The 50,537-nt window shown below is 72.6% G+C and carries 32 protein-coding genes; 30 read left to right on the forward strand and 2 right to left on the reverse strand.

The features are described from left to right. The first annotated feature begins 412 nt into the window (after window positions 1-412). From ACZ7LU_RS39635 to ACZ7LU_RS39710, 16 genes are all read left to right on the forward strand, one after another. Window positions 413-1,234: an AfsR/SARP family transcriptional regulator gene (locus tag ACZ7LU_RS39635; RefSeq protein WP_398311668.1), complete on the forward strand. Its 822-nt coding sequence runs from the start codon at window positions 413-415 to the stop codon at window positions 1,232-1,234. 966 nt (window positions 1,235-2,200) lie between these two features. Next, entirely contained in the window at window positions 2,201-3,253 is a 1,053-nt protein-coding gene (locus ACZ7LU_RS39640) for an aromatase/cyclase (RefSeq protein WP_471919623.1), read from the forward strand. A gap of 2,345 nt (window positions 3,254-5,598) precedes the next feature. Next, window positions 5,599-6,666 (forward strand): type III polyketide synthase, encoded by a 1,068-nt coding sequence (locus ACZ7LU_RS39645; protein WP_468088341.1) that lies wholly within the window; start codon window positions 5,599-5,601, stop codon window positions 6,664-6,666. A gap of 503 nt (window positions 6,667-7,169) precedes the next feature. Then, entirely contained in the window at window positions 7,170-7,787 is a 618-nt protein-coding gene (locus ACZ7LU_RS39650) for a cupin domain-containing protein (RefSeq protein WP_468563841.1), read from the forward strand. Window positions 7,788-7,792: 5 nt separating this feature from the next. Then, window positions 7,793-8,950, forward strand: coding sequence for a DegT/DnrJ/EryC1/StrS family aminotransferase (locus tag ACZ7LU_RS39655; RefSeq protein ID WP_471919624.1), 1,158 nt, complete (start codon window positions 7,793-7,795; stop codon window positions 8,948-8,950). Next, a complete protein-coding gene (locus tag ACZ7LU_RS39660) occupies window positions 8,947-10,083 on the forward strand; it encodes a class I SAM-dependent methyltransferase (protein ID WP_471919625.1) in 1,137 nt (378 codons plus the stop codon). Before ACZ7LU_RS39655 ends, ACZ7LU_RS39660 begins: the two co-directional genes overlap by 4 nt. 83 nt (window positions 10,084-10,166) lie before the next feature. Beyond that, window positions 10,167-10,805: an NAD(P)H:quinone oxidoreductase gene (wrbA, locus tag ACZ7LU_RS39665; RefSeq protein ID WP_471146693.1), complete on the forward strand. Its 639-nt coding sequence runs from the start codon at window positions 10,167-10,169 to the stop codon at window positions 10,803-10,805. A 623-nt stretch (window positions 10,806-11,428) separates the two neighbouring features. Further along, window positions 11,429-13,018 (forward strand): AMP-binding protein, encoded by a 1,590-nt coding sequence (locus ACZ7LU_RS39670; protein ID WP_471919626.1) that lies wholly within the window; start codon window positions 11,429-11,431, stop codon window positions 13,016-13,018. A 416-nt stretch (window positions 13,019-13,434) separates the two neighbouring features. Further along, on the forward strand, window positions 13,435-14,661 hold the full coding sequence (gene metK / locus ACZ7LU_RS39675; RefSeq protein ID WP_468318522.1) for a methionine adenosyltransferase: 1,227 nt from the start codon (window positions 13,435-13,437) through the stop codon (window positions 14,659-14,661). A 651-nt stretch (window positions 14,662-15,312) separates the two neighbouring features. Beyond that, on the forward strand, window positions 15,313-16,296 hold the full coding sequence (locus ACZ7LU_RS39680) for a carbohydrate kinase family protein (RefSeq protein WP_471919627.1): 984 nt from the start codon (window positions 15,313-15,315) through the stop codon (window positions 16,294-16,296). Next, window positions 16,293-19,802 (forward strand): methionine synthase, encoded by a 3,510-nt coding sequence (gene metH, locus ACZ7LU_RS39685; protein ID WP_471919628.1) that lies wholly within the window; start codon window positions 16,293-16,295, stop codon window positions 19,800-19,802. Before ACZ7LU_RS39680 ends, metH begins: the two co-directional genes overlap by 4 nt. Continuing rightward, window positions 19,799-20,704, forward strand: a complete 906-nt coding sequence (gene metF, locus ACZ7LU_RS39690) for a methylenetetrahydrofolate reductase [NAD(P)H] (protein WP_398312986.1) — start codon at window positions 19,799-19,801, stop codon at window positions 20,702-20,704. The genes metH and metF overlap by 4 nt, the downstream gene beginning before the upstream one ends. Then, a complete protein-coding gene (gene ahcY / locus ACZ7LU_RS39695; RefSeq protein ID WP_471919629.1) occupies window positions 20,682-22,145 on the forward strand; it encodes an adenosylhomocysteinase in 1,464 nt (487 codons plus the stop codon). Before metF ends, ahcY begins: the two co-directional genes overlap by 23 nt. A gap of 41 nt (window positions 22,146-22,186) precedes the next feature. Next, window positions 22,187-22,324 (forward strand): hypothetical protein, encoded by a 138-nt coding sequence (locus ACZ7LU_RS39700; RefSeq protein WP_468093180.1) that lies wholly within the window; start codon window positions 22,187-22,189, stop codon window positions 22,322-22,324. A gap of 527 nt (window positions 22,325-22,851) precedes the next feature. Then, window positions 22,852-23,310 carry a TetR/AcrR family transcriptional regulator gene (locus ACZ7LU_RS39705; RefSeq protein WP_398312877.1) on the forward strand — a complete coding sequence of 153 codons (459 nt, stop codon included), beginning with the start codon at window positions 22,852-22,854 and terminating at the stop codon, window positions 23,308-23,310. Between the two features lie 202 nt (window positions 23,311-23,512). Next, window positions 23,513-25,033 (forward strand): MFS transporter, encoded by a 1,521-nt coding sequence (locus ACZ7LU_RS39710; RefSeq protein ID WP_468563825.1) that lies wholly within the window; start codon window positions 23,513-23,515, stop codon window positions 25,031-25,033. A 197-nt stretch (window positions 25,034-25,230) separates the two neighbouring features. Here ACZ7LU_RS39710 and ACZ7LU_RS39715 read toward each other — a convergent pair whose 3' ends face one another. Further along, on the reverse strand, window positions 25,231-25,755 hold the full coding sequence (locus ACZ7LU_RS39715) for a P-loop nucleotide/nucleoside kinase family protein (protein WP_471919630.1): 525 nt from the start codon (window positions 25,753-25,755) through the stop codon (window positions 25,231-25,233). Between the two features lie 659 nt (window positions 25,756-26,414). Between ACZ7LU_RS39715 and mvk the strand changes: the two genes are divergently transcribed. The 4 genes from mvk (at window position 26,415) to ACZ7LU_RS39735 (ending at window position 33,072) form a co-directional block, all read left to right on the forward strand. After that, complete coding sequence (gene mvk, locus ACZ7LU_RS39720) at window positions 26,415-27,461, forward strand: mevalonate kinase (RefSeq protein ID WP_471145484.1); 1,047 nt, start codon at window positions 26,415-26,417, stop codon at window positions 27,459-27,461. Window positions 27,462-28,143: 682 nt separating this feature from the next. Continuing rightward, the gene (locus ACZ7LU_RS39725; protein WP_471919631.1) at window positions 28,144-28,365 is read left to right on the forward strand and encodes a hypothetical protein; all 222 of its coding nucleotides are present in this window, start codon (window positions 28,144-28,146) and stop codon (window positions 28,363-28,365) included. A gap of 338 nt (window positions 28,366-28,703) precedes the next feature. After that, window positions 28,704-31,175 (forward strand): FAD/NAD(P)-binding protein, encoded by a 2,472-nt coding sequence (locus ACZ7LU_RS39730; protein WP_471919632.1) that lies wholly within the window; start codon window positions 28,704-28,706, stop codon window positions 31,173-31,175. A 478-nt stretch (window positions 31,176-31,653) separates the two neighbouring features. After that, window positions 31,654-33,072: a nitrosuccinate lyase gene (locus ACZ7LU_RS39735; RefSeq protein WP_471919637.1), complete on the forward strand. Its 1,419-nt coding sequence runs from the start codon at window positions 31,654-31,656 to the stop codon at window positions 33,070-33,072. A gap of 249 nt (window positions 33,073-33,321) precedes the next feature. Here the strand turns inward: ACZ7LU_RS39735 and ACZ7LU_RS39740 are convergent, their stop codons facing one another. After that, window positions 33,322-33,960 (reverse strand): hypothetical protein, encoded by a 639-nt coding sequence (locus tag ACZ7LU_RS39740; protein WP_398312860.1) that lies wholly within the window; start codon window positions 33,958-33,960, stop codon window positions 33,322-33,324. Between the two features lie 640 nt (window positions 33,961-34,600). Here ACZ7LU_RS39740 and ACZ7LU_RS39745 point away from each other — a divergent pair. The 10 genes from ACZ7LU_RS39745 to ACZ7LU_RS39790 all read left to right on the forward strand — a co-directional run bounded on the left by ACZ7LU_RS39745 (window position 34,601) and on the right by ACZ7LU_RS39790 (window position 50,358). Then, entirely contained in the window at window positions 34,601-35,623 is a 1,023-nt protein-coding gene (locus tag ACZ7LU_RS39745) for a polyprenyl synthetase family protein (RefSeq protein ID WP_471919633.1), read from the forward strand. Window positions 35,624-37,355: 1,732 nt separating this feature from the next. Then, window positions 37,356-38,900, forward strand: coding sequence for an FAD-dependent oxidoreductase (locus ACZ7LU_RS39750; RefSeq protein WP_471919634.1), 1,545 nt, complete (start codon window positions 37,356-37,358; stop codon window positions 38,898-38,900). A gap of 385 nt (window positions 38,901-39,285) precedes the next feature. Beyond that, window positions 39,286-40,995 (forward strand): cytochrome bc1 complex cytochrome b subunit, encoded by a 1,710-nt coding sequence (qcrB, locus tag ACZ7LU_RS39755; RefSeq protein WP_398312852.1) that lies wholly within the window; start codon window positions 39,286-39,288, stop codon window positions 40,993-40,995. A 1,662-nt stretch (window positions 40,996-42,657) separates the two neighbouring features. Beyond that, the gene (locus ACZ7LU_RS39760) at window positions 42,658-43,560 is read left to right on the forward strand and encodes an aromatic prenyltransferase (RefSeq protein WP_398312849.1); all 903 of its coding nucleotides are present in this window, start codon (window positions 42,658-42,660) and stop codon (window positions 43,558-43,560) included. Between the two features lie 120 nt (window positions 43,561-43,680). Further along, complete coding sequence (locus ACZ7LU_RS39765) at window positions 43,681-44,751, forward strand: methyltransferase (protein WP_398312846.1); 1,071 nt, start codon at window positions 43,681-43,683, stop codon at window positions 44,749-44,751. A gap of 75 nt (window positions 44,752-44,826) precedes the next feature. After that, a complete protein-coding gene (locus ACZ7LU_RS39770) occupies window positions 44,827-45,741 on the forward strand; it encodes an aromatic prenyltransferase (protein ID WP_471919635.1) in 915 nt (304 codons plus the stop codon). 291 nt (window positions 45,742-46,032) lie between these two features. Further along, window positions 46,033-46,521: a PhzA/PhzB family protein gene (locus ACZ7LU_RS39775; RefSeq protein WP_398312840.1), complete on the forward strand. Its 489-nt coding sequence runs from the start codon at window positions 46,033-46,035 to the stop codon at window positions 46,519-46,521. Window positions 46,522-46,554: 33 nt separating this feature from the next. Next, window positions 46,555-47,730: a 3-deoxy-7-phosphoheptulonate synthase gene (locus ACZ7LU_RS39780; RefSeq protein ID WP_471919636.1), complete on the forward strand. Its 1,176-nt coding sequence runs from the start codon at window positions 46,555-46,557 to the stop codon at window positions 47,728-47,730. A 52-nt stretch (window positions 47,731-47,782) separates the two neighbouring features. Beyond that, complete coding sequence (locus tag ACZ7LU_RS39785; protein ID WP_398310789.1) at window positions 47,783-48,406, forward strand: isochorismatase family protein; 624 nt, start codon at window positions 47,783-47,785, stop codon at window positions 48,404-48,406. Continuing rightward, window positions 48,403-50,358 carry an anthranilate synthase family protein gene (locus ACZ7LU_RS39790; protein ID WP_471152447.1) on the forward strand — a complete coding sequence of 652 codons (1,956 nt, stop codon included), beginning with the start codon at window positions 48,403-48,405 and terminating at the stop codon, window positions 50,356-50,358. Before ACZ7LU_RS39785 ends, ACZ7LU_RS39790 begins: the two co-directional genes overlap by 4 nt. Window positions 50,359-50,537 lie beyond the last annotated feature (179 nt).

Raw genomic sequence — 50,537 nt, forward strand, 5'->3', positions numbered from 1 at the left:
TGCGTGCCCTGTTGTGGCGTGGGTCGTCTGTTGTGAGGTCTGCGGCGGGCGGGTGAGTGCGTGTGCTGCCCCGCGCCGTGCGGATGCTGCCTGTGCCGTGTATGCCGTGCGTGGCGTGTGGGCCGCTCGTGCCGTGTGTGCTGCTTGTGCCGTGCGGATGCTGTCTGCGCCGCGTATGCCGCGTGAGCGGTGTGTGCTGGCCGTGTCGTGTGTGGTGCGTGGGCCCCCGTGCCGCGTGTGCCGCTCGTGCCGGGCGTGCTGCTCGTGTCGTGTGCTGTCCGCGCTGTTCGTGGTGTGGGTGGTGTGGGGTTGGGTTGTCTATCGAGGCGTTTGGGGGGTGGGGGTTTTCGGGGTGGTGGTGTGGTGGTGGTGCGGTGCAGTGCAGGAACTCGACGATGTACGGAGGAGTCCCGTGAAGATTCAGGTTCTGGGTCCGTTGAGCGCCGAGGTCAACGGGGGATCGATTGTTCCGACGGCGAGTAAGCCGCGGCAGATTCTGTCTCTTTTTGCCCTCTACCCGGGTCAGGTGTTGCCGGTCCCGACGCTGATGGAGGAGTTGTGGGGCACGGCGCCGCCGCAGAGTGCGCTGACGACGTTGCAGACGTACATTCTGCAGTTGCGGCGGCATCTGGGGACGGCGTTGGGGCCGGATGCTCCGGGTGCGGCCAAGGAGGTGCTGGCGACCCGGCATGGCGGGTATCTGATGCAGATACCGGCCGAGAGTGTGGATGTGCACCAGTATGAGCGGCTGGCCGCGGAGGGGCGGGCGGCGTTCGAGGGCGGGGATGATGTCACCGCGGCCGACCGGTTCCGCCGGGCGCTGGCGTTGTGGCGGGAGCCGGCGCTGGTGGATGTGCGGGTGGGGCCGATTTTGGAGATCGAGGTGCTGCGGCTGGAGGAGTCCCGGCTGGGGACGGTGGAGCGGCGGATCGATGCGGATCTGCGGCTGGGCCGGCATTCCGAACTGATTGCCGAGCTGACGGAGTTGACGGCTCGTTATCCCCAGCATGAGGGGCTGCATTCGCAGGCCATGGTGGCGTTGTACCGGTCGGGGCGGCAGGCGTCGGCGTTGGAGATCTACCGCAAGCTGCGGATCCGGATGATCGAGGGGTTGGGGGTGGAGCCTTCGCCGCAGGTGCAGCGGCTGCACCAGGCCATGCTGGCTGTTGATCCGCAGCTGGATGTGGTGGCCGGTCCGCGGCGCAGCTCGACCTTCGACCTCTACGCCGCCTGACCGCCCCGCCACCGCACACCCGCCCACCCGCTCACCGCGCAGTCGCCCCCCCCGCACAGTACGTCGTAGTGCACCGCTGTACCCCTGCGGTGCACTGCCGTGCATGCGTGCCGGTGCATCCCGTGGTGCGCTGCCGGCGGTGTGCTGTCCGTGGTGCACTGCCTGCGGTGTGCTGGCGTGGTGGGGGGGGGAGGGTGTTGGGGGTTTTTGCTGGCCGGGGCGCGGGTGGGCTCGAGCCGGGTGCGGGCCTGGGTCGAGCGGGTGCGGCCACACTGGCGTGAGCGGTCTCTTTGCGTGATCCAGGGCCTTGGGCCCGGCCTCTTCCCCGGGCGTCTGCAGGTTGTGTCCGGGCGTCGGCCCGGCAGGCCGAGTCGGCGCCCGGACAGGCGGGCGGGTTCGGGAGCGGGGCGGGGTGGGGGTCGGCCCGGGTGGGCGGGCCCGCACGCCACGGGCTGGTCTCCACCCCGCCGCCGGTCCCGCGTCCCCGTCCCGCCGACCCGGCATCGGTGCGGGCCCGGTGTCCCGCCGGTAGGCATCGGTGCCGGCCCGGTCCGCACCGGGCCCGGCGCATGACGCGGGCCCGCGGCGGGTGGGGCTGGGGTGGCACGACGCTGGCAGGCATCGGTGCCTGCCTGGTCCGCTCGGGGCCCGGCACGTCGCGGGCTCACGGCGGGGTGGGGCTGGGGTGGCACGGCCGGCCCGGCGCGAGGCCGCGGCGGGGCTGGAGCGGCAGGACCGGCACGGTAGGACTGGCACGGGTAAGGGCCGGCGCGGGGCGGGTGGGGGGGTTGTGGTGGCTTTGTGCTGTGGTCGGCCGGGATGGTGCCGGCCGGGGTTGGGGCTGGTGCGGGCCGGGGTTGGGGTGGGGGATGGGTGTTGTTGGTGTGGGCCGGGGTTGGGGTGGGGGATGGGTGTTGTTGGTGTGGGTGAGAGGGGGGTTTGGTGTCCGGTGAGGGTGTCCACCGGTTGACGCATACCGCTGAGGTGGCTGCGCCCGCGTCGGTTGCTTATGCGTTGATTGCGGATCCGGAGCGTTGGCCGTTGTATCTGCCGCGCACGGTGTATGCGCAGCGGCTGGATTTTGATGGGGTGCATGAGCGGCTGCGGGTGTGGTCGCTGGCCGATGGGCAGGTGGCCTCGTGGATTTCCCACCGGGTGCAGGACGCGGCGCGGCGTTGTATCACGTTCCGTCAGGGTCCGTTGATGGCGCCTGCGACGTCCATGACCGGGCGGTGGAGTGTGCTGGCGCTGGGGGAGGGGCGGTGCCGGCTGACGTTGGAGCATGAGTTCACCGCTGCGCGGGAGCGGCCTCAGGATGCGGTGTGGCTGGCGGAGGTGACGGCCGACAACAGCCGTTCGGCGCTGCGCAGTCTGCAGTTCCTGGCCGAGCGGTGGGGGCGTCTGGATGAGCTGGCGCTGTCTTTTGCCGAGACGGTGCGGGTCAAAGGGCCGGCCGAGCTGGTGTATGCCTTCCTGTATGAGGTGGCGGACTGGCCCGGCCAGCTGCCGCATGTGCGCCGGGCCGCGGTGGAAGTGCCGCAGGCCGGTATCCAGAAAGTCGCCCTGGACCTCGCCGCCCCCACCCCCACCCCCGCCCTCGACAGCCCCGGCACTGGTCCCGGCCCCGGCGGCGCCGCCCCCAGCGGTCCCGGTCTTGGTCCCGGCGGCCCCGGTGCTGGTCCCGGCGGTCCTGGTCCTGGTGCGGGGGTGGGTCCTACGGTGGCGGGGATCCGTATCTGTTTTCCGCATGCCGGGCGCATTGTGCACAAGGCCACGGTGCCCCGTCCGTTGCTGGCCGCGCACTGCGGGGAGTGGTCGGTTCTGCCCGATGAGAGGGGTGTCACCGTGGTCGCCCAGCATCACGCCATCGTGCGTGAGGACGCCGTCGAGCGGGTTCTTGGCGCGGGGACCGGGCTGGCCGAGGCGCGCCGGCAGGTGCGTGCCGAACTCGGCCGCGACAGCCTGCAGATCCTGCACCTGGCCCGCCGCCACGCCGAGTCCGCCATCCGCGTCCTCTGACCCGCCCCCGCCCCCTCCCGCCCCGTCCCGTCCCGTTGCGCTGCGCCCGGTCCGCCGCCCGGTCCGCCCCATCCCGTTGTGCTGCGCCCTGGTTGCCGCACCCGGACCGCCGGCGGCGGGTGACTGTGGGGGCCCGGCGGGCGGGGGGATCCTGCGGGTCTGTATGCCTCACGGCGGTCCTCCGTACCGGACCTGCTCTGCCCCTGGCCGGGGCCCGGCCCGGACGCCCCTGACCGCGCCTCCGGCGCGAGAGCTCTCCCCCTGGACCGGCCCCCGGGCTTGCGGGCGGTACTGAGCCACCCGCCCCCTGGGTGTCGGGTGCTGGGCTTCCAGGTCTGCCCTTGGGGGCGGCTCTGGCCGCAAGGCCTCGGCGTACGGGCGGCATTGAGCCCCCCCCGGGGCCCGGGACACCTCCGCAGCCCCCCGGGGCCACCACGGGACGCCACGCCTTCAGGTCGTCGCCCGGGGGCACCCTCTCCGCCCCCGGATCCCGCCCCTGTTCCTGCCCTGCGGGGGTCAACTCGTGCTCGGTGGTGGGTGGATGTGGAGGTGGGGGCTCCGCGGGCCGTCGGTCGGGCGGTGGTCTCGGGTGCCGCGCACGGCGCCTTGTGCCGTGACCTACGTCACTTTCGGAGTCCCTTGGTGTGCGGACGCCATCCGTGTCACTATTTCCGCACGACTTCCCTGCCCAAAGCCGGTTCTGAGGCGGTGGGTTGAGTGTCGTATCCGCCGCCCCTCCTTGCGGGCCATGTTGAATCCATGCCTCCTGCGGCCCGGTTCCCCTTCCGTATTTCTCTGCCCGTATGCCCTAACGCCCGGCGTCACCGGCGTACGGCCCGCGGCGGGAATTTTTGTCTCTTTTTCCGGTCGTCCGGTGCCCAATATCCGTGCGGCCGGGGGAGGGCGGGATGACAGGGGTCGGGCGGCGTATGCGCGTAACCGGGCTGGTTCTTCACGGGCGTTCACGGGGTCCCTTCCTCCCGTAGGCGGTGGGCGGAGAGTGCGGATGGTGGGGCGGGATCCGGTGTGCCCGGCCCGCTTCGCCGTACCCGTTCTTTTTTGTTCTCCGGTGGCCGGTCGGCTGGTCCGGGTGGTGGCCCGGGCGCGGGTGGCGGAGGAAGGCGGCGGGGGAGGGGGTTCTCGTCCGGCCCGCAGTACGTGGCGCGCGGCACGCCGTAGTCCGCCCGCAGTCTTTGGCCTGTCCGGCTGCTGGCGGCCGCGCAACTGCCCGGCCGGTATGCGTAGTTGTGTGCCCAACCGGTCGACTTCCGTGCTCTGTCGTGCCGTTGACCGGGCGTGCCCGGTGTGCGGCGTGCCGTGGGTCGCAAGGCCCCGCCCCGTTGGCTGCCGTACGCCATCAGCGCCACCCCGTCGGCTCTGCACCGCACGCCCTCGGGCCGTCGGGCCCCTCTGTCACCCGCCGCATTCCGCCCACGGCAGGCCGCAAGCGCCCAGGCCGCGAGCCGCGAGCGGCAGCCGTCCAGCGGCCGGCCGTATGCCGTCCCGAACGACCAGCTCCAGCACTCCTGCCGCCTCAGGCGACCAGCTCCGGCGCCCAGCCGCACGGCGTGAGCGGCAGTCGTCCCGCGGCCGGTCTCTGTGGCCGGCCGTAATCCGCCCAGCGGTCAGGCCGTAAGCGGTCATGTCCAGCGGCTGGTCCCAGCGCCCAAGCCGCAGTTGCAGTCCGTCAAACCGCCCCGAGCGGCCGGCCGTGCCCCGCCAGGCCGCAAGCCGCAAGCCCTACCCCGCCCGGCGGTCAACCCGTACCCCGTCAACCTCTACCCCTATCCGGCCGGTTAACCCGTACTCCGCCGGCCCGTGGGCTGTAACCCACCAAGCCGCAACCCGGATCCGAACCCGAACCTCTATTCCGCCCAGCCGTACCCCGCTGATCCGATACCCCGCCCGGCGATAAGCCGTGCCCCGCCCGGCCGTATCCCGGATCCGTGCCCCGCCCGGCCGCAGGGCGTGTCCTGCCCGGCCGCCTCTCGCGGTCGTGCCGGAACGGGGCCCGGCCGGTAAGCCGTCCCCGGCTCGCGGGCCCGGCCGGTATGCCGTCCCGGCCTGCGGGCCCGGTCGGCTGGTATGCCGTCCCGGCTCGCGGGCCCGGTCGGCTGGTATGTCGGCCGGGCTTGTGGGCCGGGTTGTTCCTCTCGTGCCGCCTTCCCTGGTGGCCGGGCACCGTCTCCCGGATTTGTCAGGGGGGCGGGGTCCGGGGCCGGCGAAGGCGGCGCGGCCCAGGCCGTCACCGCTGCCCTTGCCGTCGCCGAAGCGGGCGGCACCGGGAGCGCGCACAAGCTTCTTCACGTGCAGAAGGCAGACTCTAGAGAAAGTGGATTCCCGATATGCCGAGGCTATGCAAGCCGTCAGTGCGTGTGCCGGAATACGTCATCACGGCGGAAGAGACGCTGGATTTCGCCGAGCGGGTCCATGCCGGAAAACCGCAGCTTCCCCTGGCACTTCGACTGATCCGCAACACGGGGGTGCAGAAGCGGCATATCGTGCAGCCCATCGAGCAGACCCTCAAGCACCCGGGCCTGACCGAACGCAACCGCATCTACGAGGCCGAGTCGAAAAAGCGTACCCCCGAGGTGGTGGAGGAGGCCCTGTCCAACGCCGGGGTCACCGCCCGGGACATCGACGCGATCATCTACGTGTCGTGCACCGGGTTCCTGATGCCCTCGCTGACGGCCTGGCTCATCAACCAGCTGGGCTTTCGCTCCGACACCCGCCAGATCCCCATCGCGCAGCTGGGCTGCGCGGCCGGCGGCGCCGCCATCAACCGGGCCCACGACTTCTGCCTGGCCCACCCCGGCAGCAACGTGTTGATCGTCTCCTGCGAGCTGTGCTCGCTGTGCTACCAGCCCGACATGGACGACATCGGCTCGCTGCTCTCGGACGGCCTGTTCGGGGACGCGGTCGCGGCCGCCGTGGTGCGCGGCATCGGCGGCACCGGCATCGAGCTGGAGGCCAACTCCTCCTACCTCATCCCCCACACCGAGGACTGGATCTCCTACGCGGTCCGCGACACCGGTTTCCACTTCCAGCTGGACCGGCGGGTGCCGGGCACCATGGAGCCGCTGGCGCCGGTGTTGCGCGAGTTCGCCGCCGGGCACCGCTGGGACGCCTCCAACCTCGACTTCTACATCGTCCACGCCGGTGGCCCGCGCATCCTCAACGACCTGGCCAAGTTCCTGGACGTGGACCGCAAGGTGTTCCGCCACAGCTGGGCGACGCTGACCGAGTACGGCAACATCGCCAGCGCCGTCGTCCTGGACGCGGCGCTGCGCCTGTTCGAGGAGGACACCCCGATGCCCGACGCCACCGGCCTGATCGCCGGTTTCGGCCCCGGCATCACCGCCGAGATGGCGCTGGGCCGCTGGAGCAGCGACACCCCGCCCGCCGCCGGCTGAGACGACGGCGTAACGCGTGACGGTGTGACGGTGTGACGGCGTGGTGGCGTGACTGCGGTGACGCCCGCCCCGCCCACCGCCCCCGCATCCGCAGTCCCGCCCGCGCAGCGCGGTGCCCCTCCGCCGCACCGGCGGCCCGGTGCCCGCGCGCCCGCCCGCGGGTGTGCCTGCCGCAGCGGCGGCATGGTGCCTCTACACCCGCCCGCAGCCCGGCCGGTGTGCCCGCCCGCACTGGCGGCCCGCTGGCCGCGCGCCCCGCCGGCCGGCCGGTGTGCCGGCCCGCACAGTACCGGCAGCGGTGGCGGCAGGTGCCCGTACGCCCGCCCCGCGGGTGTACCGGCCCGCACGGCAGCGGCAGCGGTGGCGGCGTGGTGCCCCTGTGCCCGCAGCCGGCAGGCCCGACGCCCCTTCGCCCACCCGCCACCCGCCGGCCCGTCCGCCCACCCGCCGGCCCGTCCGCCGGCCAGGCGAGTTGTCCGTACGAGAAGAAGGAAACCCACCCTATGACTGGCCTGATCGTTCCGCCCGGCCAGGGACGCAAGCTGATCACTCCGGCGCAGGAAGTGACCTTCAAGGCCACCCAGGCGCAGGGCTCGTCCATCTCCATCTTCGAGGTGGTCGTGCCGCCCGGCTTCGATGTCGGCGCGCATGTCCACCACGAGTCCCAGGAGTTCTTCTACGTCCTGGAGGGCGAGCTGGACCTGATGTGTTTCGAGCCGACCGAGCGCACCAAGGACACCTGGCACCACTGGCGTTCGGCCAGCGGTGAGCGGGTCATCAAGGCCGCCGAGGGCGGCTGCATGTTCGTGCCGCCCGGCACCCCGCACGCGTTTCGCAACGCCACCGACAAGCCGGTCAAGATGCTCTTCCAGAGCTATCCCTCGCCCGATCACGAGCACTACTTCGAGGAGATCGCCGAGATCTGGGCGCGCGGCACCACGGTGGATCCCGCCGCGGTGGAGGAGATGCGCAAACGCTACGACGTCGAGGAACTCACCCCCTTGCGCTACCAGCCGCCCACCACCACCCCCGCCCCCGCCGTCCCCGCTGTCCCCGCTGCTCCTGCTCCCGGCACCGCCGCCACTGCTGGCGCTGCTGCTGGTGGGGAGGGCGAGAAGTGAGTGCCGTGAAGAACAGTGCCGTCCCCCTGGTCCACGCCAGCCTGGGCGAGCAGGAACTGGCCGCCGTCGCCGAGGTGTTCGCCTCGGGCTGGCCGGCCGGCCAGGGCCCCCGCGGCAAGGCCCTGGAGGCCCAGCTCGCCCAGCGCTACGCCATGGACGCGGTGGCCGTCAGCAACTGCGGGGCCGCCCTGCACCTGGCGCTGCTGGCCCTGGGCGTGCAGGGCGGCGACGAGGTCATCGTCGCCGACTACACCTTCCCCGCCCCCGCCCACGCGGTGCGCTACCTGGACGCGGTGCCCGTCTTCGCCGACGTACGCCCCGACACCCACACCCTGGACGTGCAGGCGGTCGCCGACCTGATCACCCCGCGCACCGTCGGCATCATCGCGGTGGACACCGTGGGGCTGCCCGCCGACTACCGCGAGCTGAGCGCGCTGGCCCAGCGCCACGGCCTGTTCCTCATCGAGGACGCCGCCTGCGCGGTCGGCGCCACCTACCAGGGCCGCCCGGCCGGCGCGCTGGCCCCCGTGGCCTGCCTGTCCTTCCACGGCCGCAAGGGCGCCAGCTGCGGCGAGGGCGGCGCCCTGCTGGCCGCCGATGCGGCCGTCACCGCCGATGCCCGGCTGCGCTCCTCCTTCGGCATCGGCAGCATCTTCGACCAGTCCAAGATCGTGGGCCTGCCCATCCCGGAGTTCACCGAGGTCGGCTACAACTTCAAGCTCTCCGACATCGCCGCGGCCATCTTGCAGGTGCAGCTGGGCCGGATCGAGGAACTGCTGGCCCGGCGCACCCAGGTCGCCGCCCAGTACGCCGAACTCCTGGCCGGCGAGGAACTGCTGAGCCTGCCCCAGGTGCCCGCCGACCGCACCCACGCCTGGCAGTCCTACCTGGTGGCCCTGGACCCCTCGGTGGATCGGGCCGCGCTCGCCGCCGACCTGCGCGGCCAGGGCATCGGCTGCGGCCACGGCACCTGGGCCAGCCACCTGCAGCCGGTCTTCGCGGCCAAGCAGGCCTGCCCCGTCTCGGCCGACCTGTTCGCCCGCCACCTGGCCATCCCCATGCACGCCGAGCTCAGCACCGACCAGGTCGAGCGCGTCGTCACCGTCCTGCGCAGCGCACTGCGCACCCACGCGGCCCCCGCGGGCCGGGGAGGAACCGCATGAGCGAGCACCAGCCCACCCACGCCACCACACCCGCCCACCCGGACACCGGCCCGGCCGCCGGGGCGCAGTCCGGCCCGGACACCGGCCCTGCCGCCGGGGCGCAGTCCGGCCCGGACACCGGCCCTGCCGCCGGGGCGCAGTCCGGTCCGGATGCCGGTCCGGACACCGTCCTGCGGCTGATCAACGGCTACTGGTCCACCGGCATCCTGGGCGCCGCCGCCGAGCACCAGCTGTTCACCCACCTGGAGGCCGGCGCGCACGACGCCGCCCAGCTGGCCCAGCGCGCGCAGATCTCCGAACGCGGCGCCCAGACCCTGCTGGACGGCCTGGTCAGCATCGGGCTGCTCACCCTCGAGCAGGGCCGCTACCGCAACACCCCCGCCGCCTCCGCCTACCTGGTCACCGGCCGGCCCGCCGACCTGTCCCAGATGGCCCGCCTCAAGCTCACCCACATGGGCAAGCTCACCGCCCTGCCCGAGGTGGTCCGCGCCGGCGGCCCGGTCAGCGACCCCACCACCGAAGTCGCCGACAATCCGCACTGGGGCCAGGTGGTGCCCGCCATCGCCGCCCAGTCGGTCCCCGCCGCCGCCGTCGCCGCCGACGTGCTGGGCCTGGCCGGGGCCGGCGCCATCTCCATCCTGGACGTCGGCGGCGGCTCGGGCATCTACTCCGCCACCTGGCTGGAGGCCAACCCCGCCGCCCGCGCCACCCAGCTGGACTGGGAACCCATCAACGCCATCGCCCGCAAACTGCTCGCCGACCGCGGCGTCGGCGACCGCTTCACCTGCATCGACGGCGACTTCCACACCACCGACTTCGGCACCGGCCGCTACGACGTGGCGCTGTACTCGCACATCGCCCACCAGGAAGGCCCCGAGGACAACATCGCGGTCTTCACCCGCCTCAAGGACGCCCTCAAGCCCGGCGGCGCCCTGGTGGTCTGCGACTACGTCGTCGACGACGACCGCTCCGGGCCCGCCTTCCCGCTGCTGTTCGCCTCCGAGATGCTCCTGAAGTCCCAGCAGGGCGGCACCTGGCGGCGCGCGGACTACCACGCCTGGCTCACCAAGGCCGGCTTCAGCGACGTCTCCTTCCACGCCGCACCGCCCGCCACCTTGGTCATCGCCCGCTGACCCGCCCCCCCATACACCCGCATCCGCATCCGCATCTGCAAACGCACCTGCACGCGCACGCGAGCACGCAAACGCACGCGAACATGCCCGACACGTTAAGGAAATCAGCCGTGGAACCTGTGAACGTCGCCGTCATCTACTACAGCGCCACCGGCACCGTGCACGCTCTGGCCCAGGCCATCGCCCAGGGCGCGGAGAAGGCGGGTGCGAGGGTGCGGCTGCGCAAGGTGGCCGAGACCGCCCCGGAGGCGGCGATCAGCGCCAATCCGGCCTGGGTGCAGCACCGCGAGGCCACCGGTGACATCGCCGAGGCCAGCCATGACGATCTGGCCTGGGCGGACGCGGTGCTGTTCGGCACCCCCAGCCGGTTCGGGAACCCCGCCAGCCAGCTGCGGGCCTTCATCGACACCACCGGCCCCCTCTGGTTCGAAGGGAAGATCGCCGGCAAGGTGTTCTCCGCCTTCACCGCCAGCAACACCGCCCACGGAGGCCAGGAATCCACCATCCTGGCGCTGTCCAACACCTTCTACCACTGGGGCGGCATCATCGTGCCCCCCGGCTACACCGACCCCATCCAGTTCCAGTCCGGCAACCCGTATGGAACCTCGCACGTCGCCGGCGACGGCGCCCCCGGCGACATCGCCCTGCAGGCCGCCCGCCACCAGGCCCGCCGCGTCGTCGACACCGCCGCCGCCCTCAAAGCCGGCCGCACCGCCCTCTGAGTCCCCCCCCCGGGGGCCCACCCCCCGCCCGCCGGACCGCACTCCGCCGCATCACACCGCCTGTCCCTCCGGTCCTCCGGTCCCGTCCGCCTGCCCTCCTGGCTGTCTGCCGCTGCCCTCTGCTGCCGGCGCGCCGTCACACGCCCCGGACCGACGGCCCCGGGCAGCCGGCCCGGGCGACGGTCCCGGCAGCCGTCCAGGAGGGCCGCTCCGGGCGGCCGGACCGGGTGGCCGGCCGGGTGACCGTCCTGGGCGGCCGGTCCGGGCGGGCCCGCGCGGTCTCGGTCAAAACCGTGCGGGCCCGCCCGGTGCCGGCGGGCGGGGCCGGGGGCACGGCCGGTGGCAGAAACCGGTCCGAGGGGGCGCCCCCGGGCGCCGTGACGCGGCCCGCGGGCGGCCACCGGCACCGGGGAAGAGAGGGGGCCGGTGTGGCCCCTTTTTTCCGCGGCGGCGGCCGCCCCGCGTCCGCCTCACCGGGTCCGACGAGACAGCCCCGCACATTGTGAGGCCACCTGGCACCACCGCTCCTGCTCCCGCGCCGCCCCACCGCCCGTGCCCCGGCCCGCCCGGCCAACACCGGGCGGGCCCGCCTGCCCCGTGAACCCGCAAAGGAGACAGCCCCGATGAAGGGCTCCACGCTCTACGCCTCGATCCAAAAACGCGGTCTGCACCTGGGCCTGCTGCCCCAGATGGCCGCCGCCGCCAACGGCTCGGCGCCGATCACCCTCGACCACGACCTGGACGTGCTGCCCCGCACCGGCCGCCGCCTGACGGTCGCCCAGTTCGCCGACGCCGTGGACGATCTGGCGGCCCGCCTGGCCGCGGCCGGGGTGCGCCCGGACGAACGCATCGTCATCCACAAGAGCGCCAACGCCGACATCTGGATGCTGGGCGCGGCCGCCTCCCGCATCGGCGCCGTCCCGGTGATGCTCTCGCCCGCCCTGGACGCCGCGACCATCGCCGCCCTCATGGCCCGCCTGCAGCAGCCCACCCTGCTCACCGACACCGCGAAACTCGACGCCGGCCTGGCCAAGGAGGACCTGGACCACCTCACCCGCCGGGTGCTGATCGTGGCCGGCGAGCGGCCCGGCACCCAGTCCCTGGCCGACCTGGCGCACGCGCCGCGCGTGACCCCGGTGGTGCGGCCCATCGACGAGGCCGCGGTCATCACCCACACCTCCGGCACCACCGGACTGCCCAAACTCGTCGTGCACACCCCCCGCACCCAGGGCATCCGCCTGGTGCCCCAGTGGCGCCTGCTCGCCCTGATGCGCAAGAAAGACACCGTCGCGATCCACATCCCCTTCGTGCACTCACGGATGGTCGCGGCCATGTCCCTGGCCCTGCTCAAACAGCTGCCCATCCTGCTGCTGAACGACTCCGACCCCGACAGCGTCGCCGAACACTTCCTGGCCCACCGGCCCGGCTTCGTCGAGGCCCTGCCCAACTCCCTGATGGACTGGGAGGACCTGGCCGGCGACCCACGCCGGCCCTTCGCCTCGGTGAAGGTCTTCAGCAGCACCTTCGACGCCATCCACCCGCGCACCATGAGCCGGCTGCTGAACGCCTCCCGGCGGCCCGGCGCCCTGTTCTTCCAGATCTACGGACAAAGCGAGGTCGGCCCGGCGGTGGGCCGCGCCTACTTCCGCACCTCCGCCCACAAGGCCAACGGCCGCTGCGTGGGCTGGGCGATGCCCTACGGCGCCGCCAGGGTCCGCGTGGTCAGCCGCAACGGCCAGCCCCCCTCCCCGAAGAACCCCGGCTTCATCGAGGTCGCCTGGCCCGGCCTGGCCAAGACCTACTTCGCCGAACAGGACCGCTACGACGCCAACCGCAACGGCGCCTGGTGGCGCACCGGTGACGTCGGCTACCGCACCAAACTGGGCTGCCTGCACATGCTCGACCGCGAAGTCGACATGATCGAAGGAGTCCGCAGCTCCCTGGAGGTCGAGGACGTCGTCCTTGGCCGCCTGCCCGAACTGAGCGAACTGGTCGTGGTGCCCGGCCCCGGCGACGAACCCACCCCGGTCATCTGCACCACCGACGACACCCCCCTGGACCCCGCCCGCTGGCGCGCCGCCGTCACCGACTTCCCCCAGCTCGCCGACCCCGTCCACATCCCCCAGGCCCAACTCCCGCGCACCGCCACCCTCAAGGTCCAGCGCATCGCCCTGTCCCACCAGCTCCAACAACGCCTCACCGACACCGCCTGAACCCCGCCCCACCTCGGGCCCGGCCCCGGGAGCCGGACCCGGGTGCGGGCGGGGCGGGGGAGCGGCGGACGCTCACCCACCCCCCCCGTACGCCGGGCGAAGCCCCGCCCCTGCCGCGGCAGTTGGCCCGCACGCGCGGCGGGGCGCGCGCGGCCCGGAAACCCGCTGCACGCAGGCCCCCGGGACCCGGGAGGCATGCCGCGCGAGGCAGCCGGGCGGGGCCCGGCCACCCGCTCCCGCCCGCGCGCGGCCCGGGCCAACGGCCCGGCCTTTCGAGGAACGCGGCGCAGGGCCACGGCCAGGACACCGGCGCCGCACAAACGCCAAGCCGCCAAGCCGCCAAGCCATCAAGCCGCCAAGCCATCAAGCCATCAAGTCACTTGTTTCCTTTGTTCCTTCGCTCGCCCTGGAGAGTCATGTCCCGTCGCCTGTTCACCTCGGAATCCGTGACCGAGGGTCACCCCGACAAGATCGCCGACCAGATCAGTGACACCGTCCTGGACGCCCTGCTCGCCCAGGACCCCGCCTCCCGCGTCGCGGTCGAAACCCTCATCACCACCGGCCAGGTGCACATCGCGGGCGAGGTGACCACCGCCGCCTACGCCGACATCGCCACCCTGGTCCGCAACAAGATCCTGGAGATCGGCTACGACTCCTCGGCCAAGGGCTTCGACGGCGCCTCCTGCGGCGTCTCGGTGTCCATCGGCGCGCAGTCCCCCGACATCGCCCAGGGCGTCGACACCGCCTACGAACAGCGCGTCGAAGGCGCCGCGGCCGGTGCGGAGGGAGACGAGCTGGACAAGCAGGGCGCCGGCGACCAGGGCCTGATGTTCGGGTACGCCACCGATGAGACCCCCACCTTGATGCCGCTGCCCATCGAGCTGGCCCACCGCCTCTCCCACCGCCTGAGCGCGGTCCGCAAGGACGGCACCGTCCCCTACCTGCGCCCCGACGGCAAGACCCAGGTCACCATCGAGTACCAGGGCAGCCGGCCCGTGCGCCTGGACACCATCGTGGTCTCCTCCCAGCACGCCGCCGACATCGACCTGGACGACCAGCTCACCCCCGACCTGCGCACCCACGTCGTCGAGCACGTCCTGGCCCAGCTCGCCCAGGACGGCATCAAGCTGGACACCGACGACTACCGCCTGTTCGTCAACCCCACCGGACGCTTCGAGATCGGCGGCCCGATGGGCGACGCCGGCCTGACCGGCCGCAAGATCATCGTCGACACCTACGGCGGCATGGCCCGCCACGGCGGCGGCGCCTTCTCCGGCAAGGACCCCTCCAAGGTGGACCGCTCCGCCGCCTACGCGATGCGCTGGGTCGCCAAGAACGTCGTCGCCGCGGGCCTGGCCACCCGCTGCGAGGTCCAGGTCGCCTACGCCATCGGCAAGGCCGAACCGGTCGGCCTGTTCATCGAGACCTTCGGCACCGCCACCGTCCCCCAGGCCGACATCGAACGGGCCGTCACGGCCGTCTTCGACCTGCGCCCGGCCGCCATCATCCGCGACCTGGACCTGCTGCGCCCCATCTACGCGCAGACCGCCGCCTACGGCCACTTCGGCCGCGAACTGCCCGACCTCACCTGGGAGCGCACCGACCGCGCCGAGGACCTGCGCAAGGCAGTCGAAACAGGCTGAGCTCCCGCGCGCCGGCCCGCCCGGGCACCGCACCCGCCGGTACGGTGCCCGGCCCCGCGCGCCGGCCCCGGCCGGGCGCCGTACCCGCGCTGTGGTGCCCGGCCGCACGCCGACCCGCCCCGGGCATCGCCCCGGCGGTGCGATGCCCAGCTCCGGGCGCGGGCCGACCCCGCACCCTCGTACCCGACGGTGCGGTGCCCGGACCCCGGGCGCGGGCACAACCCGGGCGCCGTAACCGGCAAGGCGGTGCCCGCGCGGCGGTGTCCGCCAGGCGGTGTCCGGCCCCGTTCCCGGCGGCGCGGCGCCCGCCCGCGCGCGGGCCCGCCCCGGGCGCCGTACCCGACAAAGGCGGGTGGTGCCCGGCCCGGCGCGCGCAGGCCCACCGGACCCCGCACCCGGCAAGGCCGCCGCCCGCCGCCCCCGCCCCCCTCTCCTACGAGCCCTGCCACCCCCCCCGCGTCCGACCCCTCGTCTCCCGCGGGGCGCCGCCTTCGTGCGCCGCCGCGTTCCCCTCCAGCGCCGACCCGGCGCCGACACCGGCGCCGACCCGACGCTGACACCGGCGCCGGCCGGACGCCGACCCTGGCGCCGACCGACCCCGGCGCCGCACCCCACACCAGCGCCGACCCCAGCTTCAAGGAGTGCCTTTCCGTGCGTATCGCCGTGACCGGATCGATAGCGACCGACCACCTGATGGTCTTTCCCGGACGCTTCGCCGAGCAGCTGATCAAGGAGCAGCTGGAGCGGGTCTCCCTGTCCTTCCTCGCCGACCGGCTCGAGGTGCGCCGCGGCGGCGTCGCCGCCAACATCGCCTTCGGGCTGGGCCTGCTGGACCTGGACCCCCTCCTGATCGGCGCGGCCGGACGCGACTTCGCCGAGTACGACACCTGGCTGCGCGAACACGGCGTGGACACCTCCGCCGTCCAGGTCAGCGACACCCTGCACACCGCCCGCTTCGTGTGCACCACCGACCAGGACCAGAACCAGATCGCCACCTTCTACGCCGGCGCCATGGCCGAGGCCGCCCACATCGACCTGGCCGCCGTCACCGAGCGCACCGGCCCGCCCCTGCTCGTCCTGATCGGCGCGGACGACCCCGCCGCCATGCTGCGCCATACCGCCACCGCCCACCGCCTGGACATCCCGGTGGCCGCCGACCCCTCCCAGCAACTGGCCCGCCTGGACCGCGAGCAGGCCCGCCGGCTCGTCGACGGCGCCCGCTGGCTGTTCACCAACGAATACGAGGCCGCCCTGCTGATGGAGCGCACCGGCTGGAGCGAGGAGAACCTCCTGGACCGGGTCGGCACCTGGATCACCACTCTGGGCGCCGGCGGCGTGTCCCTGGCCCGTGCCGGCTGCCCCAAACTGCCCGTGCCGGCCGTCCCCACCGACACCATCGCCGACCCCACCGGCGCCGGCGACGCCTTCCGCTCCGGCTTCCTGGCCGGCACCGCCTGGAACCTGCCCCACGAACGCGCCGCCCAGCTCGGCTGCGCCCTGGCCACCACCGTCCTGGAATCGGTCGGCACCCAGGAGTACAAGCTCATCCCCGCCGACCTGATCGCCCGCATCGAGCAGACCTACGGCCCCGGCGCGGCCCGCGTCCTGGAGGCGCAGATCGCGAGGACCGCATGAGCAGCACCCCGCAACAGCGCGCCGACGCCCTGCGCCAGGCCCTGGCCACCCGCGTGGTGGTGGCCGACGGCGCGATGGGCACCATGCTCCAGGCCCAGGACCCCACCCTGGACGACTTCCAGCAGCTCGAGGGCTGCAACGAGGTCCTGAACGTCACCCGCCCCGACATCGTGCGCTCGGTGCACCAGGAGTACTTCGCGGCCGGCGTGGACTGCGTGGAGACCAACACCTTCGGCGCCAACCACGCGGCGCTGGGCGAGTACGACATCGCCCACCGCATCTTCGAACTGTCCCAGGCCGGCGCCCGCATCGCCCGCGAGGTCGCCGAGGAGTTCACCGCCTTGACCGGCCGGCCGCGCTGGGTCCTCGGCTCGATCGGCCCCGGCACCAAACTGCCCACCCTGGGCCACACCGACTTCACCACCCTGCGCGACGGCTTCCAGGCCAACGCCGAAGGACTCATCGCCGGCGGCGCCGACGCGCTGATCGTGGAGACCACCCAGGACCTGCTGCAGACCAAGGCCTCCCTGCTGGGCGCCCGCCGCGCCCTCAGCTCCGCCGGCCTCGACCTGCCGCTGGTGTGCTCGCTGGCCTTCGAGACGACCGGCACCATGCTGCTCGGCTCGGAGATCGGCGCCGCGCTGACCGCGCTGGAGCCGCTGGGCATCGACATGATCGGCCTGAACTGCTCGACCGGCCCGGCCGAGATGACCGAACACCTGCGCTACCTCGCCCGCCACTGCCGCGTCCCGCTGCTGTGCATGCCCAACGCCGGCCTGCCGGTACTGACCAAGGACGGCGCGCACTTCCCCCTGGACGCGGCCGGACTGGCCGACGCCCAGGAAACCTTCGTCCGCGAGTACGGGCTCTCCCTGGTCGGCGGCTGCTGCGGCACCACCCCCGAACACCTGCGCCAGGTCGTCCAGCGGGTCAGCGGCCTGACCCCGCCCGCCCGCACCCCGCACCCCGAACCCGGCGCCGCCTCGCTCTACCAGACGGTGCCGTTCCGCCAGGACACCGCCTATATGGCGATCGGGGAGCGGACCAACGCCAACGGGTCGAAGAAGTTCCGCCAGGCGATGCTGGAGGGCCGCTGGGACGACTGTGTGGAAATCGCGCGCGAGCAGATCCGCGAGGGCGCCCACATGCTGGATCTGTGTGTCGATTATGTAGGCCGGGACGGGGTGGCCGACATGGCCGAGCTCGCCGGCCGCTTCGCGACCGCCTCCACCCTGCCCATCGTGCTGGACTCCACCGAACTGCCGGTGCTGCAGGCGGGGTTGGAGAAGCTGGGCGGGCGGGCGGTCATCAACTCCGTCAACTACGAGGACGGCGACGGGCCCGAGTCGCGTTTCGCGAAGGTGACCGCGCTGGCCAAGGAGCACGGGGCGGCGCTGATCGCGCTGACCATCGACGAGGAGGGCCAGGCCCGCACCGCCGAGCACAAGGTCGCCATCGCCGAACGCCTCATCACCGACCTGACGTCGAACTGGGGCATTCATGAGGCGGACATCCTCATCGACACCCTGACCTTCACCATCTGCACCGGCCAGGAAGAATCCCGGGGCGACGGCATCGCCACCATCGAGGCGATCCGGGAGCTGAAGAAGCGCCACCCGGACGTGCAGACCACCCTGGGCCTGTCCAACATCTCCTTCGGCCTCAACCCGGCCGCCCGCGTCCTGCTCAACTCCGTCTTTTTGGATGAGTGCGTCAAGGCCGGCCTGGACTCCGCGATCGTGCACGCCTCCAAGATCCTGCCGATCGCCCGCTTCGACGACGAACAGGTCACCACCGCCCTCGACCTCATCTACGACCGGCGCGCCGAGGGCTACGACCCCTTGCAGAAGCTCATGGAACTCTTCGAGGGCGTCTCGACGAAGTCGATGAAGGCCGGCAAGGCCGAGGAACTCCTCGCCCTGCCCCTGGAGGAGCGCCTGCAGCGCCGCATCATCGACGGCGAGAAGAACGGCCTGGAAGCCGACCTGGACGAGGCCCTGCAGACCACCCCGGCCCTGGACATCGTCAACAACACCCTGCTGGAGGGCATGAAGGTGGTCGGGGAGCTGTTCGGCTCCGGCCAGATGCAGCTGCCCTTCGTCCTGCAGTCCGCCGAGGTCATGAAGAGTGCGGTGGCCCACCTGGAACCGCACATGGAGAAGGTCGAGGGCGCCGAGGGCAAGGGCACCATCGTGCTGGCCACGGTGCGCGGGGACGTGCACGACATCGGCAAGAACCTCGTCGACATCATCTTGTCCAACAACGGCTACAACGTCGTCAACCTCGGCATCAAGCAGCCCGTCGCCGCCATCCTGGATGCGGCGGCGGAGCACAAGGCCGACGTGATCGGCATGTCGGGGCTGCTGGTGAAGTCCACGGTGATCATGAAGGAGAACCTGGAGGAGCTCAACCAGCGCAAGATGGCCGCCGACTACCCCGTCATCCTCGGTGGCGCCGCGCTGACCCGCGCCTATGTGGAGCAGGACCTGCACGAGATCTACGAGGGCGAAGTGCGCTATGCGCGCGACGCGTTCGAGGGGCTGCGGCTGATGGACGCGCTCATCGCGGTCAAGCGCGGCGTGCCCGGCGCCGCTCTGCCCGAGCTCAAGCAGCGCCGGGTGCCCGCCCAGGCCGCCACCGCCGTGCTGGAGGTGACCGAACAACCGCAGCCGGCCCGCTCGGATGTGGCCACCGACAACCCCGTGCCCACCCCGCCCTTTTGGGGCACCCGGGTCATCAAGGGCATCCAGCTCAAGGAGTACGCCTCCTGGCTGGACGAGGGCGCCCTGTTCAAGGGCCAGTGGGGCCTCAAGCAGGCCCGCACCGGCACCGGCCCCACCTACGAAGAACTCGTCGAGCGCGAGGGGCGGCCCCGCCTGCGCGGTCTCCTGGACGAGCTGCAGACCAAGAACCTGCTGGAAGCCGCCGTCGTGCACGGCTACTTCCGCTGCGTGTCCAAGGGCGAGGACCTGATCCTGCTGGACGAGGCAGGCGCCGAGCACACCCGCTTCACCTTCCCCCGCCAGCCCCGCGGCCGCCGCCTGTGCCTGGCCGACTTCTTCCGCCCCGAGGAGTCCGGGGAGACCGATGTGGTGGGGCTGCAGGTGGTCACCGTCGGTTCGAAGATCGGCGAAGCGACCGCCGAGCTGTTCGCCGCCGACTCCTACCGCGACTACCTCGAACTGCACGGCCTGTCCGTCCAGCTGGCCGAGGCACTCGCCGAGTACTGGCACGCCCGCGTGCGCGCCGAACTGGGCATCGCCGGCGCCGACCCCGACACCCCCGAGGGCATGTTCCGCACCCAGTACCAGGGCTGCCGCTACTCCCTGGGCTACCCCGCCTGCCCCGACCTGGCCGACCGCGCCAAAATCGCCGCCCTGCTACGGCCCGAGCGGATCGGCGTCCAGCTCTCGGAGGAATTCCAGCTGCACCCCGAGCAGTCCACCGACGCGATCGTCCTGCACCACCCCCAGGCCAGCTACTTCAACGCCGGAGGCCGGCCATGACCGTCCTGCGCGACCTCATCCACCAGGCCGCCCCCACCTTCTCCTTCGAGTTCTTCCCGCCCAAGACCCCGGCCGCGGCCACCGCGCTGTGGCGCACCATCCGCCGCATCGAAACCCTCGCCCCCGCCTTCGTCTCGGTCACCTACGGCGCCGGCGGCTCCTCCCGCGAGCGCACCGTGGAGGTCACCAAACGCATCGCCGCCGAGACCACGCTGCGCCCGGTCGCCCACCTGACCGCCGTGGGGCACTCGGTGGCCGAACTGCGCCACATCATCGGCCAGTACGCCGACGCGGGCGTGCGCGACGTGCTGGCGGTGCGCGGCGACCCGCCCGGCGACCCGGGCGCCGACTGGATCCCCCACCCCCAGGGACTGACCCACGCCCACGAACTGGTGCGCCTGGTCAAGGAGTCGGGCCACTTCAGCGTCGGAGTGGCCGCCTTCCCCGAACGCCACCCGCGCTCACCGGACTGGGACAGCGACATCCGCCACTTCGTCGCCAAGTGCCGCGCGGGCGCCGACTACGCCATCACCCAGATGTTCTTCCACACCGAGGACTATCTGCGGCTGCGCGACAAGGTGGCCGCCGCCGGCTGCGACACCCCGATCATCCCGGAGATCATGCCGGCCACCGACGTGCGCCAGATCAGCCGCTTCGCCCGACTCAGCGGCGCCGCCTTCCCCGAGGCCCTGGCCCACCGCCTGGAGGCCGCCCGCGACAACCCCGCCGAGGGACACCGCATCGGCGTCGAGCACGCCACCGCGATGGCCCAGCGCCTGCTGGCCGAAGGCGCCCCCGGACTGCACTACATCACCCTCAACCGCTCGACGGCCACGCTCGAGATCCACCGCAACGTCACGAACTCAAGGAGCACCCCGCATGACCTCGCAGCCCACCACTGACGGCCAGGACTTCAAGGTCGCCGACCTCTCCCTGGCGGCGTTCGGCCGTAAGGAGATCACTCTGGCCGAGCACGAGATGCCCGGTCTGATGGCGATCCGCAAGGAGTTCGCCGCCTCCCAGCCGCTGGCCGGGGCCCGCATCATGGGCTCCCTGCACATGACCGTGCAGACCGCCGTCCTCATCGAGACGCTGGTGGCGTTGGGTGCGGAGGTGCGCTGGGTCTCCTGCAACATCTTCTCCACCCAGGACCACGCGGCCGCGGCGATCGCGGTCGGCCCGAACGGCACCCCCGAAGACCCGCAGGGTGTGCCGGTCTTCGCCTGGAAGGGCGAGAGCCTGGAGGAGTACTGGTGGTGCACGGAGCAGGCGCTGACCTGGCCGAACACCCCCACCGGCGGCCCGAACATGATCCTGGACGACGGCGGCGACGCCACCCTCCTGGTCCACAAGGGCGTGGAGTATGAGAAGGCCGGCAAGGTCCCGGCGGTGGAGACGGCGGAGAACGACGAGCACCGCGTGATCCTGCAGGTCCTCAACCGCACCATCAGCGAGGGCTCGCAGAAGTGGACGCAGCTGGCCTCGGAGATCCGCGGGGTGACCGAGGAGACCACCACCGGCGTGCACCGCCTGTATGAGATGCACCGCGAGGGCACCCTCCTCTTCCCGGCGATCAATGTGAACGACGCGGTGACCAAGTCGAAGTTCGACAACAAGTACGGCTGCCGGCACTCGCTGATCGACGGCATCAACCGCGCCACCGACGTGTTGATCGGCGGCAAGACCGCGGTGGTGTGCGGGTATGGCGATGTGGGCAAGGGGTGTGCGGAGTCGCTGCGCGGCCAGGGTGCCCGGGTGATCGTCACGGAGATCGACCCGATCTGCGCGCTGCAGGCGGCGATGGACGGCTATCAGGTGACCACGCTGGATGAGGTGGTGGAGACGGCCGACATCTTCATCACCACGACCGGCAACAAGGACATCATCATGGCCTCGGACATGGCCCGGATGAAGCACCAGGCGATCGTGGGCAACATCGGCCACTTCGACAACGAGATCGACATGGCCGGCCTCGCCGCGATTCCGGGGATCGTCAAGGACGAGGTCAAGCCGCAGGTGCACACCTGGACCTTCCCCGAGGGCAAGGTGCTGATCGTGCTGTCCGAGGGCCGTCTGCTCAACCTGGGCAACGCCACCGGCCACCCGTCCTTCGTGATGTCCAACTCCTTCGCCGACCAGACGCTGGCCCAGATCGAGCTGTTCACCAAGCCCGAGGAGTACCCCACCGGCGTCTACGTGCTGCCCAAGCACCTGGACGAGAAGGTCGCCCGCCTCCACCTCGACGCGCTGGGCGTCAAGCTGACCACGCTGCGCCCGGAGCAGGCCGCCTACATCGGTGTCGAGGTCGAGGGCCCCTTCAAGCCCGACCACTACCGCTACTGACCCCCGGCCGGCCACCGGCCGGCCGCCGAACAGGAGGACCCGTGCACGACCCGGAAGAGGAGGACCACCGGCCGCTCCCGCACCCCGCCGCCCCGGCCGCCCCCGCCCCGTTCCTGCGGCTCGCCGGCATCGACGAGGACGACACCGGGGAGCCCCACGTCGTGCGCGGTATCGACTGACGCACCCCCCCGCGGCGGGGCCTGCCCCCAGGCCCCGCCCCCCCGGGCCGCCCCGGCAGGCCGCACGGCCCTGGCGGGCCCGCACCGCACGGCCCTGGCGGGCCCGTCCCGCACGGCCCGTCCCGTCCCGTCCCGCACGGCCCGTCCCGTCCTGCACCGCACGGCCCGGCCTGCCCGGCAGGCCGCACGGCCCCGGCCAGCCCGCACGGCCCGGCAGGCCCGCACCGCATCGCCCGGCCCCGGCCGGTTCGCCCCGGGCCGGTTCGAGCGTGCGTCGAGCGCCCGCCGAGCGGCCGGGGCCGGGGATGGGCCACCATGACGCCCGGCACCCCAACTCCCGGCCCCGCCACCGCCCCTGGCCCGCCGCCCCGCCCACACCCCACCGCGCCGTGCCGTGCCGTGCGGTGGGTGCGGTGGGGTGCCGGGCGGGGCGGCCGGGGCCGGTCCACCCACACACCACACCCACACACCAGCCCGACGCGGCCCGCCGCCCCACCCGCCGGCCGCGTCCCCACGAAGGAGGAGCGATGCCCACAGCCGCACAAGGCCCCACCGCCCTGAGCGACATCGGCGACGCCCTGGCCAGGGCCGGCGCGGCCTCGCTGACCGGCGAGCGCGCCCAGCTGGCCGAGGGCCTGCTGCGGGCGGCCCTGTCCAAATGGGAGGACCCCGCCGCCCGGCCGCAGCTCCTGGCCGCCTTCAGCGCCGTGTTCGCCGGCGAGGAAGGCGCCGCCCAGATGCGCGACTTCATGTCCCAGCAGATCTTCCGGCAGCTGGCCGCCTCCCTCGACGAACCGCCCAAGGACTTCCAGGAGGTCGCCGCCGCCCTCGGCGTGCCGCCCATGAACATCAACGCCGCCCAGGCCCAGGTGTGGGGCGTGGCGGTCCTGCGCTACGTGGTGAAGCTGGAGCCGCTCGCCTCCGCCACGGTCGACGAGGTCGTCGCCCTCATCGCGCCCACCATCCAGCGCTACCTGGTGGGCTGAGACGACCCGCGCCGGCCCCGTCCCGCCGCGCGGGCGAAGAACCGCCGCCGTTCCCCTCACATTCCGCCGCGCCATTTCGTCGTACCGGTGGAGACGGACGCCAACCCGCGAACAGGGGTGCACGACTCACCGGCACGAGCCCGGAAATGCCCGCGCGGACGCCCTTCTTGGGTCGCACTTATTCGGAGGAAGTAATCAGGCCATGAGTACTCTCGACAAAGAGTCCACGGGCGGGGCGGAAGCCCCCGCTGCCGACCCGCGGCGATGGAAAGCGCTGGCCATTTTGGCGGCGATTCAGTTCATGCTCGTCATGGATGTCACGATCGTGCTCGTCGCGCTTCCCGAGATCGACAAGGATCTGACCTTCAACCCGACGGGCGATCTCGCCTGGGTCATCAACGGCTATGTGCTGACGGCCGGTGGATTCCTGTTGCTGGGCGGCCGGCTGGCCGACATGTACGGCCGCCGCAAGATCTTCATGATCGGTGTGATCTTCTTCGGTGTCGCCTCCGCCACCTGCGGCGCGGCGATGTCCTCCGGGATGCTGGTCTCCAGCCGCTTCGTCCAGGGCCTGGGCGAGGCCCTGTGCGGCCCGGCCGCGCTCGGCATGATCCCCGTGCTGTTCCCCGACGCCAAGGAGCGGATGAAGGCCCTGGGCGTGTGGGGCGGCACCGCGGCCCTGGGCGGCGTGATCGGCTCGGTCGTCTCCGGCGCCCTGACCGAATACGTCGACTGGCGCTGGATCTTCTACATCAACATCCCCATCGCGATCGCCGCGCTGATCCTGGTGCCCAAGGTCATGCCGGAAAGCCGTATGGAACGCGAGGGCCGCAGCGTCGACTTCGTCGGCGCGGTCGCCATCACCGGCGGTCTCGTCGCGGTCGTGTACGGCCTGATCAAGGCCGCCGACCACGAGTGGGGCTCCTCCACCGTGCTCGTCCCGCTGCTCGCCGGCATCGGCGTGCTGTTCCTGGCGGCCCTGTGGGAGATGCGGATCTCCGACCCGATGGTGCCCATCCGCTTCTTCACCAACCGCACCCGGGTCACCTCCAACGTGGTGACCCTGGCCCTGCTGGCCAGCTTCCACTGCTACGCCTTCCTGCTGATCCTCTACATGCAGAAGGTCCTGCTGTACTCCCCGATCAAGTCGGGCATGGCCGTGGTGCCGCTGGCCTTCGCGATGGGCGCCGGCATGGGCGTGGCCTCCGCCCTGATGCCCCGCATCGGCGTCAAGGCGGTCCTGGCCATCGGCTTCTTCGGCGCCGCCGCGGGCCTGGTCGTCGCCTCCACCCTGGAGGCCGACTCCACCTACCTCAACGGCGTCCTGCCCGGCATGCTCGTGTTCGGCCTGTTCAGCGCCATGTGCTACCCGGCCCTGGTCAACGGCGCGCTCTACCAGGTCACCGGCAAGGACTCCGGCCTGGCCTCCGGCGTGCAGACCGCCATGCAGCAGATCGGCGGCGCGCTCGGCCTGGCCACCCTGGTCCCGCTCGCCATCCGCTACACCACCGACCACATCGGCGAGGGCGTCCTGCCCACCGTCGCCCAGTCCGACGGAGCCGCGCGGGCCTTCCAGGTGGGCGCCGTCCTGGTGGCCATCGCCGCCGTCCTGGTCCTCCTGCTGATGCAGAAGGTGGACGCCACCCCGCGCAACGTCCTGGCCGAAGCCGACGCCGACCCCGACGAGGAGGCGGTGGCCCAGCCCACCACCACCGGCGTCTGACAGCTGCCGGCCACCCCCGAGCCGGCTTGCCGCACCGCCCCCGGGACCTGCCCCGGGGGCGGTGCTGTGCTGTGCGCGGGCCCCGCCCCGCGGGGGAGGGGGGAGGGGGTGCGGCCGTACGGCCTGGTGAGCCGAAGCACGGTAGTTGTCACATAGGCAGTCTTGTTGTCACCTGCGAGGTGCGGCGCCGGAAGGTCTCAACTCTTGACGGCCTCTGCGATCTGCTGGGCGGCCTGGGCGGGGGTGAGGTGCGTGGTGTCGACGACCTCGGCCTCGGCGTGCAGCCACGCGCGGGCCGCCTCGGCGTAGGGCTCGAGGTATTGGAGACGGAACGGGGAGTTGGGGCCGAGAACGGTGTCACCCGCGATGCGCGCGCGGAGGGTGTCCTGGTCGGCGTGGAGGACGAAGTGCCTGACCGGAATGTCGCGCTGGGCAAGGCCCGAGCTGATCTCGCGCCAGTACCGCTCGACCAGGACGGTCATAGGCATCACCAGGGTTCCGCCGGTGTAGTCGAGGATGCGTCGGGCGGTCTCGACCACGAGGGGCCGCCATGGCGGCCAGTGCTGGAAGTTGTCCGTCGTGGGCAGTCCTGGCTTGATGTCCATGAGTGTCTCGCCGACTTTCTCGGCGTCGAACACTCGGGAGTCCGGGATCAGCTGCTGGACGAGCGCACTGGTCGTCGTCTTGCCTGCGCCGTGGGTGCCGTTGAGCCATACGATCATGAGCTTGACGCTAGCGTCGTGTGGGCCACGGGACAGGCAGAGCAGAAAAGCTGAATGAGCGCATGTGACAAATCGAATGCCTTGTTGGTGACAACCCCAGTGCTTCGCCGACCCCGTTTCGCCAGCTCACTCAGCTCCACAGGTGACAACTTCTGAGGTTCGGCTCACCTGGTTGCCCGCGGCGCCCGCCGACGGACCCTCAACCCGCCTGCCGCGGCGGCCGGTTGGCCCCTTTTTGCGGCCTTCGCGGGCGAGTGACCCACACCACTTCGAGGCGCCCTAGGCGCGGAGTCGCCCCGCGTGTCACTATTCCAGTGCATCCACCCTGCCCAAAAGCATTACAGCGGCGGGGGATTGCGGGCCCCACCAAAACCGCCGGGCGCCCCCTCTTTCCCGTACGGGGAGACGATTCCCGCACACCCGGGGCCGCCCATACGCCCCCTTCAAGCGGCACGGACCGGTATGGCCCCCCGCGATGTCACCCCGCGCGCACCGGCTTTCGTACCCTTCGCGTTTCCTGCGCGCTCACCCGGCGAACCCCCGGCGTCATTCACCCGGCGCCGCGCACCGGGAAATCGGCCCCACCCCGCAATTCCACGGCACCCCCGCCGCGGTGTCCTGCCTCATTCCGTCCGACACGTCTGGATGATGCGATCTCCATGCAGAAAAGACCAGGGGAGCCGAGTGCGCTGACACCACCGGCCCCGGCCCGGGGCAGCGCCCCCGTCCGCCGGGCCCGCACCGTCGGCGTCGGCCGCGCCCACGCCAAGACCATCCTGCTGGGGGAGCACGCCGTGGTCTACGGCGCGCCCGCCCTGGCGCTGCCGGTGCCGCAGCTGGCCGCCACGGCGAGCGCCGGCTGGTCCGCGCCCGGCCCGCACGGCGCCGGCGAGGTCTCCTTGACCATGACCGGATCCCCCTCCCGGCCGGTGGCCACCCAGGCCTCCGACGGACTGCGCCGGCTGGCCGCCGAGTTCCGCACCGCCATGAACATCTCCCGCGACGTGCACCTCGAGGTGATCCTGGACTGCGCCATCCCGCCCGGCCGCGGACTGGGCTCCAGCGCCGCGTGCGCGCGGGCCGTGGTCCTGGCACTGGCCGACCTCTTCGGCCGCGACCTGAGCGACCAACAGGCCTTCGACCTGGTGCAGAGCGCCGAGAACGTGGCCCACGGCCGCGCCAGCGGCGTGGACGCCACCGCCGTCGGCGCCCGCGGCCCGCTGCTGTTCCAGCAGGGCCGCAGTCAGGAACTGCCCCTGGGCTGCGAGGGATTGTTCATCGTCGCCGACAGCGGCGAGGTGGGCCGCACCAAGGACGCCGTCGCCGTGCTGCGCGCCGGCTTCCAGCAGCACCCCGGCACCCAGCAGCGCTTCACCGACCGCGCCGCACACCTGACCGGCCAGGGCGCCCGCGCCCTGACCGCCGGCACCCTGGAACAACTGGGCCCCCTGCTGACGCAGTATCACCACCTGCTGCACGACGCACGGTTGAGCACCCCGCGCATCGACGCCCTGGTCCAGGCGGCCCTGGCGGCCGGCAGCCTCGGCGCCAAGATCACCGGAGGCGGCCTGGGCGGCTGCATGCTCGCCCTGACCCCCTCGGAACAGGCCAGCGCCGTCACCCAGCAACTGCACGCCGCCGGCGCCGTCCAGACCTGGGTCCTGCCCCTGAAGACACGCACCGACCACAGCACGCCCCGGCCCTGAACCAGCACGCCCGCCCCGCGCGGGACGCTTCACGGGCCGACGGCCCGCACCCGCGCCCGCCGGGGGCCGGGCTTGTCGCGGGCTGGTGCCGCGCCTTGGCTCTGCCCCGGTGCGCCCGCCGGGCGCCGGGTTCTGCGCGGGCCTGGCAGGCACCCGGCCCTGAACCGATGCGTGCGTGCAGGGCACGGGGGCTGTCGTGGGCTCGCGGCGCGATCTGGCCCTGAGCCGATGCGGGGCCGGGTATGGCGCGGGTTCTTTGTGGGCCGGTGGCGCGCCTCGGTCCTGCATCGATGTGTGTGCAGGGGGCGGGGGGCTTCCATGGGCTCGCGGCGCGGCCTGGCCCTGCACCGGTGCGCCCGCTTGGTGCCGGGTTCTTTGTGGGCCTGTGGCGAGCCCCGGCTCTGAAGCGATGCGCGCCGTGTACGGCGCGGGATCCTCCGCGGGCCTGTGGCGTGCCCTGGCCCTGAACCGGTGCGCGTGCAGGGCGCGGAGGCGGTGCGCCCCGGGTCTGAACCGATGCGTGCACGGCGCGGAGGTTTTCAAGGCCCGTCGTACGTCCCGGTCCTGAACCGGCGCGCTCGCCTGGCGCCGGGTTCTGCGCGGGCCGCGGCATGCCCGGCTGCCCGCACCCATCTACTCATCCATCCATCCGCACATCCGCATACCCGAGAGGAGCAGGCACATGAGCGGTATCGCAGCACCCGGCACGGGCGCCCGTGTGCCGTCCCGCCGAAACCCGGGGGATGACGGCACCACCGGTGCGGCGCCCCGCCCCCGCACCGGGGACAGCGCCGTCCGCAACGACGCGCCGCGCAACGACGCCCCGCGCCGCAGCAGTCTGCTGCCGGCGGCGGGCCGGCAAGGAGGCGGCATGGCCGCGGGCGCTGCCCTGCTCGCATGGTGAACGGCTACCGCCCGCCCCGCGACAGCGGATGACGGCCGGCGCACGAGGGACACGCGTGAGGCCCGCGTGCCGGATCACACCGGCCGCCGCCGGCCCCGCCGTCCGCCCGCTCACCCTGCGCGCACCCGCCCCGCGCCCGCCCGGCCGTGCCCTTCGGCGCACCCCGGGCCGGCCGCCGCCCGGCCGATGACTTCCCGGGCCGGCGGGGCATGCGCCCGGAGCATCCTCGGCAGCCTGCCCGAGACGGTGCTCCCCGACCGGAGGCAGCCGGCGCCGCTCTGTGCGGCCTGCCGCGCACCCGGTCCCGCCCCGTTGCGTGACCAGCAGAAACGGTAGACATGACAGCGACACATCGCACGGTGTGCGTGGTAGGTGCCGGACCGCGTGGACTGTCCGTACTCGAGCGCCTGTGCGCCAACGCCCGCTCGCAGTCCTCGCACCACACCGTCCACATCCATGTGATCGACCCCTACCCGCCCGGGCCCGGCAAGGTGTGGCGCACCGACCAGTCCCCGCACCTGCTCATGAACACCGTGGCCGGCCAGATATCGGTGTTCACCGACGCCAGCGTCGACCTGCACGGGCCCCTGGAGCCGGGGCCGAGCCTGCACGAGTGGGCCCGCGCGCTGGCCGCCGGCGAGATCGACGGCGACCACCCGGCCGAGGTGCGCGAGCAGGCCCGCGCGCTGGGCCCCGACACCTATCCCACCCGCGCCTTCTACGGCCACTACCTGCGCTGGGCCTACGACCGCATCGTGGCCGGCGCCCCCGCCACCGTGCAGGTCACCGTCCACCGCGCCCTGGCCACCGCGCTGGACGACGAGGACACCACCGCGCTGGGCGCGGACGACACGACCGCGCTGGGCAAGGAGGACACCACCGCGCTGGGCGCGGAGGGCGTCACTGCCCTGGGCGCGGGGGACATCCACGCCTTGGGCGTGGAGAAGACCACCGTCCTGGGGGCGGAGGAGACCGCTGCCTTGAGTGCGGAGGGCGTCACCGCCCTGGGTGCGGAAGGGGTCACTGCCCTGGGCACGGAGGACATCACCGTTCTGGGTGCGGAGGACATCAATGCCCTGGACAAGGACGACACCACCGCCCTGGAGAAGGAGGGCGCCACCGTCCTGGGCGCGGAGGGGACCGTTGCCTTGGGCGCGGACACCGCCGTCCTGAGTGCTCAGGACACCGCCGTCCTGGGCAAGGTGAAGGGCACCACCGTCCCGGCCGTGGAGAACACCCCGGCCGCAAAGAACACCCCCGGCCGGGGCCGTCAGCGCGTGACTCTGAGCGATGGCACCGTGCTGCGGGGCCTGGATGTGGTCATCCTGTGCCAGGGGCATCTGCCGGCCACCGCCGACGGGGCCGAGCGGGACTTCGCCGCCCGGGCCCGCACCGCAGGGCTGTGCCACATCGCGCCGGCCAACCCCGCCGACGTCGACCTGGACGTGCTGGCCCCGGGCCACACCGTGCTGCTGCGCGGTCTGGGGCTGAACTTCTTCGACTACCTGGCCCAGCTCACCGCCGGCCGCGGCGGCACCTTCACCCGCGCCGGCGGCCGCCTCCTCTATCTGGCCTCCGGCCAGGAGCCCCGGCTGTGGGCCGGCTCCCGGCGCGGCATCCCCTACCAGGCCCGCGGCGAGAACGAGAAGGGCCCCCACGGCCGCCACGAACCGCTGCTGCTCACCCCCCGGCGCATCCAGGAACTGCGCGCCGCCCACCCGTACGGCCTGGACTTCAGGGCCGACCTGTGGCCGCTGATCTCCCGGGAGGCCGAGACCGTCTACTACACGAGCCTGCTCAGCTCGCGCGGGGACGCCGGCCGGGCGGCCCGCTTCCAGGCCGACTACCTGGCCGCCGCGGCCGGGCCGGAGCAGACCGACGCCGTTCTGGAGTCCTACGGCATCGGCGACAAGGACCGCTTCGACTGGGACCTGCTCGCCCGCCCCTACCGCCACCGGGAGTTCACCGGCCCGCACGACTTCACCGGCTGGCTCCTGGACCACCTGCGCCAAGACGTCGCCGAAGCCCGTTCCGGCAACGTCAACGGCCCCCTCAAGGCGGCCCTGGACGTCCTGCGGGACCTGCGCAACGAGATCCGCCTGGCGGTCGACCACAACGGCCTGCACGGCGACTCCCACCGCACCGACCTGGACGGCTGGTACACCCCGCTGAACGCACACCTCTCGATCGGCCCGCCGGCCCGCCGCGTCGAGGAGATGATCGCGCTGATCGAGGCCGGAGTGCTGCAAGTCGTCGGCCCCGGCCTGCGGGTGGACATCCAGGACGGCCAATACGCCGTCCACTCCCCGCTGGTACCCGGCTCGGCGCTGCGCGTGGACGCCCTGGTGGAGGCGCGGCTGCCCGCGATCACGCTGCGCCGCACCGGCGACCGGCTGCTGCGATACCTGCGCGACAGCGGCCAGTGCACCGCCCACCGCATCCCCGTCCGCGGCGGGGCCCCCTATGTGAGTGAGGGAGTGGCCGTCACCCGGCGGCCGTTCCACCTGATCGACGCGGCCGGCCGGGCCCACCCGCGCCGCTTCGCCTTCGGTGTGCCCACCGAGTCGGTGCACTGGGTGACGGCCGCGGGCATCCGCCCCGGCGTCAACTCGGTGACCCTCACCGACGCCGACGCCATCGCCCGCGCCGCCCTGGCCACCGCACCGCCCCCGCCGCCCACCGACGTTCCTCCGCCACCGGCCGCGGCCCCGGCACAGGTGCCGGTCCCGACCTCGGCACAGGTCCCGGCCTCGGCCCCGGTACAGGCCCCGGCCCGGCAAGCAGAGCAAGGAGCCACCCATGCCCACTGACCCCCCGCCCACCACCGCGACGGCACCCACCGCCCAGACGGTCCCCGCCGCCCAGTCGGCCTCCGCTGGGCAGACGGCGCCCGCCGCCCAGTTGGCGCCCGCCGCCCAGGTGGCCCCCGCTGGGCAGACGGTCCCCACCGCCCAAGCGGCACCCATCGCCCAGTCGGCCCCCGCCGGGCAGGCGGCGCCCGCCGCCCAGTTGGCGCCCACCGTCCAGGCGGCCTCCGCTGGGCAGACGGTCCCCACCGTCCAGGCGGCACCCATCGCCCAGTCGGCCTCCGCCGGGCAGGCGGCGCCCATCGCCCAGTCGGCCTCCGCCGGGCAGGCGGCGCCCATCGCCCAGTCGGCCTCCGCCGGGCAGGCGGCGCCCATCGCCCAGTCGGCCCCCGCCGGGCAGGCGGCGCCCATCGCCCAGTCGGCCCCCGCCAGGCAAGCGGCCCCCACCGCGCCGCCGCCCCCCGCCGCGCGGGCACCGCGGCTGGACTCCGGGCTGCTCGCGCCGGTCTGGGCGGATGCGCCCGTCGCCGATGCGGTCTCCGACGATGCCTGGCTGCAGGCCATGCTGGACGCCGAGGCGGCCCTGAGCCGGGCCCAGGCCCGCCTGGGCACGGTGCCCGCGGCCGCTGCCCGGGCCATCACCGCCGCCGCCCGTGCCGAGCGCCTCGACCTCGCCGCGCTGGCCGTCCAGGCCCGCCAGTCGGCCAACCCGGTGGTCGCCCTGGTCCGGGAGTTCACCGCGCTGGTGGCCGCCCAGGACCCGGACGCGGCCGCCTACGTCCACCGCGGCTCCACCAGCCAGGACATCTTCGACACCGCGGCCGTCCTGGTCGCCCACCGGGCGCTGGACCTGATCCGCGCCGACCTGCACCGCGTCCAGGAGGAGCTGGCCCTCCTGGCCCGCACCCACCGCGACACCCTCATGGCGGGCCGCACCCTGGCCCTGCACGCGGTGCCCACGACCTTCGGCTGCAAGGCGGCGGGCTGGCGCCACCTCGTCCTGGACGCGGCCGACCAGCTCACCGCGCTCAGCGCACGCGCACCGGTCCAGCTCGGCGGGGCCGCCGGCACCCTGGCCGGCTACCTCGCACACGCCCCGGGCGCCGACCCGGACACCTACACCGCGGCCCTCACCCAGGCGTACGCGGACGAACTGGGGCTGTGCGCCCCGCTGCTGCCCTGGCACGTGCTGCGCACCCCGGTGGTGGAGCTGGCCCACGGGGCCGCGTTCACCTGCACCGCCCTGGGCAAGATCGCGGTGGATGTGCTGTCGCTGACCCGCACCGAGGTCGGCGAGGTCCACGAGCCGGCCCCCGCCGGGCGCGGCGCGTCCTCGGCGATGCCGCACAAACGCAACCCCGTGCTGGCCACCGCCATCCGCTCCGCCGCCCTGCAGGCACCGCAGCTGGCGGCGGGCGTGCTGGGCTGCATGCTGAGCGAGGACGAGCGGTCCGCCGGCGCCTGGCACGCCGAGTGGGAGCCGCTGCGCGCCCTGCTGCGGCTGGCCGGGGGAGCGGCGCACCAGGCGGTGGAGCTCGTCTGCCACCTGTCGGTGGACGCCGGGCGGATGCGCGCCAACACCGGTCTGACCGCGGGACAGATCGTCTCCGAGCGGATCGCCGCCGCGCTGACCCCGCTGCTGGGCAAGGCCGCCGCGCGCGAGGTGCTCGATACGGCCTCCGCCCGGGCGGTGCGCACCGGCCGGCCGCTGGCCGAGGTCCTGGCCCAGGACGAGCGGGCGGCGACCGCTTTGGACGGCGCCCGCCGCACCGACCTGTTCGACCCCCAGGCCTACACCGGGGCCGCGGCCGCGCTGACCGAGCGCGCCCTGTCCCGCGCGCCGCTTGCCGCGCCCGCGGGCCCCGCCCGCCCGGCCGCCGCCGGCGACCACCCCAGGTGAACACGGCAGCGGCCCCCCCGCAGGCCACCGGCAGCCGGGACGGGAACCCGGGACGGGACCCCGGGGCGGGTCAGCGCTGGCGCTGGAGAGCGATCTCAGTGAGCTCTTCTATGTCGAATTCTGAGCGCCCTGGGGTGCCGTAACGGGTTATCTTGCCCCGGCTCACCCACTTGCGGATGGTCGCTTCGGACACACCCGTGGCCAGCGCGGCCACATTCGTGGGCACGAGCCTGTGGCGCGGGGGGCGGTTCATGCGGCGTCCTTCCGTTGCCGGTCCATGAGGTGTCGGATGCTGAGCAGTTCGCGCATTTCCCATGAATGTCCTGACGTACAGCCGATACGGCCGCGGACGGCCTTGGTGTGCCGCGGCGAGGTGTTGATCGTTCCCGGGCAGTCGTCCACGACGCACCCGATGACGGGCGCATCGTGATCATCGGATTCCGGGTCGATGGCGCGCAGTGATTCCATCTGAAGGCTCTCGACTTCATCGGCGAATTCAGCAGCCGGCGGCTGGGCGGTGAGCCACTCCAGATGGCGGATCAAAAAGCACGCGAGATGCGGGACGGAACGGCCAGGGGTGCTGGCCCCGAGCTTTTCCGAAACGAAGCACGACCACGACTCGAGAAGACCGGAAATATTGTTCCTGGCGTCGAGTGCGGAAATATTCAGGTGATCCCGCCTGCGGCTTCCCGACACCTTTGTCGGGTTCCGCCGCCGGGACGTCGAAAGAATGTGGTGCAGTCCTTCCTGGTGGAGACCGGGAAGGGTGCGCAGGTTACGTTCCAGCTGCTCGATGCAGGGGATGCAGAGGACGGAACCGGCGGCGGCGGGGACTTCCTGAGCATGGTTCCTGGGGCATGAGTGAAACTCCAATTGAATCTCCTTCATGAGCTGACGCGCCCCGCAGCCGGCCCGGAGCGCAGGGCTCCGTGCCGGATGCTGTAGTGAATGCTGGATCGATGGCCCCTGGGGGAGGGGGCGTGGCCGGAACCCCAGAATGGGGCCGCTGAAAGACGCCGCGATGACGCGGGACGGTCTTTTAGGAAATTCCGGCGGACGAGATGGAGAAGGCCCGTCGAGTGCAGGCCCCCATGTGCTCTCTGAATACGGCCGTCATGCGCCTTCCATCCCCCCGTTGTCGCCCCGAATCCTACGGCTGCCTAGCCGCAGCCATGGGTGCACTCGGAGAGTTCCATGAGCGGTCGGGGGGTGTCAACGTGCGCCCTGCCGGGAAGAGAGCGGTAATCCGGCGGTGTGTAAATTTTTCATTTCGTAATCGATCTGCCCTAAAGGGGAACTCTAGATTCCTCTTTTCTGGAGGGAAACTCTAGGGATTCTTCAGACCGCCCGGCCCCCTGCCCGCCCCGCTCCGGAGGGCGGGCACGGGCGGGCCGGCGGACCGGCCCCGGCACCGGCCCGCCGCCCCCGGCCGCTCTTACCGCCCACCCCCCGTGTTCGACTTCTACGCAAGGGAAAAGCTGTGGCTATGGAAATGGCCTGTATCGGAACCGACCAGGAATTGACTGCCTTGGCGCGCCGCACCCGCGAGGAACTGCTGGAACAGATGGAGGACCGCTTGCGGGCCTTCCTCCGCGCCGAGCACGAATTATGGGCGGAGGTGAACGAACGGGCGGTCGGCGCCGTCGCGGCGCTCACCGACCTGGTCACGGCGGGCGGCAAACGCATCCGGCCCGCCTTCTGCATCGCCGGCTACCTCGCCGCCGGCGGCGACCCCGACGACCCCGCGGTGGTGGCGGCCGCCGCCGCCCTGGAGATGCTGCACGCCTCGGCCCTCATCCACGACGACGTCATCGACGCCTCCAGCCACCGGCGCGGCCGGCCCACCGTGCACGCCCGGCACTCCGCGCTGCACGACCGCAACGCCTGGCAGGGCGAGTCCCGCCGCTACGGCGAGGGCGTGGCCATCCTCGTCGGCGACCTGGCGCTGGTCTACTCCGAGCAGCTGATGGCCGCCGCGCCGCCCGCGGTCCTGCCGGTGTGGGGCACCCTGCGCTCGGAGCTGATGATCGGCCAGTACATGGACATGACCGCGGCCGCCGAGTTCCTGGTCGACCCCCGCCTCTCCCGCTGGATCGCCCTGGCCAAGTCCGGCCACTACACCATCCACCGCCCCCTGGTGGTGGGGGCGAGCGCGGCCGGCCGGGCCGATCTGGCCCCCGCCTTCGCGAAGTACGGCGAGGCGGTGGGCGAGGCCTTCCAGCTCCGCGACGACCTGCTGGACGCCTTCGGCGACTTCGCCCACACCGGCAAGCCCGCCGGCCTCGACTTCAGCCAGCACAAGATGACCCTGCTGCTGAGCTGGGCGATGCAGCGCGACGCCCGCATCCACAGCCTGATCACCGAACCCGGCCACACCCCCGACGAGGTGCGCCGCCGCCTGGTGGACACCGGGGTCCCCGACGACGTCGAAAAACACATCGCCGGCCTCGTCGAACAGGGCTGCGAGGCCATCGCCGACGTCCCCATCGACCCGGTCTGGCGCACCGAACTGACCACCATGGCCACCCAGGCCGCCTACCGCACCACCTGACCCCCCCGCAGGGGGAACCCACCCACCCCCGGGCACACCGGCTACGGACCGGCGCAGCCCCGCCCCGGCATGCCCGCAGCCCCAGCCCGGCCACCCCGACACATCGTCGGGGGAGTGCACCACGGCGGGTGCACCGCAGCACCGGGGCGGGACCAGCGCTGGCCCCGCCCCTACCCGGCCAACCCGGGGCACCTTGGCGGGGTGCACCACGCGGCGCGTGCACCGCAGGCGCGCCGGGGGAGGGGGCAGCACTGCTCCGCCCCGGCCCTCGTACCGACAAGGAACCCCGGGCGGGCTCCAGGCCCCGCAACCCTGCCCCAGCCCCAGCCAACCCAAGTGGCGCTTGGGGGAGTTCGTGGTGCCGGCACGACCGGTGCGCACCGGTGCTGCTCCGTGCCTCCGCTGTCGTACGAGCGGGGGAGCGGGCGAACCTCGGCACCCCCGCGCGGGCAGCGGGTGAGGAACTCGCCTGCTGGATGCGGCAGGTGCAGGCCGGTGCTGGCCCGCCCCGGGGCTCGTACAGGAAACGCTGGACGGGCCTCAACCCCCCTGCCCATGCCGAGCCAACCCGGCTCGCCTGTGGGGGAGTTCGCGCTACCGGACGCGGCCGGTGCGTACCGGTGCTGCTCCGTCCCTCCGCTGTCGTACGAGCAGGGGAGCGGGTGAACCTCGGCGCCCCCGCGCGGGCAGCGGGTGAGGGGCTCGGGTGCCAGCTGCGGCAGGTGTGGGCCGGTGCTGGCCCGCCCCGGCCCTCGTACAGGCAAGGGACTCCGGGCCTCGCCCAGAGTCCCCGTCCGGGTGCGGCCGGTGCTGTTCCACCCCTCGCTTGCGTACGAGTGCGGGAGCGGGCGAGCCCCACGCTTCACTGCCCCCGGCGGCCGGGCCCGCAGGTCCGTTCGTCGGGCCGGGTGTCTGGAGGCTCGGGCGTCGGATGCGGCAGGTGCAGGCCGGTGCCGCCTCGCCCTGGTCCTCGTACAGGCAGGGGACTTCGGATGGGCCCAGTGCTCCGTCCCGCCCTGGCCAACTCGGTCCGCCCATGGGGGAGTTTGCGGTGCCGGGTGCGGCCGTTGCATGTCGGTGCTGCTCCATCCCCCGCTGTCGTACGAGCAGGGGAGCGGGCGCACCCCGCCGTCCCGGCCCCGGTGCCCGGGCCACCCCCTGCGTCACCGTCCTGTTGGTCTCGCCGCGCGTCTGGAGGTCCGGGGCGCAGGCCGATGTGGCCCCCCATCTATCCCGTACGCCCAGAGGGCCGGGACATGCATGCCCCGGCGCGTCACCGCCCCGCCCTCCTCGCTCCGGCCCCCGTCAACTGCCCTGCACCGGCGTACAGTTCGGCCCGGTGTGTCTGCCGCGGTGTGTCTTTGGGAGGACTCGCCGCGGTGGATGTGCCGTAGTCACCAGTCACCAGTCGCAGTCACTGCCACCGGCACCGGGGCACCGGGGGTGCTCGACGGGTGGCGGAGGGATCGTCGTGGGGGCCTTGAGGGGCGCTTGAAGCAGGTGGCCGGTCCGGGCGCTCTCGCGTCGGGGGCCGGGGGTGCGGGAAAGGGGTGGGGCAGGCGGTCCCACCAGGCATGTCGGGTCCGGGCGCGGCGGCCCAAGGCGGCCGGGGGCCGGTCCGGGGGCGGCGAGGGCGGCGGCCGGGCGGGGGCGGGGAGTTGGGCGAAGCGCGCCGCACGGGCGGCGACGCGCCGCATGATGCAACCACAAGCGCACCGGAAGGGCGGCCAAGATGAGTGGGGACGCACGCGGCGTCGACGGGAGCGGCGGCCGCGGCCACGCCGTGGTGATCGGTTCGGGCTTCGCCGGGCTCACCGCGGCCCGGGCCCTGGCCAACTCCGTGGACCGGGTCACCGTGATCGAACGCGACCCGCTGCCGCCCGGCGCCGCCCGGCGCCGCGGCCTGGCCCAGGCCCGGCACACCCACACCCTGACCACCGCCGCCCAGCAAGGCCTGGAGCAGCTCTTCCCCGGCATCGGCGGCGACCTGCGGCGCGCCGGCGCCGTCGAGATCTGCCTGCCGAGGGATGCCCTGGTGCTGGGCCCGGCCGGCTGGCTGCCCCGCTTCACCTCGGGCCTGACGATGCTCAGCGCCGGCCGCGACCTGATCGACGCGGTGCTGCGCGAGCGCCTGCGCACCGAGCCCGGGGTGCACTTCCTGCCCGGCCACGAGGTGCTGGCCCTGCACCCCGACCGCAACGACACCGTCACCGGCGTATGGGTGCGCGCCCGCAACCGCCACCGCCCCGGCGGCTGGGACGCCGAACGCCTGATCCCCGCCGACTTCGTGGTGGACGCCTCCGGACGCCACTCGCGCGCCCCCGCCTGGCTGGCCGCCCTGGGCTACGAGCCGCCCCCCGAGACGGTGGCCGCCTCCCGCACCACCTACGTCTCCAGCCTGTTCGCCCCGCCCGTCGGCCATGTCGCCGACTGGCAGAGCCTGCTGCTCATGGCCGCCCCCGACAACCCCCGCCAGGGCACCCTCAACCTCATCGAGGGCGGCCGCTGGTCAGTGACCCTCGCCCTGGGCGAGGACGAACAGCCCCCCGCCGACCACGCGGGACTGCTGCGCGCCGCCGGCCGGCTGCGCCACCCGCTGCTGCACGACCTCCTGCAGAGCGCCACCCCGCTGGGCCCCGTCTACGCCTGCACCGGCACCGACAACCGCTGGCGCCACTACGAGAAACTGCGCCGCTGGCCCGACCAGTTCCTCGTCGTCGGCGACGCCCTGGCCACCGTGGACCCCGCCCACGGCCAGGGCATGACCCTGGCCGTGCAGGGCGCCCTGGCCCTGGACCACGTCCTGGCCGGCCACGGCACCACCGTCGGCCTGGCCTACCGGCTGCGCCGCGCCCTGGCCCACCGCCTGGCCCCCGCCTGGCAGTCCAGCACCCGCCACCTGCGCACCCGCACCGCCCCCGCACCGCCGCGCGGCCTGCGCGCCCGCCTGGCCCGGCGCTACACCGCCCGCCTGGCGGCCCGGGCCGCCACCGACCCGCACGCCGCCACCCGGCTGCTGGCCCGGCTCCAGGCGGCCGGACCGCTGGCCGCCGTACCCCGCCCCGCCCCGCCGCCCACCAGCCCCGCCCCGGCCCCGGCCGCGGCCCGGTGGCCGGCGCCGCCCAGCATCACCCACGGCGCCCACGCCCGCCCCCGCCGCGCCGCCCCCACCCCGCCCGCCATCGGCGTCGCCACCGGCTCCGCCCGCCTGCACCCGGCCGGCTCCTCGGCACAGTGGCCCTCCCCGGCCCCGGCCGGCGAGCGCCGCCACCCCTGAACCGGGGAGGCGCCCGCAGCCGCCACCAGGCACCGACATAGGCTTCGGGCATGACAAGAGCGCAGCAACTACCCGCTCATGCAGCGGACTTGGGCGACCCGAGGTGGGCGCGCGACACCAACTCCGCCCACCCATACGCCCTGTTGGGCGCGGCCCGGACCACCGGGCTGCGGCACCACTCGAAACTCGCTCAAGAAATGGTGGAGTTGGGACCGGGTTCCGGCTCGAGCTCGGTTGTCCGCCCGCCGCGGGTGTCGATAGCGTTCGATCCGCTTCAGGGCACGGGCCCGTTTGCGCCGCTGCAGGCCGCCCCCACCACCGGCCGTACACCGGCCGGCGCGGGTGTGCCTGTGACGACTGAGCGGCGAGGGGAGGGCGCGCGGGCATGAGCATCACCGAAGATGCGCCGCAGCGGGAGCGGACCAAGGCGCCGCAGGGCGAACGCATCGCCGACTGGGCGGACGGCCGGCTCGGGATCTACCAATGGCGCACCCTGATGCGCAAGGTCTTCCCCGAACACTGGTCCTTCATGTTCGGCGAGATCGCCCTCTACAGCTTCATCATCCTGATCCTCACCGGCCTGTACCTGACCATGTTCTTCAACCCGAGCATGGCCCACACTGTCTACGAGGGCCCGCACGTCCCGCTGCAGGGCGTGCAGATGTCCGAGGCCTACGCCTCCACCCTGCGCATCAGCTTCGAGGTGCGCGGCGGCCTGTTCATCCGCCAGCTGCACCACTGGGCGGCCCTGACCATGATCGCCGCGACGATGGCGCACACCCTGCGCCACTTCCTCACCGGCTCCTTCCGCAAGCCGCGCGAACTGAACTGGCTGATCGGCGTGGTCCTGCTGGTCCTGGTCACCCTGGAGGGCTTCCTGGGCTACTCGCTGCCCGACGACCTCCTGTCGGGCACCGGCCTGCGCATCGCCGAGGGCGTCACCCTCGCCATCCCGCTGGTCGGCACCTACCTGACCATGTTCCTGTTCGGCGGCGAGTTCCCCGCAACAGACGTCATCCCCCGCTTCTACAGCCTGCACATCCTGCTGCTGCCCGGCATCATGCTGGCCCTGGTCACCGTCCACCTGATCCTGGTCGTCTACCAGAAGCACACCCAGTTCCGCGGCCCGGCCCGCACCGAGAAGAACGTCGTGGGCCAGCCGCTGATGCCGCACTACGCGGCCAAGGCCGGCGGCTTCTTCTTCCTGGTCTCCGGCGTCCTGTCGCTGATGGCCGGCATCGCCCAGATCAACGCCGTCTGGGTGTACGGGCCCTACCGGCCCGACCAGATCTCCCAGGGCTCCCAGCCCGACTGGTACATGGGCTTCCTCGAAGGAGCCCTGCGCGCCTTCCCCGCCTGGGAGTTCGCCGTCGCCGGCTACACCGTCAACATGGGCGTCCTAATCCCGGCCGTCGTCCTGCCCACCCTGCTGATCGGCATCGCCTGCCTGTGGCCGTTCATCGAGGCCTGGATCACCGGCGACAAACGCGAGCACCACCTGCTGGACCGGCCCCGCGAGCAGCCCACCCGCACCGCGTTCGTCTGCTCCCTGGCCGCCTTCTACCTGGTGCTGTTCTTCGGCGGCGCCAACGACATCCTCGCCGAACGCTTCCACCTGTCCATGAACGCCATCACCTGGGCGGTACGCATCGGGGTCTTCGTCGTCCCCGCCCTGACCTACGTCATCACCAAGCGGATCTGCATCGGCCTGCAGCTGCGCGACCGCGACAAGCTCCTGCACGGCCGCGAGACCGGCCGCATCAAGCGGCTGCCGCACGGCGAGTTCATCGAGGTCCACGAACGCCTGGAGCGCGGCCAGGAGTACATGCTGCTCTCCCGCGAGGTGCCCCAGCCGCTGCCCGCCCCGCTGCGCGAGGACCGCGACGGCGTGCCCAACCCGCGCTCGCGCAAGGACCTGCTGCGCCACAAGCTCAGCCGCTGGCTGACCGACGGACAGCTGGCCAACCCCACCCCGCAGGAGATGCAGCAGGCCCTGGACCACCTCGACCCCGCCTCCTCCAACGGCCACACACCCCAGGCCGGGCCGCCCGCCCCCGTGGAGGGACGCGACCCGGACCCGCAGCAACTGCACTGACCCCGGCGGCACACGGCCGGACACGGACAGCGGCGCGGGCGACCAGGGGACGGGTCACCCGCGCCGCCCCCGTTGCCGCCCCCGCGCAGGCGCGCCCTGCCACGGCGGCAGGGGAGGCCCGCCCAGAGGGCAGCCAGGCCGCTTACCAGGGGCCAGGGGCCGGGGCAAAGGGCGCGCCCAGTCACCGACGCGGCGGTAGGGGAGGGCCGCCCAGGGCAGACAGGCCGCCGGCCAGGGTCAGCGGCCAGGGGCCTGGGCGCAAAGGACGTGCTCAGTCACCGACGCGGCGTCATGGGACGGCTGCCTCGGGCGGACAGGCCGCCGGCCAGGGTCAGCGGCCAGGGGCCGGGGTGCAAAGGGCGCGCACAGTCACCGACGCAGCGGCATGGGCGGCCGCACAGGTAGGCAGCCGCCGCCGGTCCGGGCCGGGGCGCAAAGGGTGTGGGCTCCCTCGCCGTCGCCGCCGATGCGCCGGCCGACGGCGGCCCCCGGTGAGGGGGCATCAGCCCGGCGCAGGCGAGGCACCTCACGCCGCCGGCACGCGCACCGCCACCCCAACTCCGGCCCCGGCACCCGAGCACCCCACCACCCCGGCCCCGGGGCGCGCGCACCGCCACCCAACTCCGGCCCCGGGCACCCGAGCACCCCAACTCCGGCCCCGGCACCCGAGCACCCCACCACCCCGGCCCCGGCGATCGAGCACCCGCCCCGGACCCGGCACCCGAGCACCCAACCCCGGCCCCGAGCACCCAACCCCAACCTCAGCAATCGAGCGCCCCGCGCCATGCTCGCCCCCGCGGCCCCGGCCCCGGCGATCGCCCCCCCCGCGCCGTACTCGACCCCACCCCGCTCCCGCCGCCCGAACCCACCACACCCCCCAAGCAGTCCCCAAAGCACCCCCCAAGCCGTCCCCAGGCACCTGCCAAACACCTCCCCAAAGCACCCCCCCACGCAGTCCCCAAGCACCTGCCAAACACCTCCCCAAGCGGCCCCCGCAGCACCCCCGCAGAAGCCGCCAACCACCCACCTCACCCGGCGAGTTGCACCCGCTCCGTATCACCGGAGGCCCCCGCCCCCGCCCCCTTTCTGCCCCGCCCGCGACCGGCGCCGGGGCCGGAGTGCCGGGGTGCGGGAAGCGGGTCGTATCCGCCTCCGTTTGGAGTGACCCACGTCACTTTGCAGGGCCCTTGGTGTGCGGGCGGGCCCGTGTCACTATTTCTGCAGACCTCCCCTGCCCAAAAGCCGTGCCCCCTCCCTGGCGGAGTGCGGAGCCCCTGGCCGGCGGGGAGTTGTCGCGCCACACGGACCCGAGGCCATCCCGCAGTCACCCGCTGACAGGGGACGGGACGGGCCCGCCCCCCTCTGGCAGCCCCCCCTTTTCTTCGGGCACACACCGGCCGATGCCGCCGTGTGTGCCCGCCACTGCGCTGCGCTGTGCCGTCAACGGCCCGGCGCGGCACCCCTTTTCGCGCCCGCCCCGACCCGGCGCCCCGCCCCCGCTCCACCGCGTCCGCGCGGCCCGCCGCGGCCCGCGCACGCCGCTGTCCCAGGACGATGACCGCCCGGCCGCCCCGGCCGCAGCCGCTTCCCGCGGCGCCCGGTGCACCGACCCGTACCCGTGCCGCCGCTCACGCGGGCGCCGAAGAATTCACCTATGGAGGAATGATGTCGGGAACCGCCGATCTGGCAGGTGTCTACGCTGCCGTTGAGGAATCCGCCGGGCTGCTGGACGTGTCCTGCGCGCGCGAGAAGGTATGGCCCATCCTGGCCGCGTTCGAGGACGTGCTGCCCACCGCTGTGATCGCCTTCCGGGTGGCGACCAACGCCCGCCACGAGGGCGAGTTCGACTGCCGCTTCACCGTGCCCGGCAGCATCGACCCCTACGCCGTCGCCCTGGACAAGGGCCTGACCCACCGGAGCGGCCACCCCATCGAGACGCTGGTCGCCGACGTGCAAAAGCACTGCGCGGTCGACAGCTACGGCGTCGACTTCGGCGTCGTCGGCGGCTTCAAGAAGATCTGGGTGTACTTCCCCGGCGGCCGCCACGAGAGCCTCGCGCACCTGGGCGAGATCCCCTCCATGCCGCCCGGCCTGGCCGCCACCGAGGGCTTCTTCGCCCGCTACGGCCTGGCCGACAAGGTGGACCTGATCGGTGTCGACTACGCCAGCAAGACGATGAACGTGTACTTCGCCGCCTCGCCCGAGGTCGTCTCCGCCCCGACCGTCCTGGCGATGCACCGCGAGATCGGCCTGCCCGACCCCAGCGAGCAGATGCTCGACTTCTGCAGCCGGGCCTTCGGCGTCTACACCACCTTGAACTGGGACTCCTCGAAGGTCGAGCGGATCGCCTACAGCGTCAAGACCGAGGACCCCCTGGAGCTCTCCGCCCGCCTGGGCTCCAAGGTCGAGCAGTTCCTCAAGAGCGTCCCCTACGGCATCGACACCCCCAAGATGGTCTACGCCGCGGTCACCGCCGGCGGCGAGGAGTACTACAAGCTCCAGTCGTACTACCAGTGGCGCACCGACAGCCGGCTGAACCTTTCCTACATCGGCGGCCGTTCCTGACCCGCACGCCCCCGCGCCCCGCCTGGTCAGCCCCCAACCCGGCGCCCGCGGGCGCGCACCGGCCGCTGCCCGGTGCGCCGCGCCGGCCCGGCACCACCACTTCGAAAGGGATCAGCCGCAATGACAACTGAAGCCACCCTCGCGCGCTTTCGCGAATACATGGTGGGCCCCTCGCGGTTCATGAGCCTGCTGTCCGTCTTCGAGCTCGGCCTCGTCGACCAGCTGCGCGAGCGGCCCGGTGCGAGCGCGGCCGAGCTCGGCCAGGCCGTCGGCGCCAAGCCCGACGCGGTCGAGCAGCTCCTGTTCCTGATGGTCAAGGAGGGCTTCGTCGCCCAGGACGAGGAGACGGGCGGCTACACCCTGGACGCGCTCGCCGAGGTCGCCGAGAGCGACCTCAAGCGCGCCCTGACCTACATGAACATGATCAAGGTGGTGGCGCTGCGGCAGCTCTTCTACCTCACCGACAGCGTGCGCACCGGCACCATCGTGGGCCTCAAGGAGCTCTACGGCGCCGGCGAGGGCACCCTGTACGACATCGTCGCCGACCACAGCGACCTCAACGACGCCTGGCTGACGCTGATGAACAACGTCACCGCCAACATCGACCCCTGGTTCTTCGCCAACATCGACGTCCCGGCCGGCGCCCAGGTCCTGGACGTGGCCGGCAACACCGGCCTCGGCGCGATCCACACCTACCGGCACAAGGCCTCCGAGGGACTGAAGGTGACCACCTTCGACCTGCCGGAGAAGGAAGCCACCTGCCTGGAGAACTTCGCAAAGCACGGCGTGGCCGAGCACTGCTCCTTCATCGGCGGCAACGTCTTCGACGAGATCCCCAAGGGCTTCGACACCGTCCTGATCAAGCACTTCCTGGACATGTTCGACAAGGACGACGTCTTCACCATCCTCAAGGGCGTGCACCGCTCCCTGGAGCCCGGCGGCCAGGTCCACATCATGGTGCCGGTCTACCCCGAGGACATCCGGGACACCGACAACTACAACGTCGACTTCTTCCCGGCCTTCTTCATCGGCTGCACCATGGGCCAGGGCGGCCCGCAGAAGATGTCGACCTACCAGCGCTGGCTGGAGGAGTGCGGCTTCAAGGTCACCAAGGCCCTCACCAAGGACCCCGCCGAGGTGCCCCGCGACGTCATCCCCGTCCAGGCCATCCTGTGCGCCACCAAGATCTGACCGGCTGACCCCCCGACCCGCCCGCCCGGCCCCGAGCCCGGCCGCGCACACGCGCCGAGCGCACATGGAGGAGAGATGTCCCCAGTCACTGGCACCGAAGAGGTGTACGCGGCCGTCGCCGCGGCGGCCCGGCTGGCGGGAGTGCCCTGCACGCGCGAGAAGGTCCACCCCGTCCTGAGCGCCTACGGGGAGGGCCTGGAGCGGGCCGGGGTCGTCTACAGCGTCTCCACCAGCCACAGCACCCCGACGGAGCTCGACTACACCGTCACGGTGCCGGCCGCCGGCGAGGACCCCTACGCCACCGCGGTGCGGCACGGCTTCGTCACCCCGGACAGCCACCCGGTCCACACGCTGCTCTCGCACCTGCAAAGCCGGTGCGAGATCAGCGAGTACCTCGTCGACGGCGGCGTCGTCGGCGGCTTCAACAAGATCTACGCACACTTCCCGCAGGACGTGCAGAAGATCTCCCGCCTCGCGGAGCTGCCCGGCATGCCGCCCGCCCTGGCCCGGTGCGCCGCCCTGCTCGAGCGGCACGGCCTGAGCGACGTCGCGATGATCGGCATCGACTACCCGCGCCGCACCCTCAACCTGTACTTCACCCAGCTCTCCGAGGAGTGCCGGGCCCCGCAGACCGTCCTGTCCCTGCACCGCGAGATCGGCCTGCCCGCCCCCGGACAGCCGATGCTGGACTTCGCGCGCAGGTCGTTCAGGATCTACACCACCCTCAGCTGGGACAGCGCCGGCATCGAGCGGATCTGCTACGCCCCGCCGCCCGCCCGCGGCTGGGACCCCGCCGCCCTGCCCGCCGAGATCACCGAGCGGGTGCGGGGCTTCGTGGACGGCGCCCCGCGCGCCTACGAGGGCGAGCCCATCGTCATCGCGGCCGTCAAGTGGGCGCCCGAGGGCCCCTACCTCAACCTCGGCCCGTACTACCAGCTCTCCCCGCTGATGCGGAAAGTGATCAGCGCGGTCCACAACAAAGAGATATGACGCCCCGCCGCTCGTGAATTGCCTGAGCCTGGACCGCGTCCGGCTCGGGCAATTCCTTTGCGGACCCCCTTTTCCTGCCGTACCGGGGGGTATTCCGTCGTGCTGCCACCGGTGCATGCCCCACCACGCCCACCTTAAAGTTGAACGTTACACCGGTTCATTGGTGCAGCGTCAAAACGGTGTTGATTTGCCCTGTTGAATCAGGCAAGATCACTCAAGGCCGACAGGGGGGATCACTACGCCTGCCGCGTGTCCCCCCAATTCACTCACCAAACACAGAAGGGGACACCCATGTCTGATTCCGTTCCGGCTCAGGAATTCACCGACGCGGCCGAACTGCGCCGCCGCAACCGCGCCACCGTCGAGCAGTACATGCACACCCGCGGCCAGGACCGGCTGCGCCGGCACGAGCTGTTCACCGAGGACGGCCGCGGCGGCCTGTGGACCACCGACACCGGATCCCCGGTGGAGACGGTGGGCCGCGACCGCCTGGCCGAGCACGCCGTGTGGTCACTCAAGTGCTTCCCCGACTGGGAGTGGTACAACATCCAGATCTTCGAGACCCAGGACCCCAACCACATCTGGGTGGAATGCGACGGACGCGGAAAGATCTGCTTCGGCGATTACCCCGAGGGATACTACGAGAACCACTTCCTGCACTCCTTCGAACTGGACAACGGGAAGATCAAGCGTAATCGCGAATTCATGAATCCGTTCCAGCAGCTGCGTGCGCTCGGCATTCCGGTGCCCGAGATCAAGCGCACCGGAATTCCCACCTGAGAAACACACCTCACCGCTGGATCGGAGTACGTCATGGAAGACGTTATACGGGAGATTCGTATCCGCGGGGCACTGCAGCAACCCGAGTGGAGCGACCTTTCTCAGCTGAACCGGGTGGGTGAGGCCCTGGCCGCCCGCCCGCCGCTCGTCCAGGGAGATGACCTGGCCACCCTGCGCACCCTGCTCGGCAAGGTCGCCCGCGGCGAGGCGATGGTCCTGCAGTCCGGCGACTGCGCCGAGGACCCCCAGGAATGCACCCCCCGCCACGTGGCCCGCAAGGCCGCCCTGCTCGACCTGCTGGCCGGCCAGCTCGGCCTGATCACCGGCAGACCGGTGCTGCGGGTGGGACGCATCGCGGGCCAGTTCGCCAAGCCCCGCTCCAAGCCCACCGAAATGGTCGACGGCCTCGAACTGCCCGTCTTCCGCGGCCACATGGTCAACGGCCCCGAACCCGACCTCGAGAGCCGCCGCCCCGACCCGCTGCGGATCCTCACCGGCTACATGGCCGCCGGCGACATCCTCGAACACCTGGGCTGGCGCGAGCGCGCCGCCGGCCGCGACGTCGTCGAACCCCTGGTGTGGACCAGCCACGAAGCGCTGCTGCTGGACTACGAGATGCCCATGCTGCGCACCGACGACAAGGGCCGCCTCTTCCTGGGCTCCACGCACTGGCCCTGGATCGGGGAGCGCACCCGCCAGGTCGAAGGCGCCCACGTCGCCCTGCTCGCCGAGGTCAGCAACCCGGTGGCCTGCAAGGTGGGGCCCGCCATGGAGGTGGACGAGCTGCTGGCGCTGTGCGAGAAGCTGGACCCCTGGCGCGACCCGGGCCGGCTCACCTTGATCGCCCGGATGGGCGCGGACAAGGTCACCGAGCGCCTGCCCCGCCTGGTCGAGGCGGTCCGCGAGGCCGGCCACCCCGCGATCTGGCTGAGCGACCCGGTGCACGGCAACACCGTCACCGCGCCCGGCGGCTACAAGACCCGCATGGTCGACACCGTCGCCCGCGAGATCACCGGCTTCGTCCAGGCCGTGCAGAACGCGGGCGGCATCGCCGGCGGCCTGCACCTGGAGACCACCCCCGACGACGTCACCGAGTGCGCCAGCACCGAGGCCGACCTGGAACGAGTGGGCGAGCGCTACACCTCCTGCTGCGACCCCCGCCTCAACCCCACCCAGGCCCTGCACGCCGTCAACGCCTGGCCCGCCTGACCCACCCGGCCCCCACATCCCCAGCCACGCATCACGTCCAAGGACTGGAACCATGACCGGCATACCCCCCATCAGCCCCTACCCCCTGCCCGCCGAGGGCGACCTGCCCCCGGCCGCCGTGTCCTGGACCGCCGACGCCGACCGCGCGGTCCTCCTCGTCCACGACATGCAGCGCTACTTCCTCAAACCCTTCCCCGCCGGCCTGCGCCAGGACCTCATCACCCACGCCGCCCAGCTGCGCGACCGGTGCGCCGCCCTGGGCATCCCCGTCGCCTACACCGCCCAGCCCGGCGGCATGAACGACGAACAGCGCGGCCTGCTCAAGGACTTCTGGGGCCCGGGCATGCGCCCCGCCCCCGAAGACCGCCAGGTCGTCGACGCCCTCGCCCCCACCGGACAGGACTGGCTGCTCACCAAGTGGCGCTACAGCGCCTTCTTCAAGACCGACCTGCTCGAGCGGATGCGCGCCGCCGGCCGCGACCAGCTCATCCTGTGCGGCGTCTACGCCCATGTCGGCGTCCTGGCCACCGCCGTGGACGCCTTCACCCACGACATCCAGCCGTTCTTCGTCGCGGACGCCACCGCCGACTTCTCCCAGGACTACCACCGCTCGGCCCTCACCTACGCCGCCGAGCGCTGCGCCCGGGTCACCACCGTCAAGGGGCTGTTCACATGACACAGACACCACCCACCCCCACTACCCCCGCACCGCAGCCGGCCGCCGACCTGCTGGACCAGGTACTGGACGGCCGGGCACCGGCCTTCGCCCTGCTGCACCGGCCCGGCGCCACCGGCCCCGGCACCGTGGAAGTGCTGACCGGCGCGGTGTCCCTGCCCGCCACCCTGGCCGACATCCCGCTGCCCGAGGCCCCCGCCCCCGGCGCCCCCGCCCGCCACGAAGTCCTGGTCGTCATGCCCTACCGGCAGCTGGCCGAACGCGGCTTCGCCTGCGCGGACGACGGCACCCCGCTGGTGGCGATGACCGTCACCGGCCAGCAGCAACTGCCCCTGGACCAGGCCCTGGCCCGCATCCCCGACGTCCCCACCCCGCTCTCGGGCGGCGACTTCGACGTGGACGACGCCGCCTACGAGGACGTGGTGCGCCGCATCGCCAAGGAGATGATCGGCACCGGCGAAGGCGCCAACTTCGTCATCAAGCGCACCTTCGTCGCCGACATCACCGACTACGGCCCCGCCAGCGCCCCGGCCCTCTTCCGGCGGCTGCTGCAGCGCGAGTCCGGCGCCCACTGGACCTTCCTGATCCACACCGGCAGCCGCATCCTGGTCGGCGCCTCACCCGAGCGCCACGTCAGCCTCCAGGACGGCACCGCCGTCATGAACCCGATCAGCGGCACCTACCGCTACCCGCCCTCCGGCTCCACCCTGGAAGGCGTGCTGGAATTCCTCGGCGACCGCAAGGAGACCGACGAGCTCTACATGGTCCTCGACGAGGAACTGAAGATGATGGCCCGCATCTGCGACACCGGCGGCCGCGTGGTGGGCCCCTACCTCAAGGAAATGGCCCGCCTCGCCCACACCGAGTACTTCATCGAGGGCCAGACCGACCGCGACGTGCGCGACATCCTGCGCGAGACGATGTTCGCCCCCACCGTCACCGGCAGCCCCCTGGAAAGCGCCTGCCGCATCATCCACCAGTACGAGCCCGGCGGCCGCGGCTACTACAGCGGCGCCGCCGCCCTCATCGGACGCGACGCCCGGGGCGAGCGGGTGATGGACTCCGCCATCCTCATCCGCACCGCCGACATCAGCCCCCAAGGACGCCTGGCCATCGGCGTCGGCGCCACCATCGTGCGCCACTCCGACCCCGCCTCGGAGGCCGCCGAGACCCGCGCCAAGGCCGCCGGCCTGGTCGCCGCCCTCAACGGCGACACCACCACCCGCTTCGCCGACCACCCCAGCGTCCGCCGCGCCCTGGAACTGCGCAACGACACCATCGCCGACTTCTGGCTCTCCGACCTGCAACACCGCAGCGCCGCCCTGCCCCAGCTGGCCGGCCGCAAGGTCCTGGTCGTCGACGCCGAGGACACCTTCACCTCGATGATCGACCAGCAGCTGCGCTCGCTGGGCCTGCAGGTCACCGTGCGCCGCTACGACCAGGACTACACCTTCGAGGGCCACGACCTGGTCGTGATGGGCCCCGGCCCCGGCGACCCGCAGGAAGTGGCCCACCCCAAGATGCACCACCTGCACACCGCGGTGGCCACCCTGCTGCGCGAACAGCGCCCCTTCCTGGCCGTCTGCCTCAGCCACCAGGTCCTGGGCCTGCAACTGGGCCTGCCCCTGCGCCGCAGGAGCGTGCCCAACCAGGGCGTCCAAAAGGAGATCGACCTGTTCGGCACCGCCGAACACGTCGGCTACTACAACACCTTCGCGCTGCTGAGCGACGACGAGGAGTTCACCACCCACGGCGTGCCCGGGGTGCCCGACGGCCAGCTGGTCCAGGTCAGCCGGGACGCGGCCACCGCGGAGGTGCACGCCCTGCGCGGACCGGGCTTCGCCTCCCTGCAGTTCCACCCCGAATCCGTCCTCACCCGCCAGGGCCCGCGCATCGTGGGCACCGTCCTGGCCGGACTCCTGGCCCCCGCCCGCACCCCCGACCCGGCCTGAGCGGGCCACCCCAAGACCGCCGGGCCGGCGCCCTCCCCCGAGCGCCGGCCCGGCCCCCCGCTGCCCTTTTCCCGAAGGAATGACTCATGTCTGAGCTGTCCCAGAAGACCAACGGCCGTACTCCCTCGCGGCGTTCGGAGACGCTGACGGGCACCGTGGAGGTGGACTTCCCCCAGTTC

The sequence above is a fragment of the Streptomyces sp. NPDC039462 genome, from assembly GCF_055639375.1.

What these genes read in the sequence shown, in the direction of transcription:
- ACZ7LU_RS39725 (WP_471919631.1), top strand. Translation starts at nt 28,144, where the DNA reads ATGAGCGGTATCGCAGCACCCGGCACGGGCGCCCGTGTGCCGTCCCGC.
- ACZ7LU_RS39660 (WP_471919625.1), top strand. Translation starts at nt 8,947, where the DNA reads ATGAGCGAGCACCAGCCCACCCACGCCACCACACCCGCCCACCCGGAC.
- wrbA (WP_471146693.1), top strand. Translation starts at nt 10,167, where the DNA reads ATGCCCGACACGTTAAGGAAATCAGCCGTGGAACCTGTGAACGTCGCC.
- ACZ7LU_RS39715 (WP_471919630.1), bottom strand. Translation starts at nt 25,755, where the DNA reads ATGATCGTATGGCTCAACGGCACCCACGGCGCAGGCAAGACGACGACC.
- ACZ7LU_RS39705 (WP_398312877.1), top strand. Translation starts at nt 22,852, where the DNA reads ATGCCCACAGCCGCACAAGGCCCCACCGCCCTGAGCGACATCGGCGAC.
- ahcY (WP_471919629.1), top strand. Translation starts at nt 20,682, where the DNA reads ATGACCTCGCAGCCCACCACTGACGGCCAGGACTTCAAGGTCGCCGAC.
- ACZ7LU_RS39740 (WP_398312860.1), bottom strand. Translation starts at nt 33,960, where the DNA reads ATGAAGGAGATTCAATTGGAGTTTCACTCATGCCCCAGGAACCATGCT.
- ACZ7LU_RS39780 (WP_471919636.1), top strand. Translation starts at nt 46,555, where the DNA reads ATGGAAGACGTTATACGGGAGATTCGTATCCGCGGGGCACTGCAGCAA.
- metH (WP_471919628.1), top strand. Translation starts at nt 16,293, where the DNA reads ATGAGCAGCACCCCGCAACAGCGCGCCGACGCCCTGCGCCAGGCCCTG.
- ACZ7LU_RS39765 (WP_398312846.1), top strand. Translation starts at nt 43,681, where the DNA reads ATGACAACTGAAGCCACCCTCGCGCGCTTTCGCGAATACATGGTGGGC.
- ACZ7LU_RS39775 (WP_398312840.1), top strand. Translation starts at nt 46,033, where the DNA reads ATGTCTGATTCCGTTCCGGCTCAGGAATTCACCGACGCGGCCGAACTG.
- ACZ7LU_RS39710 (WP_468563825.1), top strand. Translation starts at nt 23,513, where the DNA reads ATGAGTACTCTCGACAAAGAGTCCACGGGCGGGGCGGAAGCCCCCGCT.
- metF (WP_398312986.1), top strand. Translation starts at nt 19,799, where the DNA reads ATGACCGTCCTGCGCGACCTCATCCACCAGGCCGCCCCCACCTTCTCC.
- ACZ7LU_RS39790 (WP_471152447.1), top strand. Translation starts at nt 48,403, where the DNA reads ATGACACAGACACCACCCACCCCCACTACCCCCGCACCGCAGCCGGCC.
- ACZ7LU_RS39645 (WP_468088341.1), top strand. Translation starts at nt 5,599, where the DNA reads ATGCCGAGGCTATGCAAGCCGTCAGTGCGTGTGCCGGAATACGTCATC.
- ACZ7LU_RS39770 (WP_471919635.1), top strand. Translation starts at nt 44,827, where the DNA reads ATGTCCCCAGTCACTGGCACCGAAGAGGTGTACGCGGCCGTCGCCGCG.
- qcrB (WP_398312852.1), top strand. Translation starts at nt 39,286, where the DNA reads ATGAGCATCACCGAAGATGCGCCGCAGCGGGAGCGGACCAAGGCGCCG.
- metK (WP_468318522.1), top strand. Translation starts at nt 13,435, where the DNA reads ATGTCCCGTCGCCTGTTCACCTCGGAATCCGTGACCGAGGGTCACCCC.
- mvk (WP_471145484.1), top strand. Translation starts at nt 26,415, where the DNA reads ATGCAGAAAAGACCAGGGGAGCCGAGTGCGCTGACACCACCGGCCCCG.
- ACZ7LU_RS39750 (WP_471919634.1), top strand. Translation starts at nt 37,356, where the DNA reads ATGAGTGGGGACGCACGCGGCGTCGACGGGAGCGGCGGCCGCGGCCAC.
- ACZ7LU_RS39730 (WP_471919632.1), top strand. Translation starts at nt 28,704, where the DNA reads ATGACAGCGACACATCGCACGGTGTGCGTGGTAGGTGCCGGACCGCGT.
- ACZ7LU_RS39670 (WP_471919626.1), top strand. Translation starts at nt 11,429, where the DNA reads ATGAAGGGCTCCACGCTCTACGCCTCGATCCAAAAACGCGGTCTGCAC.
- ACZ7LU_RS39760 (WP_398312849.1), top strand. Translation starts at nt 42,658, where the DNA reads ATGATGTCGGGAACCGCCGATCTGGCAGGTGTCTACGCTGCCGTTGAG.
- ACZ7LU_RS39650 (WP_468563841.1), top strand. Translation starts at nt 7,170, where the DNA reads ATGACTGGCCTGATCGTTCCGCCCGGCCAGGGACGCAAGCTGATCACT.
- ACZ7LU_RS39785 (WP_398310789.1), top strand. Translation starts at nt 47,783, where the DNA reads ATGACCGGCATACCCCCCATCAGCCCCTACCCCCTGCCCGCCGAGGGC.